This window comes from Mycolicibacterium neoaurum (assembly GCF_036946495.1).
Taxonomy (GTDB): domain Bacteria; phylum Actinomycetota; class Actinomycetes; order Mycobacteriales; family Mycobacteriaceae; genus Mycobacterium; species Mycobacterium neoaurum_B.
Window position 1 is genome coordinate 4,062,662 of the sequence record NZ_JAQIIX010000002.1, and the last position, 54,202, is coordinate 4,116,863.

Below are 54,202 nucleotides of genomic sequence, written 5' to 3' on the forward strand. Positions count from 1 at the left end.
CGCCCGATAGACATCCCAGTAGACGCCGCCGGAGACGGTGGCCCCGGGCGGGGCGTTCAGCAGTGCCTTCTCCAGCGCGTCGGGCGCGTCGGTGTGCTTGGCGGCGTAGGCGTCGGCGTACGGGGTGACACCGCTGAACGTGGTGGCGATCGACAGCTTGAACGGGTTGGGCGCGGAGATGACGTGCACGGTGATGCCGGCGCGCCAGGGGCCGCCCTGGGCCCGCCAGCGCGGGGAACCGTTCCAGCCCCAGCCTGGCGGGACGGGCACCGGGAGCACGTCGTGGACGGTGACATCGGCGACGAAGTCGTCGTACTGCACGCGCAGCGTCTGTCCGAGGTCGCCGATCGGCGTCTCGGCCGCGGCGGCGGGCGGGGCGACACCGACCGCCACCAACGTCATGGCGGCGACAAGGATCGACAACAAGCGCGACATACAAACCCTCCCTTTGCTGCCTCGCATGATGGCACATGCCCGGCGGCGGCTCGGGGGTTCGGCCGTTTAGGCCACCCAGGGGCCGTGCCCGCCGACGGATTCGATGCGGATCCGGGTCAGGAATCCGTCGGGGGCATCGGCGGGTGGGAAGTGCTCGTCGGAGCCGAGCATGGCGACGGCGAGATCCTTGAGGACACCCAGGCCGCCCTCGACGACGCGCGCGGTCCCGGTGACCGAGAGGTACTCGCGTTGCTGGCCGGGCTTGCTCGGAGCCAGGATGGTGGCGGTGACCCGGCCGTCGCGTCGGACGTTGCGCACCTTGCGATACGTGTCGCTCAGGTGCGCCGAGACGAGTTCGTCGCCCTCGGGGGTGGATTGCAGCGCGACCCAGACGACGGTGGCCTGCGGGCTGCCGTCGGGGTTGATGGTGACCAGCGTGGCATCGGCGCCCGCGCCGATGAGTTCACGGGCGGCTGCGTTGAGTTCCATGTCGCAGTTCTACAGTTCGTCGTCGGATTTCATTCCCGGCATCGTCGACAGCAGGTCGATCAGCGTCGTGGTGAGCCGGTCCCTGTCGAGGCCCAGTCCGTGCAGGGGGCCGTCCCCGGCCTCGGATTCCAGCAGCGCCAACAGCATGTGCTCGGTGCCGACATAGTTGTGGCCCAAGCGAAGCGCTTCGCGGAAGGTCAGTTCCAGAACCTTCTTGGCAGCACCGCTGAAGGGCACCAGGTGCAGTGTCTGGCCAGTCGCCGCGGGCAGGGTGATCGCCGCACGCAACTGGTCGGGTTCGATGCCCTGGGCGCGGAGCAGTGCGATGGCAAGGGAGTCGGTGTCGACCAGCAGACCCAATATCAGGTGCTCCGGGGTGATCTCGGTGTTCTCGGCGTCGCGGGCGGCGTTCTGGCTGAAGACGACCGCGGCGCGGGCGCGCGGGGTGAACCGCGCGAAACCCTGCTCGGGGTCGATGGTGTCACCCTTGGGGACGAACCGCTTCTGGGCGGCCTGTTTGGTGACGCCCATGCTGGCGCCGATGTCGGTCCAGGAGGCCCCGGAGCGGCGGGCCTGGTCGACGAAGTGGCCGACGAGGTGGTCGGCGACCTCGCCGAGGTGTTCGGCGGCCAGGACGGCATCGGTGAGTTGATCGAGGGCGTCGGTGTGGACGGACTTGATGGTGTGGATCAGGTCATCGAGGCTGACAGAAGAGGTCATGCGTCAACGTTAGGTTGACGATAGTCGTGCGTCAACCCTGTGTTGACGTTATGGTCGCGGGTAGCCGCGTCGCACGGTGCGATCGAGAATGCCCAGCGTTGCCCGTAACGCCGATTCCGGGATCACCGGGAAGATGCCCGCCTCGCGCCACTTGTCGTCGATGGCCGACCAGTCGTAGAACGATGTCACCACGGTCCCGTCATCGGTGGGCTCCAGGCGGTAGCCGTAGACGTGGCCGATCTGCGGCTTGATCTGGCCGAGGATGGTCCATGCGATCAACCGGTCCTGCTCGTATTCGACGATGTCGACGGTCACGTCGTACTTGCCCATCGGAAAGTCGTTGAGCGCCTCCCGATCCATGTGCACCACGAACCGGTCACCGACCTGTCGGGCCGGTTCGCCGGTCGCATCCTGCAGCATGCCGGAGGCGTCGATGGCCACGTGGCCGTGCGGATCGGTCAGTACGGCGAAGATGTCGGCGGCCGGGGCGGCGATGGTGCGGTGGACTTCCATGCGGTCGCTCACGTGGAGACTCCTTGCTGGCGGGTGGGTTTGCGGGCGATCAGATACCCCTGCGGTGTCGATTCGACACCGTCGTCGTCGGGCGTGCGGACCAGTTGGGCATACATCGGGAGGCCCGCGGCGCCCAGTGAGTCGGCGACCGATTCCGGGCGGCGGCGTTCGAAGACCAGATCGACGTGTTCACCGAACGCCTCGGTGAGATGACGCGGTTGATCACCGACCTGGAAGGCCAGCAAGACGATTCCGCCGGGGGCCAATACGCGGTGGAACTCGGCGAACACCCCGGCCAGGGCGTCGTCGGGTACGTGGATGATCGAATACCACGCGCACACTCCGCCGACGCTTTCGTCGGGCAGCGGCAGCGCGGTCATCGAGCCGACGGTGAAATCGACACTCGGGCACGCTCGGCGTGCCTGGTCGATCATGTTGGGCGACAGATCGATTCCCGATACCGCGGCGCCGTACTCCCGCAGGATCGCGGTGGCCGCGCCGGTCCCGCAGCCGACGTCGACGACGGGCCACCCCGCCGGCACCGAATCGGCGAACGCCCGTAGCATCGCGCGGTCGACCGGCTTGTCGTTGAGGTGGGCGGCGAAGGCGTCGGCATAACCGGCAGCCGTGCGGTCATAACCGGCTCGGGTGCGCTCCAGGAACGAGATGTCAACCATCGCTGCCGAGGTTACTGTCGCAGTATGCGTATCGCGGTGTTGTGCATCGGAATCGTCCTGGCGGCCTTCGGCACCCTGTTCGCGCTGCAGGGTTTCGGCGCCGTCGGAGGCAGCCCGATGAGCAACACCACCACCTGGTCGGTGCTCGGTCCGCTGATCGCCCTGATCGGTGTGGGCATCGCCGGTTATGCGTGGCGGCTCAAGCCGTGACGCTCGGCCCGCTTTGGCCCGTGCGCGGCGGGCGTGTAACCTGTCCGTCGTGAACATCGGTGTATGCGCCGCCTATTGGCGCTTTATCAAGGCTCCGGGCGGAGCCGATAAAGCGTTGACCTAACCGCGCATCCACCCGGAGCCCAGGCAGTGACCACAAGGTCGCTGCCTTTCGTCATTACGAGGGCGCCGAAAACTCACGCAGGTGCCCGTAGCAGGAAGGCACCCCATGAATCTGGCGCAGATCGCCACCGCACCCGCGACATCGGACCGGCGGATCCGCAGTTTCAGCGAGATCCCCAGCCCGCACGATGTGCTCACGGAGTTCCCGCTGGGCGCGCGGCGGGCCGAGCGGGTGGCGCGCGACCGCGACGAGATCGCCGACATCCTGGCCGGTCGCGATGACCGCCTGCTCGTCGTGGTTGGACCGTGCTCGGTGCACGACCCCGAGGCCGCGCTCGACTACGCCGGCCGGCTGGCCACGGTGGCCGAGGAACTCGCCGACCGGCTCAAGATCGTCATGCGGGTGTACTTCGAGAAGCCCCGCACCACGATCGGCTGGAAGGGTCTGATCAACGATCCGGGCATGGACAACACCTTCGACGTCACGCGGGGGCTGCGCACCGCGCGCCAGTTGCTGCTCGACGTCATCGACATCGGTCTGCCGGTCGGATGTGAATTCCTCGAGCCCACCAGCCCGCAGTACATCGCCGACGCCGTTGCCTGGGGCGCCATCGGGGCCCGCACCACCGAATCGCAAGTGCACCGGCAGCTGGCCTCGGGTCTGTCCATGCCGGTGGGATTCAAGAACGGCACCGACGGCAACATCCAGGTCGCCGTCGACGGTGTGAATGCCGCTGCGGCCCAACATGTCTTCTTCGGGATGGATGACATGGGCCGGGGTGCGCTGGTGAACACCGCGGGCAACGAGGACTGCCATGTGATCCTGCGCGGCGGCACCGGCGGACCCAACTACGACGCCGCCGCGATCAATGCGGTGGCCGACAAGCTGGTGGCCGCCGGCCTGCCCGGTCGGGTCGTCATCGACTGCAGCCACGCCAATTCCGGCAAGGATCACATCCGGCAGGCCGTCGTGGCCGCCGAGGTGGCCCAGCTGGTGCGCGACGGGCTGCCGGTCAGCGGTGTCATGTTGGAGAGCTTCCTGGTGGCCGGTGCCCAGTCGCCGGATGCCAAGCCGCTGACCTACGGCCAGTCGGTCACCGACAAGTGCATGGATTGGGCCACAACGGATCTGGTGTTGCGCGAGCTCGCGCGTCGCTGAACCGGCTAGCCCTGCTCGTCGAGCAGGGCCAGCAGGGCCTGGGTGGTCTTCCAGTTCCGGATCGTCATGTGCTTGTACTCGGCGGTGGTGGTGATCTTGCTCAACCTGCTCTTGGTCCGTTCGGCGCTCAGCCGGGCGAAGTACACCACCCCGGTGCCCGGCCAGGCCTGATCGACCCCGTCGCGCAGCGTGACGATATCCATCACACGCGCCGCGGTCAGGGGTGCCTTGAGGAAGATCGCGTCGGAATGGAACGTGTCGGGGTCGGCCCCGAAACCCTTGGGCGCCTTGGTGACCACGTTGCGCAGTTGGCGGTGTGAACGGACGACCACGACCAGCGGAACGCCGAACGCCTTCTCCAGGATGCCCTCGATGGCGCTCTCCAGGTTCGCGGGATCGTCGTCGGTGTCGAACAGCACGTTGCCCGACTGGATGTAGGTGCGCACGTTGTCGTAACCGTGCGCGTCGAGTGTGGCGCGCAGATCCTTCATCGCGATGATGTTCTTGCCGCCGACGTTGATTCCGCGCAGCAGCGCGACGTAGCGGGCCATCAGCCGAACTCGACGTTGCTGCGGTGCATCGCACCGAAGCTACTAGCATTCCGCCCATGGCAAAGGTCGAACTTTCCCGCGAGCTGTCGATCGACCCGCAGACCGCATGGGACCACGTGTCGAACCTCGACGAACTGGGGGACTGGCTGGTCCTGCACGAGGGCTGGCGCAGTGATGTGCCCGACGAACTGTCCGCCGGCACGACGCTGATCGGGGTGGCCGGCGCGAAGGGCATGCGCAACAGGGTCACCTGGACTGTCCGCAAGTTCGACGCTCCACGGCTGTTGGAGGTCACCGGCAAGGGGGTCGGCGGGACCAAGTACGGGCTGAAGATGGCCGTGAAGCCGACCGCGTCGGGGTGCGCGTTCACCGTCACCATCGACCTGGGCGGGCCGCCGCTGTTCGGTCCGATCGGTGCGGTCGCGGCACGCACCGTCAAGGGCGATATCGAGCGGTCGGTCGACAAGTTCGAGTCGCTGTACGCCTGAAGCATCTAAGCTCGGCCACGTGTGGGGGAGACGCGCCGCGGCGTTGCTGGTGGGCCTGGTCTGTGTGCTGGCACCGGTGCCGGTGGCCGCCGCTGACGCGCCGGTGGCACATATCGACTTCGGTGGGCTGAGTCGCACCTATCAGGTGCATGTGCCGCCAGGGACGCCGAAGGGGCTGGTGCTCAGCCTGCATGCCGGCGGGCAGACCGGCGCGCAGCAGGCCGCGCTGACCGACTTCGATCCGGTGGCCGATCAGCACGGTTATGTCGTGGTCTATCCCGATGGGATCGACTTCAGCTGGGCCGACGGGCGCGGCGCTTCGGTGCCCGACCGCACCGGCGTCGACGATGTCGGATTCCTGGTGACGTTGGTGCAGCGGCTTTCGGCCGACTACGGGATACCGCCGGGACGGGTGTTCGCCACCGGGTTGTCGGCGGGCGGCTTCATGGCGAACCGGTTGGCGTGTGAGCGTGCCGACGTGTTCGCCGCCATCGCGACCGTCGGTGCGTCGCTCGGGACCAATGTCGGGTGCCATCCGTCGCGCCCGGTGTCGGTGCTGACCATCCACGGCACGCTGGACCCGATCGTGCCCATCGGCGGTGGGCCGATGATGGGCCGCGGTGGGGCGAGCACCGTCCTGGCGGCCACCGCGCTGGTCGACAGTTGGCGACACCTCGACGGCTGTGACGCGGATCCGTTGATCGAACCGCAGCCCGGCGTCGATGCCCAGTTCGTCGAGCGGGTCAGTTATCGCTGCGCCGAGGGTTCGGCGGTGGTCTACATGCGGGTCGACGGCGGTGGGCACACCTGGCCCGGGGCGCCGGAGATACTGCCAGCCAACCAGGTGGGCCCAGCGATCCGGTCGTTCAGCGCCTCCGAGTCCGCCGCGGTGTTCTTCGACGAACACGGGCGCTGACTTCCGCCGACCTACGTTTCGAACATATGATCGAACGGTGGGTGAGATGCAGTCCATCGGGTACGGCGGGCAGCCCACGCGCGAGGTGTTCCGCCGGGTCGATCCGCCACAGACCGTGCTGGTCGATCTGGCCGCGCTGTTCCCACGCCAGCCGCACTGCCGGTGGGGCCGTCAGCACCCGCTCGGGCTGCAGATGCACAAGGTCGTCGAGGCGCAGCTGACCTGCTGGGGGTTGTGCGAACAGGGTGCGTGGTGGGGCCTGGTCACCTACCCGGTGCGCTTCGGGGCACGGGAACGACCGGTGACGCATTGGGTTCCGGCCTGGATGCTGACCCTGGGCTGACGGTGGTGGGTGAGATGCTGCTTGCGTGGCAGATAACGCGGTCGACGATGTCGTGAAGGACCGGGCGGTGCAGTACAACATCGCCCTGACGGTCCTTGCGGTGCTGACCGCGGTGGTGGCGCTGCTGACCAATCTGACCGGCGGCGGCTGGGAGCTCGGATTGCGGATCACGACCGTCGTGCTGGCCACGGCCACGGCCGTCACCGGGTTGTTCAAATTCCGCAACGAGCGTGCCTACAAGGCGCAGCAGGAGGGGCAGAAGGCCGATCTGGAGCAGGCGTTGCGTGCCGAGTCGCGGCGGACCTCGCTGCTGATCAACGGCGCGATGCTGGGCACCGCCGACAAACTGCGCCGGTTCGCGGCCATGGACCAGACCGCCCGGGATCGCGAGATCAGCGGGTTCCGGTCGTCCATCGTCAGCAAGGTGTGCGACCTGATGCAAAGCGATGCGCCGCGTGCCGCCTACTTCCGGGTGCAGCGCCGTCCCGGCGGTTCCCGGGTGATGACATGTGGGTCCTATGTCGACTCGATCAACCGCGAGGATTCCTTCACCAGTGAGTTCGTCGAGGGGACTGGGGGTGATCAGGGCGTGTGGACGCTGATCGACCATGGTGACGTCGAGAGCAGCAATGACACCGATGCGCACATCCCGGAGACCTGGGATGTCAGCAGGGGGCGCATCTACAAGTCGTTCGTGTCGGTGGCGGTGCGTGCCGACGTGGCCTTCGGGATGCTGACGGCCAACACCTTGGAGAAGGATGGGTTCAGCGCGTCCGATATCGCCTCGATCAAGATCCTGGCGCACCTGTTGGCCGCGGCCGAGGCGACGGGGCGGTCGCGATGACGCGGGGGACGGGTTCGCCCGTGTTGTCGGATGGCGCCGCTAGGCTGACGGTATGTCGAGGAAGGGAGTGCAGACCATGGCTCGTGCCGTGCAGTTCCACGACGATGACATGAAACGCGCCTGGGAAGAGGCGATCGTGGCCGAGCGGGAGGCCGAGTTGCATCCCGAGCGCACCGCCGAGCGTCGGCGCCGGCTGATCCGCTGGGTACAGGCGCGCGATCTCGCGGCGTCGGTCGCGTAGCGGTCCAGGCGCAGTCGGGCATGCCCGAGCCCTCGGGTGGTGAGGATCCCACCGGCTACATGGCCGATGCCGGGTCGCCCACCGAGCTGGCCGGCGTCGCCGATGCGGACACCCAATCGGCGTTCGCCTGGGGGCTGGATGAGGAACCCGAACCACAAGCACCACGCACGCTGAGCCCGTCGGTGATCACCGCCGGTGCCGTGGCGGCGGCCGTGGTCGTGATCGCCGCGGCGTCGGCGGTCGCGGTATGGGCATTGCGCGATGATCCGGTGAGCGCGCCGGCGCCCCGGCCGGATCTGCTCAACGGGGTGTATCACGTTGAATACCAACCGGACCGGGCCACGACGTCGGGTACCGACCGTCCGGTCAGCTGGGGTGTGCAGGGTGCGCCGACCCAGGATTGGCTGACGCTGACCACCACATGTGCCGACGGACCCTGTATCGCCAGCGGGGAGGTGCTCGGCCCCGACCGGCAGCGGAGGGCCGGAGCGCGGACGCTGTCGTTCCAGCTCACCGACGGGACATGGCGCGATATCGCGCCGGCCCGGGTGAAGTCCACCTGTCGTTACGCCGACGGATCGATCGCCGGTGAGTCGTGGACGACGGTGACCCTGGGGTTCACGCCGCGTCCCGACGGCACGTTCACCGGTGAGCTGACCACGGTGGTCGACACCAATGAGTGCGGCGATCAGGGGAACACCGTGGTGACGCCGTTGACGGCGGCCCGGGTGGGGGAGGCGGTGTGAAAGTGCGTAGGTGCAAGGTCAGGGTTCCATGTGCGTAGGCAAGCGGCTCCAGGTTCTGGCCGAGCTCTGATTGGCCGAGAACCAGTGTTGAGCTGCCAATCTTCTGAATGGCGGCACTATCGCGAGGCTGGTATCTAGGACTGGTGAGGCTGGCGCAAGAGTGGTCGAGTTTCTTCACAGTGCTTGCCTCGGTGTCGGCGGCTGTAATGGCGTTGTTATTCGTGGCTTTGCAGACTCAAGCAGATCGTTGGCGCGCCGCACCTCTTCGTCGTTTGGGCGCGGTAAGGAATCTCATTGAGTTGTCGTCGCCTCTAGTAGTGAGCCTCACCGCCCTGTTGCCCGGAGGATCTTGGCGAGTGGGCGGCACGATCGTCGGGGTTGTCGGTTGTGCCACCGTGCCGTATTACGTTCACGTTTTCCGTAGGGAATGGAACCGTGGCAGGGACAAGATCGGTATGTACGAGTGGATTCAGGTTTCGCTTGGCACTGCTTTTCTGTCAGGTGTTTTTGGCTCTGTGCTCATCTACTCGCTTATAGGAACTCATGAAGCAATGGTTTTGGTATCGAGCGCGTCGATTTGGAGCCTCGCGTCGGGCGTCATGCAAACTTGGTATTTGCTCGCGTCTGATAATCCCGCCCTGACCTGTAAGCCTTCGCTTGCTCGAACCCAGCTGAGTGACGGCGGCTCGCCGCGTGGCGAGTGACGGTAAAGCAGACTCTGACTAGCTGAATCTGACGCCATAGAGCTTGGTTTGACCGATGGTCGCTATCAAGGGCCGGAGTGATCAGGGGAACACCGTGGTGACGCCGTTGACGGCGGCCCGGGTGGGGGATGAGGTGTGAACTGCGTAGGTGCAAGGTCAGGGCTCCATGTGCGTAGGCAAGCACCGAAGTTGGATAGAACCCAAGTTCGTTTGCGGAACCCTGACCCGCACTCAACGAGAACTATCCGATTGGATGCGTCCTCGCAGCTGAATATACCCAATCGTGGCTGAGATCACACGCCGAGGGTCGAGCGCCGAAAGTTTGCCGGTCTAGCTGTCGGGCATGCAGACCCTGGAGGCTGACGAGGATGAGTGCCGTGAAAACCGCCCTTGCCGTTGTCGTGGTGTCGACGTTGGTACTGACGGCCTGCGGAGCGACAAGCGGAGACCACGGTGGGGCAGTGTTGACCAGCACCGAGAGCAGCGATCCGGAAGCCACCTTGTGGACGAGGCCCTCGTTCGAGGATGCGCAACGGCAATACCGTGCGGCCGTTCAGGACTGGGCCACCCAGATCGCGTCGATGTTGCGACGTTGACTGGAACCCACCCCGGAACTACCTGCTCACTTTTCGACCGGAGCTGACAGATGTCACCGGGTTTGACCTGGCGGGTGAAAGAGGACAGCTGGGGAGGATGCACCGGCGGGTACGCCCACACACCGGGGGTCCATGCCTGTATCTACGTCGCCTTCGATGGCCCGATACCCGATGCGGCGTGGCCGTCGGCGCTCGACGTGGTGCAACGGGGCGCCGCACAGCTCGGCGCCACGGCGGCAACCACCACCGTCGACCGGCCAGGGGATCACATCGTGATCTTCTCTGGCACCGACGGGAGCACGGTCGAATTCGGAACCAAGGCCGCTGGGGTGTTGTCGGCGAAGTCGGATTCTCGGCTGCGGCGGGCGGATATGTCGGGGAAGTAGACCTTTCGGTACTCAGCTAAGCCGCCCGATAGTCACCGACATTGCCTTCGCGGGCGAAGTCGAGCAGAGGCCGGGTCAGGACGGAGCTCCCCGCGCCGATGTTCCCGACAGTCAGAAGCACTTTCACTCTGTAGCGCAGCTTGGCCTGACGGAGGAGCTGTAGGAATGGAGCGAATTTGCACGTCACTTCGGCGTGGTCGTGGTGCCCACGATCGGTCGCGTATCAGCTCACCGGTGACGGTTGCATTCGCGCGCAACGGAAGACGCAACGATCAGTATATGAGCGGCGCCGAAACATCAACGGCCTCTCACTTCCGAGAGGGTTGATGACGTAGCCTATCGATACGCCACCGGGGTCGATCTCGATACCGACGTGGCACGGATGATCGCGCCTTACCGAAAGCAATCGTGGATGGCAGTGTGAAGTAATTCGGCGCCGCCGTCCTCACGTTCGTCACCGTCGGCGAGGATTTGAACGACCGCGACAAGCACAACATGCCGGCCAAGGTCCGCACCGGAACAGACGTGCCCGGGTCCCGCCTCCGGCCGCGGAGTTCCGCGGCGAGGGGAACCGAGGTCGTCGCTGATCAATGGTGCTCCACGTGTCCGCCGCACCCCGCAGTGATCGCCGAGAAGTCCACCGAGAGGTGGTGGTCGACGGGTTAACCTTGCAGATCGTCGGGTTGCCGAGGGTGTTCCCGGATGGCTAGGGGAGACCGTACAAGGTGTCCGTTACTCGCGAGCGACTGGCGGGCTGACCCCTCTAGCCCGGCGGGGGCGTCGGCACGGGCGGCTGAATCACCACAGTTGTTTTGTTGATGACCGTGGTGGGAGTGTAGTTGATAGTTTGGTTCACCGTGCCGCCATCGGACGGCTGTTGATTCAGAGTTGCTCGGTACTGAAGAATTGTAATCAAAAACGTTATGAGAACGATGCACAGTTCGATGTAGACCACGATGTCAGAAGGCGTGCGCGGTCGCGCATTTGGCACCTCTAGCGATACCTGTTCGATCTTCTCCGCAGCCACCCCGGTCACCAGGTGGCCGGCTATCGCTGCCAGCTCGGCCAAACGCATCTGCATATGGCTGCCTAGTAGTTCGGGCATCTGTAGGCGCGCACGCTCGGTGATCGGCGCCAGCCGGCGTACGGTCTCGGCAACGTGCTTGTCCATGAGCGCCTGAAAGGGCGCCATGACCTTCTCTGTGTCAACTAGATGCGCAACCGGCAGCCTGGCTGTATCGGCCAAGATTCGGCCGATTTCCCGATGGAACGGTTCCAGCGCTTTGGCCATGTCGCGGTTCAAGAGATTCATTGCCGGCGCGTGATCGCGATTGAGATCGGCTAGAGATTTGACCAGTGAATTATGTGGCGCCGGATCTCCAAACAAGGCCAGATGTGTGGACGGCCGTCCAAGCTTTCCGAGGTGGTGCGCAGGTCCGCCGATCAATGACTCATGGATTGCGGTCGATATGGATTCAGCGGCGTGGCTCACATGCACCTCCGGCAGGATGTCGATGAAGCCCAGTCTAAGGCGCACCGCCGACAGCTCGGCCTCCACTGACAGAATACCCCCGGCCAATGAATGACCTGGGTGTCGGGTGTGACAGCAATTAGTGTGTGGTGCGCTCGATATGGTCGGTCAGTGCTACTGGCGTTGCGTAGACCTGTTCACCATTCCGGGCTTGGAACACGACCAGCGCGCCGTCCGTGGCGAAGCGGTCAGCCTCGATCTTAATCGGGTTCCGCTCGTTGAGCATGTACAGGTTGAAGCCGCCCACAGGACTATTACCTCCATCGTTGACGTTGGCCACCAACGGTAGTCGGCACGCCCGACAACGAAACACGTCCGGCCATTGGATGTCCGGGAGTATTTGTGGCGACGAACTTTGAGCTAGGGCGCCCTCCTGTGAAGGCGGGCTGGCCACGGCGGTGATCGGCGACTGGAACTTCGCCAAGCTCTGGGTCCGCGAGGACATGCGTCTGGACACTGATTTCGGCGGCGAGCTGTTCACGAAGAACCAGTTCGTCCTCCGTGCCGAGATGCGCGTCGGCTGCGGCCCGCTGCGGCCGACTGCATTCCGCGCCGTCGACCTGACTGCCTAATGCTGGATGACGACGGCCGCGACTACGTCGATATCGCGGATTGCGCGAAGCGTATGAACATCAGCGAAAAGCAGGTGCGCGCCCTCGTGTGTCGTCGCGTGCTGCGCGCCGTGAGCTACGGCCTACGGGTAGAGCCCGCCATCATCAGCGGAGCGGTCAAACCGTAGAACGGCAAAGCGGCGGGTAGTGATGGCACCACCCCTTTGGTCTTGAGACCCTGGGGTGGTGCCATCACCGTATTCCTAAAGGCGCGTCATCCCGTAGATCTGCAGAAGCAAAGCAGCGCCCGTAATCGCTGCACCGATTGTGCTGCCAGTGTGGGGCTATAGCCCGATTGCACTGACGCAGGCTGCCACTGAAAGTGTTGACACGCCCATGATGGCTCCGGTTCGCCGCCTAGTTGGCGCGCGTCCGTGCTGGTCGTCGTTGGGGTCCTCAGAGACCATTTAATGGTCCTCTCGTCGATCCTTTGCCGGTTCAGAGAGGGTTTGAGATTACGCCCGTGTAAACCTGGACGCGCCATGTCAACCGGCGCAACAGGTTACGTGCCGGTGAACTCTCGCCACGGGAGTCAACTCCGCGCGATTCGATCAGTCGTCGCGCTCGCTCTCGCACTCCTGGCAGCACATCTCAGAAACCTGCGTGTCGTACGGCTCTGCTCGCTGCAGGACGTAGAACTCGCTGTAGTGAAATCCGATGCGTGCGCCGCGCTTGCAGACTCGGTTCGTCCAGCGGGTGTACTGCTTTGTGGACGACATCCTCGCCCCTTTCGTCACGATGGTGGATAGTGACTTCGACTGGGCGAGGTTCGAAGATTCATCAACGGTACAACTGAGGTCCGACAATATGCTGCGGGCGCGCCGTTCCGGTTCGGTGTCGGTTGCCACCGCTACCATTCCGGCCATGAACACATTCCTTCGATGATGCGGCGGCGGGTTTGGGCTAGTTCGCCAGGATGCTGGCGACGAGGTTGACGAACGCAGAGCAGGTGATCAAGAAGTACTGCGCGATTGGCTGGTCGGGATCGGAAGTGCCGTCGCGGAGCGCATGGCGGATCCCGCCGCTATCGCTCGTGTAGCCGTAGATTCGCTTCCACCCTTCGATCAAGGCTGGATGAAGCGGATTGGTGCTGCCGCGCTGGACCGCGCTCAATGCCTCGGCGAGCGTCCCATTATCCCTGCCGGCGAGGGCCTGGGCTGCTGCCTCTGCGGCCGACATTGCTTCGTGAATCACTTTGGCGTAGTTGGGGTTATCTCGTACTGAGTGCAACTCGACGGCACGCTTGATATGCCTGCGGGCACTCTCCAGAGGCGAATGGGCAGCTTCTAACACGGAGGCCACTTCTTCGGTGCTCGTAACCGGCACGACCTGGGTATCGATCACGCGGTAGCCCACTCGGTTGAGCGTGAACAGAAAGTTCACTTGTTCGAGAAGGTTCGTGCGGTCCTCGGTTCGTTGAACGACGAACTCGATCAGATCCAGTATCTCGTACCACTCACCTTCGATGACCAGGCGGCGCATCTCCCGGTAGAACGGTGTCTCGCCGAAATGGTGCCTGTCCTTTCCTAAATGAACTGCCCAGATCACGTCTTGCTCGACGGGCATGTACCGGGCCTCCAGCAGCTTCGGAACAACAAACATGTTCCAGAGATCCATGCGAGTGCGTTCGTCTAGCGACTCGGTCTGGACGATCGGTTCAAACGGTCTGAACCCGCGCCGTTCCGAAAACGTTGGCCTACGTCCTCCATCGTCGTCCGTCACTGCGCAGCCCCCGTCGTCGTCTTCGGTTGATCAGTCGACGGTGATTATTGAGCGATCGGCGAGGGGTGTTTGCAGAACTGGCTAATCGAGAGCACGGTCACACGGGACTGCCCCGGGTTCAGTTGACTCGCGGGGTGTGAACTTCAGGCCGCGGTTGCGACCGGTGTGTGGAGCAGTTCGAACTCTATCGGGGTGAGCCTGCCGAGGGCGCGTTGTCGCCGGCGTCGGTGGTAAGTCCGTTCGATCCAGGTCACGATTGCCAGGCGTAGTTCGGCTCGGGTGGCCCAGCGTCGCCGGTCAAGTACGTTGCGTTGCAGCAAGGCGAAGAACGACTCCATAGCGGCGTTGTCCCCGCAGGCACCGACGCGTCCCATTGATCCATGTAAACCGTTGTGCGACAGCGCGTGGACGAATTTTCTGGATCGAAATTGACTGCCTCTGTCAGTGTGAACGATGGTCGCGACAGGTGAGCGCAGAGCCACGGCGTGATCGAGGGCGGCCACGGCCAACGAAGACTTCATCCGTGAGTCGATCGAGTAGCCCACGATGCGGTTGGAGTAGACGTCTTTGATGGCGCACAGGTAGAGCTTGCCCTCGTCGGTGCGGTGTTCGGTGATGTCGGCCAGCCAGACCTGGTCGGCAGCGTGGGCGCTGAACCGACGTTGCACGAGGTCGTCATGCACCGGCGGTCCGGATCGACGGTTCAGCCCTCGCTTCTTGGCGAAGATCGACCAGATCCGCTCCTGGGAACACAGCCGGGCGACACGGTTCTCGCCGGCGATGATTCCGCGCCCGGGTAGCTCATCAGCGATGAACCGGTAGCCGAAAGCTGGATCGTCGGCGTGGATGTCGCGGGCCGCGTTGATCAGATGTGCGTCGTCCCAATCCCGCTGCGAGACCGGTGCTTTGCGCCATTTGTAGAACGCCTGGGTCGAGAATCCCAGGACCCGGCAGGTCACCGTGACGGGCACGCCGTCCGCGGCAAGGTCGAGGACCAGCGGGTACATCATTTTGGGTTGGCGTCCCGCGACAGATATCCGACTGCGCGGCGCATCACCTCGGCCTCTTGCTCGAGGAGTTTGATGCGCTTGTGCGCCTCGCGCAGTTGCGCAGCCATGTCCTCAGCATTGGCCGGTGAGGCGGGCTGGCTGCGGCCGTCCTCCCGGTCGGCGATTTTGAGCCAGCGGTGCAGGCAGGCCTCCGAGATGCCGAAGTCCTTGGCGATCTGGCGCAACGGCGCCTCGCCCTTGCGGGCCACGGCGATGACGTCGGCTCTGAACTCGGCAGGAAACGGTGTCGGCACGAGATTGATCCTTCCAGCAAGGACGAATCCTCACAGGTCAGGAGTCAACCAAACTGGGGTCAGTCCCAACCGACTCCCGCATATCTTGAATCTTCTTCGCCATGGTGGCGAGGCCGTCCGAGAACGCCATTCGTGAATCTCCCCCTAGATAGTTAGCTCTAGCGGCAAACTCTAAATGACGAAGGCGACAACGCGGAGCAGTTTCGGGTTCGCACCGATGGGCCGCCCTACGGGACCGGCGGGGGTGGAGACTGAACTGTCGGCGGCGGTGTCGGCACGACGGTGATGTTCGTGACGTGTGTAGGGCCGTTGTTGATGGTCACCTGGCCGGGGGTGTCGTGCTGAGTTGGTGGCTGTGGCGGATTCTGTGGACCCAAGATCAACACGCAGAGCGGGATTAGCACTACTGCTAGGCCGATTATCGCCGAAAGCAGATTGATGTAGGCGTTCAGCCGGTCAGGGGTGGTGCGACCCGTCGAATCTGACAGCGCTGCGGATGCTTGCTTGACTACGTCGGCGAGCACCGTAGGCAGGATGTCGGCGACGGCGGCCGCATGTCGACGAACCTCGTCGCTCGGCGGGATGGAAGAGTTTGCAAGAGAAGTGATCTCGTGCAGCAACTCTTCGCCGGGTAGCGAGATCGTTTGCGCCATCTCGGCCAGTTCGATTAGGTCGCGCTGCGTAGGGGCAAATGCTTTGGCCATGTCGGCTAGTTGGCGATGGAGGTCTTCCTGAACCGGCATGACGACCTTGGCCATGTCGGCTAGTTGGCGATGGAGGTCTTCCTGAACCGGCATGACGACCTTGGCCATGTCGGCTAGTTGGCGATGGAGGTCTTCCTGAACCGGCATGACGACCTTGGCCATGTCGGCTAGTTGGCGATGGAGGTCTTCCTGAACCGGCATGACGACCTTGGCCATGTCGGCTAGTTGGCGATGGAGGTCTTTGTGCACGGGTAGGACGACGCTGGCTGCGCTAGCGGCCAGGTCGCCGATCTGACGTTGCATCTCTTCGAAGACCGGCATAGCCAGCAACGCCGTATCGGCTAGTTGTTGGAGGTCGTCGTGGATCGGCATGACCACTTTCGCCATTTCGGCTAGTTGGCGATGGACCGGTTCTAGCTCGCTGTCCAGATTGGGTATGGACGACCGGATTGTTTCCCGCACGCCTGGAGTTGCCATGACGGATTCGCGAATCGCTGTCTTCTGGCTCTGAGTGAGCTCGGGCACCTGGCACCTCCGGCCGCTGATCTATAACACTCCAACTTAACGTCTTGCAGCGACATTCTCATCAAGCCACGCCGGGTAGCTCGGTGTAGCACCACCAATTCGGCTCAGCACCACCAGGGAGCCCGCCTCACACTGGCGGTGCTCGCCCTCAGCGCGCGCCATGGCCCGGGCGGTAGGCCCGCGACCGGCGAATAGGGTATTGAGCCGTGAACGAACAAGACTGGGTCGACCGCATTCTGACGATTGCCGGCGCGAGCCTCGAGGACCTAGAGACCGCAAAGCTATTGGTGGGCAAGGACACCATCGCCGCGGAGATTGCTGAAGGCGAAGCGGTGCAACGCCTTGTGCAGCTTGAGGCCTTACAGATTCGTCGCGCCGCGGGTGGAGAAGACTACGAAATTGCGAAGCTCGGTAAGGGTCCAGGCTTCAAGAACTGGCCTGTGCAGAACGACTAGGCGACAGGCAACGAAGGGCCACCCCGGCCGTAGGGGCTACCGGGCTGGCTCTCTTCATGGTGACTCTAGGTCGTCGGCGGATCGGCCGGCCGCACCAATTCGGAGCCTTCCGCCTCATCTGCCGGGACCTCAAAGAGCCAACTGATCGCCTTCCACTGCGTTGGCGTCAGTATGACCTCGTTCGTTCCATCCATGTTGGTCACGGTAAGCCCGCCGTGGTGTCGAGATGGGTAGCCACACCGAAAGCAGAAGCCATCATTGGAACGCTCGCCAGATTGCCGCGATGCTCCACGCGATGATGTAGCAGACGGCCACCGTCACCTGCACGACGGCAATAAGCACGAGCAGGAACACCACGCCGAGCATAAGGAGAATCACTGCAACCTCCGGCCGGTCTCTTCGAGATACGCTGCCCACTCCCGAATGGCGCACTCGGTGTCGATGATCGTGTCGATGAGCAACTCCGGTTCGTCGCCGCTCAACCCGTACTCGACGGCCAGTCGGCCCGTGGCGCTCATTGCACGCCCTGCGCGAACGGATGGGGGTTGCCGCTCAATTCGTCCGCGCGCGTGAACATCTCGATTCGCACCGCCGCCGCGATCAGCGCGTCGATCTGGTCGACCAGTTCCAGCACGCGGGCCCGGTGCCCGCCGACGAGGGTATCCGCGGCAGCTTGCACAGCCTGCTTGGCCCGCAGCAACGCGACTTCGCAGTCCTCTATCCGCGCCAAGGTGGTGCTCATCGGGCCGGCTCGCTGAATAAGGGCACGAGGGCGGCATCGGCGTCAACGATCTCGGCATCGGCGATGGCAGCCTGCAGCGCCTCCACAATCTGGCGCGCGGTGCGGATCGACAGGATGTCGGCGGTGACGGTCGACGACAAGAGCAGGCCGACCGTCAGCTCATCGTCGACGGGGGAGCGCCAGCCGCCGGCCGCGACGGCTACGCGGACGCCGGCTTCGGCGACGATCTGCTCGGCCGCTCGCCAGTCGACGAATCCGGTTCCGTCGACATTGACGACTGCCGTGACCGTGGGCTCATAGCTGGCCGCGTCTGACAGTTCTTTCCAACTGGGAGACATGATGTGTGACCTTCCGTGTCAACGGAAGTCCACTCGTGCCGGGATCAATCAGTGATGTGGTGCAGAAGTGGTGCAAAGTTTATCTAGCTTGACTTGCTACAACTTCGGACCTGCGTAGAACGTGGTGCGCGATACTGGGATTGAACCAGTGACCTCTTCCGTGTCAGGGAAGCGCTCTCCCGCTGAGCTAATCGCGCCGGGGGTCGAACTTGGAGGTGGAGACGGGAATCGAACCCGTGTGCACGGCTTTGCAGGCCGTTGCCTCACCACTCGGCCACTCCACCATTGGGGTTGATGCCACTGCACCTTCGAGCGGATGACGGGATTCGAACCCGCGACCCTCACCTTGGCAAGGTGATGCGCTACCAACTGCGCTACATCCGCGTGCTCCGAGTGAGATCGTCACCCGGTGCGGATCAGAACATTAGTCCAACCCCACGCGTAACCACAAATCACTCGAAACATGCAGGCAATCAGGCCTAAAACACCTGGTAAACCTGGCGTGAGATCGAGAAGCCGTGTCCGCTGCCGCTCTCCCGGCACGACATCGCGCTCTCGGTGCTGGTGCAACTGAGCGCTCCGCGCGTGATGGTCTGCCCATATCCCAGGACATCGGGTCCGCCCAGCGTCGTATCCCCAGCACAGACGAACGTCGCGGGCTCGCCGACGGCCATCTGCAGGCCCTGACCGTAATCAAACTCACAATCGGCCGGCCGGGCCGGCGGCGCCCAATCTCGCTCGGCGATATCGCAGCGCACATAGTCCGCATCCAGCACGCACCCGACGTTGCCGCTCGGCGAGCGGAAATGTGCCAGGTCTTGCGCGACGGCAGGGCTCGCCCACACGATCGTCGCGGCACCGGTGAATGCAAGACCGACCGCCACCCGAAGGATCATGGCGCAAATCTAACTCCCCAGGTCAGACCGTGAGCACCATTCGGTACCGGGCCTTGCCGGTATCCATCGCCGCGTAGGCCTCGGCCGCCTGCGCCAGCGGCAGCTCCTGGATGCGGGCCCGCACCCCGGACTGCACCGCGAACTTCATGGTGTCCTCGACATCGCGCGCGGTTCCCGACGGATGCCCGGTGATGCTCACCCCCGGCGTGATCAGCTGCAGCGGGCTCACCGGCAGCAGATCGGGTGTCACCCCCACCACGATCAGCTCACCGCGGGGCAGCAGCCCGCCGACAGTGTCGGCCATCGCCTGGGAGTTGGCGGCCGTGGCCAGCACCACCTGCACCCCGCCGAGCGCCTGCAGCGCCTCGCTGACATCACCGGCCTTGGAGTCGACGTAATGATGCGCCCCGAGATCCAGGGCGTCCTGCTTCTTGTCGGCCCCGCGCGCGATCGCGACGGTCTCGAAGCCCATCGCCCTGGCGAACTGCACGCCTAGATGCCCGAGGCCGCCGACGCCGAGCACGGCCACCCGGTCACCGGGCCTGGCGCGCGTCTCGCGTAACCCGTGGAACACCGTGACACCCGCACACGCCATCGGGGCGGCCTCGGCGAAGGACAGGCCCTCAGGGATGCGGGCGAGCGCGCTCGCTGGTGCCGTGACCGACTCGGCATAACCGCCGGGGTAGTGCCAGCTGGGGATCTGGCCGTTCTCGCAGTGAATGAAATCGCCCTTGCGGCACTGGGTGCAGTACCCGCAGTTGCCGCCGAACCAGCCGACGGCCACTCTGTCACCCACGGCGAAATCCTGCACGCCGTCGCCGATCTCGGCGATGGTGCCGGCGATCTCGTGGCCCGGCGTTAGCGGCCAGCTCAGCCCGGGGAACCCGCCGTTGACGAAGGCGTGGTCGGTGCCGCAGACCCCGCAGGCCGCTACCGCGATGCGGACGTGGTCGCGGCCCGGCGACGTGGTCTCGACGTCGGTGAGTTCCAGCGGCGCTCCGGCCGATGCGACATGTACCGCTTGATGACGTGCCATCTTGTTCCTCGCTCCTCGGTGGTGGTGTCATATACATACCCACGCATGGGTCGATCGAGAGCACGGATTCGCCGATAATGGCGCCACCGTGACCAGCGGATTCCAGCTGGCAGGTAAGTGCGTGCTAGTCTTCGTCCTCGTTCCCCGGTCTCGTAGCTCAGGGGGAGAGCGTCCGCCTCACACGCGGAAGGTCACTGGTTCGATCCCAGTCGGGACCACAGCAATGCCGCCCGCATGGGCGGCATTTTTGTTTGGTGGCTAGCGAGCGTCAGCAAAGGCCGTCCCGTCATGGGCCGCTCATTCAAGGATTCACCTCGCGGTTGGCCGAGTCGGCGCGCATGCTGATAATTGACGCTTCCGACAGAAAACGGTGTGATGACGCGACGCGCACGTTCGGCGACGATCATGGTCGTCTTCGCGATGATCTATGCGCTGGCCATCGCCGCGGGACGGGCGACCCGGCTGGCCGGTAGTGAGGTCGCGCTGGCGTGGCCCGCGGCGGCAGTGGCAATCATCTGGCTGCTCGTGGTGCAGAGACGTGGACCGTGGGAACGCGGCGTCCACCTCGCGGCCCTGGCGGTCGTCACCTACGCGGCCAATCTGGCCACCGGCGCCCCACATGGGGTGGCCGTCTGGTTTGTTCTTGTCAACGTCACACTCGCCATGGTTACCGTGCGTCTACTCCAACGCCGGGGCGCCACGGCGGTACTGCGTGACCCAGCGGACCTCGCGCACGTGGTCGCGGCGGTGGCCGGTGGCGCGAGTTGCGCGGCGGTGCTGGCCACGGTGTACTTCGCTGCGAACGACGATATTCAGGTCTGGGAGACCTTCTCCCTGTTTCTCGTGCGGAACGCAACGTCAGCTCTGCTCGGGGTGTCCATCTGGCTGCGGCTGCGCGACGTGGTGTGGCGGCGCCCAAGGGTCAACGCCCGTATGGCCGCCGAAGCGGTGGCCATCGCAGCGGTCGTCACGGTGGTGTTCGTCTGGACGTTCTGGGTCAACACCGGTGCGTCACTGGCCTTTCTGAGTCTCGTGCCGGCAATGTGGCTGGCACTGCGCTACAGCACCACGGTCAGCACGGTCTTCCTCGCCCTGGCCGGGACGTGGATCATCTACGCGACGCTGTCGGGCCGGGGAGGCTTCGCGGTCGCCCACCCGGACACTCGCGCACTGTTGGCCCAGACGATGGTGTGCACGCTGACCATCGTGACGCTGGCGCTGGCGCTGTACCGAGACTCCCGGGCGCGACTCATCACCCAACTGGAAGCCGCACGCGACCGGGCGGACCGCGACTCGCAGATGCTGGGCGCCGTTCTGGATAGCATCCATGACGGTGTGGTCGTCGTTGCCCCGGACGGAAGTGTCGTGCTGGAGAACGCGCGGGCACACGATTCGCACCTTGTGCCGGATGTGTTGTCCGCCGCCGAATTGCCGGAGCTCGCGTCCGGCGAGAGTGCCCTCGCACCCCGCGACATCGTGGTGTCGTCGCACGACGCCCGGGTTGTCGAGTTGACCGCGTCACCGCTGGCGGATCTGTCGCGGCACACGGTCATCGCGTTCCGTGACGTGACCGACGAACGCAATAATGCGGATGATCTTCGGCAGACGCGTGATCTGTTCGCCAGCGTCTTGCAGGCCGCGTCGGAACAAGCGATCATCGGTGCGGACCCTTCGGGGCGGATCACCGTGTTCAACAACGGAGCCGAGCGGCTGCTCGGCTGGAGCCGTGCAGAGATGATGGGCCGTTCGCTGCTGAGCATCCATCGTCTGTCTGAGATCCATTCCCGTGCAGCCGAGTTGGCTGTCCCGGCCGGCTTCGAAGTGCTCACCAGACTGGTCGCCCCGGATCGTGCAGAAGTCCGCGAATGGACCTACGTCCGGCGCGATGGTGCTTTCGTCCACGTCAGCCTCGCGGTATCGCAGATGACAGACCCGGACGGAGCGTGTACCGGATACATCGCCGTCGCAACAGATATCACCGAGCAGGACGCCGCGAAGCGCGCGCTGGCCGAGAGTGAAGAGCGATTCAGGCTGGCCTTCGACACCGCTCCGATCGGAATGTTCTTGTTCGATGTCGGGAATGGATCGGCAGGGCGTATCACCCGGTGCAACCAGTCGATGGCGAATCTGCTCGGACGGCGTCCGTATGAGGTGCCCGGGATGCACGTCACCGATCTCTGTGATCGTGAAACGGCCTCGTATGCAGAGACTTTGGGTGGGCTGCGCGACCTCGGGCTCGGCGACAAGTTCGAAGCCGAGGTGGCTCTGCGTCGGGCGGACGGCTGTGTCGAGTGGGGTTCGGCCTCGGCCTCCGTCATCGCTCCCGACGGAACGACGCCGTACGGCATCTGCATGGTCGAGCACATCACCGCACGAAAGGAGGCGGAGGCCGCCCTGCAGCACATGGTCTTGCACGACCAATTGACAGGTCTGGCCAACCGTGGGTTGTTGATGGAACGCGCGGACCGCGCCCTGGCCAGCGCCGCAGATAAAGAGGGCGTCGGCGTGGGCGTGATCTTCCTGGATCTCGACGACTTCAAGGCGGTCAACGACACTTGGGGCCACGGCGTCGGAGACGAGGTCCTGACCTTGGTGGCTCGACGGATCCAGTCCGTGATCAGGTTGGACGACACCGCCGCGCGGCTGGGTGGGGATGAGTTTGTGGTGCTGTGTCCCGATATTGCCGATGCGGAACAGATACGCAGGGTGGCGCAACGAATCCGCGCTGAGGTCAGGATGCCGATACACCTGTCAACCGGTCACGTCTTCGATCAGGTGTCGGTCAGCGCGGGTGTGGCGATGTCGCGGCCTGATTCCACGGCAGAGACACTCTTGCGGCGCGCGGACGAGTTGATGTATTCGTCCAAGCGCCAAGGCAAGAACCTCATCACGTTGGCGAGCCGATCGGACAAGACGACCACGATGGTGGCGTCGCAGCTGATCTCCGAGTTGGGGCGTGCAGTGCGCGGCGGAGAACTGGTCGTGCACTTTCAGCCGATCGTCGAGCTGTCCACCGGCCGCTACGCGGCGATGGAGGCATTACTGCGGTGGGAACACCCAGAGCGTGGTCTCCTGCTGCCCGACGTGTTCCTCGATGTCGCGGAGCATTCGCCTCACATGCCGGCGATCGGCCGCTTCGTACTGAACGAGGCCTGCCGCCAAGCCGCTCAGTGGTCAGGGTCCTTGGCGTCGGCGGCCATCCACGTCAATGTGTCCGGGCGGCAACTCGAGGTCGGCGATCTGTACTCCGATGTCACGAACGCATTGATCCAATCGCGGCTGACGCCGGACAGGCTGGTGTTGGAACTGACGGAAACGTACGCGGGGCGCATCGCCCCGTCGGCCAAAGCCGATCTCGTACGGTTGTGGAAAGCGGGCGTTCGTATCGCCATCGATGACGTCGGCACCGGGTTCAGCAGTCTGTCGAAGATCGTCGATCTACCGGTCGACATCGTGAAGATCGACAAGCAGTTCATTGCCGGGTTACCCGATGACGCGCGGTGTGCGGCCATCACGCAGGCGGTGTTGAGTTTGGGGGAGACCCTGGGCCTGTCGACCATCGCCGAAGGTATCGAGACGGCGACGCAGCGCGAACTGCTGATGGATTGGGGCTGTGTGCTCGGCCAGGGATTTCTTTTCGGGCGCAGCGCAAGCATGGACGGCGATGACACCGGTGAGCTGATCACCGGGTGACCGATCGTAGATCGGTAGGGTTTGGGGGGTATCGACGCAACTTCCGAGAAGAGGGTGCCGTGGCCGGACCAGAGGCCCATTTCTATCTGACCGCCGAGGGCACCGGGTTGCCGCACGACCCCTTCAACGCCATCGTGGGGCCCCGGCCGATCGGTTGGATCTCCACGGTCAACGCCCATGGTGTCCGCAACCTGGCGCCCTACAGCTTCTTCAACGGATTCAACTACCGGCCGCCGATCATCGGGTTCTCCTCGGTCGGTTGGAAGGACAGCGTCGCCAACATCGAGGCGACCGGAGAGTTCGTCTGGAATCTGGCCACCCGGGAGCTGGCCGTGGCGATGAACGAGACGTCGGCATCGCTGCCCCCGGACGAGGACGAGTTCGTCCGCGCCGGGTTGACCGCCGCACCGTCACGCACCGTGGCCGCGCCGCGGGTGCTGGAAAGCCCGGTCAACTTCGAATGTGCACTCACCCAAATGATTCAGCTCCGCGACATCGCAGGTGATCCCGTCGACACCTGGATGGTGCTCGGCCAGGTGATCGCGGTGCACATCGACCGCCAGTGGCTGGTCGACGGGGTCTATGACACCACGGGTCCACGGCCGATCCTGCGCGCCGGCGGCCCGGCCAGCTACTCCGAGGCCGGTCCCGACGGGGTGTTCACCATGGAACGGCCCAACTGATCGATCATGGGACTGCTCGACGTCGGCGAGGGTAACCGGATCTTCTGGGAGCGGCGCGGTAATCCGGATGGTCCCACCGTGCTGACCGTGCACGGTGGCCCGGGCAGCGGCCGATCGCGCACCGCGCACAAGACCTTCGACGACAACCACTTTCAGATAGTGTCCTTCGATCAGCGCGGCTGCGGGGACAGCCTGCCGCATGCCGCCGATCCGGCCACCGATATGAGCGTCAACACCACGTGGCATCTGATCGCCGATATGGAGAAGCTTCGCGAGCACCTCGGCGTGCAACGCTGGCTGCTCTTCGGCGGCTCCTGGGCCTCCACGCTGATCCTGGCCTACGCGCAGCAGTACCCGCAGCGCGTCGGCGGCATCATCCTCATCGGTGTCACCATGACCCGGCCCGCCGAGATCGACTGGCTCTACCGCGGCCTGCGACTGCTGCTGCCCGCGCAGTGGGAGCGCTTCCGCGCCGCGGTACCGGCGCCGATGCGCGACGGCAACCTCGTCGAGGCCTACCGGCAGCTGATGGAAAACCCCGATCCGGCGGTGCGCCACAGCGCCGCGCACGAATGGTGCACATGGGAGGACGCCGCGATCGCCCACGAGCACGCGGGCGCGCCCGGGCAGTACAGCGCGAAACCCGATGCCGCGAAACTGGCGTTCGTGCGCATCTGCACGCACTATTTCGCCCGGCACGGTTGGCTGGCCGACGGTCAGTTGCTCCGCGATGCCCACCGGCTCGCCGGCATCCCCGGGGTACTCATCCACGGCCGGTTGGATCTGTCGGCCCCACTGCTCACCGCATGGGAACTCGCCCGCGCCTGGCCGGATGCCGAACTGGTCGTCATCGAGGACTCCGGGCACACCGGTAGCCCGGCCATGAGATCGGCCATCGCACAGGCGGTCTCACGCTTCATGTAGTGGGTCGCTCAGCGCGCGGCCCATTCGGCGGCCCGGTCGAGCTCGTCACTGCCGAACACGGCCAGCTCGCCGGGGACCATCCAGCCGATGGCATGCATCGTATGGCGTATCCAGTCCTTGTCGGACACCACGGCGATCCGTTTGAACGCCGAATGGTGTTGCAAGAGCGCGCCGAAACCCATCTTCAGGTCCTCGGTCAGCCCGCCGGGGCCGAACCCTTCGTAATCCGGGTCGATCACCTCGACGATCCGGATCTCGGCGGCCTTGCCGAGGTCCGCCATGACGGGTCGGAACTCGCGCAGCTCCTCGCCGGAGATGCGCCCGGAGACCCGGATCCCGGTGACGCCGGCGGGCATATCGGTCAGTATTTCGATCATGGCTCCATGATGCCCCCGCCCGGCGCGGAGGGGTCAGTGCGCGGGCACGTCGCGTGCGGGCATCGCGGCCACCAGCGGGGTGTCGACACCGACGCGCCCCACCGCAGCCGCCCCGCCCGGCGAGCCCAGGGGACCGTCGCGGCCCGGCAGCACCGTCTCGAAGAATGCCGCGTTGTCGGCCATATAGGGCAGCTCGTTGTCGTCGAGGTCGCTCTCGTAGGCGATCGCGTCAACCCGGCACGCGATGCGGCAGGCACCGCAGTCCACGCACTCGTCGGGATTGATGTACATCGACCGGGCGCCCTCGTAGATGCAGTCGGCCGGGCACTCGGCCACACACGACTTGTCCATCACGTCGATACATGCCGATCCGATCACGTAGGTCATGGTTCGACCGTAGAAAACTCCTGTCACCGGCACCGGAGTCCAAGGGCCGCACTCGGCAGGGACTTTGGTCCCTTTCTAGCCAGTCAGTCCCAGGTGTTCGCGCAACGTGCTGCCCGTGTAGTCGGCGCGGAACACCCCGCGTTCCTGCAGCAGCGGCACCACCGTATCGACGAACGGGTCCAGTCCACCCGGGGTGACATGCGGCACCAGGATGAAACCGTCGCTGGCATCGGCCTGCACCAGTGTGTTGATCTGATCGGCCACCGTCGCCGGCGACCCGATGAAGTTCTGCCGGCCGGTGACCTCGATGATCAGCTCCCGGCTGGTGAGCCCCTCCGCCTCTGCTCTGGCACGCCACTCGTCGGCAACCGCCACCGGGTCGCGGTGCATCCGCACGCTGGCCCGGCCCCTGGCGATGGTGTTCTCACCGACGACCGGATCCACCGAGGGCAGCGGCCCGTCCGGGTCGTGGTCGGACAGATCGCGATTCCAAAGCTGTTCGAGGAATTTGATCGCCGTCGCGGGGGAGACCTGCGCCAACCGCACCTCGTGGGCGATATCGGCGGCCTCGGCGTCCGTATCACCGAGCACGAACGTCGCGGCGGGCAGGATCAGCAGCTCGTCGCGGCGACGACCGTGGGCGGCGAGCCTGCCCTTCACATCGGCATAGAACGCCTGCCCGTCGGCAAGGGTGCCGTGCCGGGAGAAGATCGCATCGGCGGCACGGGCGGCGAACTCGCGGCCGTGATCGGAATCGCCGGCCTGAAAGATGACCGGGCGACCTTGCGGACTGCGCGGCACGTTGAAACGGCCGGTGATGTCGAAATGATCGTCACGATAGGCGAATCGGCCGGCCTCGCCGGTGGACAGGAACGTCCCGGTCGTCTTGTCCGCGATGATCTCGTCACCGCGCCACGAGTCGAACAAGGTGTGCGCGGCCGCCAGGAAACTCTCCGCGCGTGCGTAGCGCTGGTCCTCGGCCAGGAACCCGCCGCGCCGGAAGTTCTCCCCCGTGAAGGCGTCCCACGAGGTGACGACGTTCCACGCTGCCCGCCCACCGGACAGGTGGTCCAGCGACGCGAATTGGCGTGCCACCTCATAGGGTTCGTTGAACGTCGAGTTGATGGTGCCGGTCAGCCCCAACCGGTCGGTCACCGCCGCCAGCGCGGCCAACACCGTGAAGGTGTCCGGTCGGCCGACCACGTCCAGGTCGTAGATCTCGCCGCCCTGCTCACGTAACCGAAGCCCTTCGGCCAGGAACAGGAAGTCGAACTTGCCGCGCTCGGCGGTGCGCGCGAAGTGTGCGAATGAGGCGAAGTCGATATGGCTGCCCGATTTCGGATCGCTCCACACCGTCGTGTTGTTGACGCCGGGAAAATGTGCGGCAAGGTGAATCTGCTTGATTGGCTTACTCATATCCGCCCTGACGATGTGCGTACCGATTTGCCGGGCGGGACAGTCCGAACCGCTCACGCAGGGTGGATCCGTCGTAGCTGTCCCGGAATGCCCCGCGGCGCTGTAGTTCGGGAACGAGCCCGCCGGTGATCTGGTGCAGGTCGTCGGGTAGCGCCGCCGGCCGCAATCGGAAACCATCGGCGCCCGCGGTGTCCCATTGGCCCAACAGGTCGGCCAGTTGCGCGGGTGTTCCGACGAAAACCTTTGCATCGCTGACATATTCGCGGCCCAACAGCTCATCGAGCTGCGCGCGGTGCGCCGCGGCGGCGGTGGGCGTATCGCCCAGGAACACCACCAGGTCGGCGATGATTCGCACGGCGGTGGCCCCGGCCGGCCGGTGTGCGGCGATCGTATCGGCGATGGCGGCGATCTCGTCGGCATGGTGCGGGGTGATGAAGCCCAGATCGGCACCGGCGGCGACCAGCCGGTAGGCCGGGTCGCCGTGGGCGAGTGCGGCGACCGGTGGCTGACCCTGGGGCGGGCGAGGAGTGATCGACGGGCCCTTGACGGAGAACCAGGTGCCTTCGAAGTCGATGTAGTGCAGCTTGTCGCGGTCGATGAACCGTCCGGTGGCGGCGTCGCGGATCTCCGCGTCGTCCTCCCAGCTGTCCCAGAGCCTACGCAGCAACTCGACATGGTCGGCGGCTTCGGCCATCGCGTCGTCGGCGACCACGCGGCCGAAATGGCCCACCGATTCCGGGTTGGACGAAACCTGAACGCGGACACCGGCACGACCCGCGCTCACATAGTCGAGCGTCGCGATGGCCTTGGACACATGGAACGGCTCGGTATGGGTGGTGATGGCGGTCGGGATCAAACCGATGTGGCGGGTCGCAGGAGCCACCCGCGCCGCGATCTGCACGGCATCCAGGCGCCCGCGCAGCCGGTCGGTGCGGGTGTCCGGGCGGAACGGGTGATCCGACTGCAACGCCAGGCTGTCTTCGATGGTGACGAAATCAACCATCCCGCGTTCGGCCTCGGCCACCAGTTCGGTCCAGTAGCCAGCGGTGAGCACATCGATGGGTCGGGCGTCGGGCAGACGCCACGATGCCGGGTGCCAGCCGGTGCCGTCGAGGGCGATGCCCAGGTGCAGCGGCGCCACGATTCTGCTCACACTCTCAGTCTGCGCGGGCGGACGATCGTGGCAAGGGATCTACGCAGCCTGATTCGCTCCACTCGGTCATGCCAACGCTGCCAACGCCTTCGCCGGGTCGTAGCCGGCGAAATCGGCCAGTGTGCCCTCGCGCAGCCGGTTCACCCACGCCGGATCGGCCAGCAGTGCTCGGCCCACCGCCGCGATATCGAACTCACCGGCCTCGAACTGGGCGACCAGCCGATCCGCCGAGTCGGGTTCTATCAGTTGGCCGGGCTTCTCACTGCGGAACTGGGTCTGCAAGCCCACCGAGCCGACCGCGATGACCGGCAGCCCGGTGATCTTCTTGGTCCAGCCGGCCAGGCTGAGCTCGCTGCCGGAATCGGCGAACGCGGGCACGTAATGGCGACGGGTCGACGGATGGAAGACGTCCACACCGGCGTCTGCCAGCGGCGTCAGGATCGCCTCGAGTTCACCCGCATCGGCAGCGATGGTGGCCGAGTAGTCGGCGCCCTTCCACTGCGAGAAGCGGAAGATGATCGGGTAGTCGGGGCCGACGGCTGCTCGCACCGCGGCGACCACCTCGGCGGGGAATCGGGTCCTGGCAACCAGCGATCCGCCGTAGGAGTCGGTGCGCTGATTGGTCTTCTCCCAGAGGAATTCGTCGATCAGGTAGCCGTGCGCGCCGTGGATCTCGATCGCGTCGAAACCGACATCGCGTGCCGCCACCGCGGCATCGGCGAAGGAGGCGGCCACCGAGACCAGTTCATCGCGGTGCAGGGCCCGGCCCTTCGGCTCGCCCTTACCGTTGAGCCCGGACGGGCTGACCACCGTCACACCATCGGAGTCGCTGCGCTCGGCGCCTTGGTGCCACAGCTGCGCGGCCACCGTCCCGCCCTCGTCGTGTACCGCATCGGTAACCCGACGCCACCCGTCGAGCACCTCGGCGCCGGCGATGGTCGGGACCGAGGTCGGGTGGCCCGCGGCCGGATCGGGAAGGCGGACACCCTCGGTGATGATCAGACCGACTCCGCCCGCCGCTCGGCGGCGGTAATACTCCGCGACATCGGCGCCGGGCACGCCACCGGGTGAGGCTTGCCGCGTCATCGGCGCCATCGCGAAGCGGTTGGGCACCGTCAGCGAGCGAACGGTCAGAGGTGTGAAGAGGGTGTCGACGCTCATGGATCGATTCAACCCATTGTCCGACCGCGGTAATCCCGAGGGTCAGCGATTGGCGACAAGGAGCACTATTGCTGCGATGGTGAGCAGCACGGAGGTGACAATCGGGACGAGGACCCAGTTGCGCATGGCGTCGGGCCGAGGAGAGTTGTTCTTTGCCGGTGTCGGCATCGCGGTATTCCTTTCGGTCGACCGGATGCAAGTATTGTTACCCGTCCCGCGAGATGCGAAAACGTCAGTCCCACCGCTCCCAGGTCCATCCGGTGATCGACGGGTGATCTTCGCCATGTTCCCGGGTGTACAGACGCGCCTGAAGCCGTGCGTCCACCATCTCCTGACGTAGCCCGGCGGCGTTGCTGCCCAGGCCCTCGACACGGTCGATGACGTCGATGACCAGGTGGAAGCGGTCCAGATCGTTGAGCATCACCATGTCGAACGGGGTTGTTGTGGTCCCGCGCTCCTTGAAACCCCGAACGTGAAGTTGATCATGATTTGCGCGCCGGTAGGCAAGACGGTGAATCAGCCACGGATAGCCGTGGTAAGCGAAGATGATCGGCTTGTCGGTGGTGAACAGCGCATCGAACTCGTGGTCGGACATCCCGTGCGGATGTTCGGAATCCGGCTGCAGGCGCATGATGTCGACCACATTGACCACCCGCACCTTGAGGTCGGGCAGTCGGCGGCGCAGGATATCGGCCGCGGCAAGGGTTTCCAGCGTCGGGATATCGCCCGCGCAGGCCAACACCACATCGGGTTCGCAGTGCCCACCGGTCGTGGTGCTCGCCCACTCCCAGATGCCCGCCCCGCGGGTGCAGTGCGCGACGGCCTCGTCCATGGTCAGGTAGTTCAGTGCGGGCTGCTTCCCGGCCACGATGACGTTGATGTACTGCTTGCTGCGCAGGCAGTGGTCGGCCACCGACAGCAGCGTATTGGCATCGGGCGGCAGGTACACCCGCACGACCTCGGGCCGCTTGTTGGCGACATGGTCGATGAACCCGGGATCCTGGTGCGAGGCGCCGTTGTGATCCTGGCGCCAGACATGGGATGTGAGAAGGTAATTCAGCGAGGCGATGGGCCGACGCCAGTCGACATGATTGCTGCTGGACAGCCATTTGGCGTGCTGGTTGGCCATGCTGTCGACGATGTGGATGAAAGCCTCGTAACAGCTGAAGAAGCCGTGCCGTCCGGTCAGCAGATAGCCCTCCAGCCAACCCTGGCACATGTGTTCGGACAGCACCTCCATGACGCGGCCATCGGGCGCCAGATGCTCGTCGTCGGCGGATTGCTCTGCCTCCCAGACCTTGTCGGTCTCTTCCAACACCGCCGACAGTCGGTTCGACGCGGTCTCGTCGGGTCCCATCAGGCGGAAGTTGTCGGGATTGGCGGCGATCACATCGCGTAAGAACGTACCCAGCACCCGGGTCGCCTCGCCGGTGGCGGCGGCTGGGTTGGGTACGTCCACGGCGTAGTGCGCAATCGGCGGTAGGTCCAGCTCACGCAGGAGCACACCGCCGTTGGCGTGCGGGTTGGCGCTCATCCGCCGGTCACCGACCGGGGCCAGGGCACGCAGCTCGGGGCGCAGTGCACCGGATTCGTCGAACAACTCCTCGGGCCGATAACTGCGCATCCAGTCCCGCAGCGCCTCCAGGTGTGCTGCGTTGGTCCGCGTTTCCGACAACGGCACCTGATGCGAACGCCACGTGCCCTCGACCTTCTTGCCGTCCACCTCGTGGGGCCCGGTCCAGCCCTTCGGGGTCCGCAGGATGATCATCGGCCAGAGTGGACGGCCGGTCTGACCATCTTCGCGTGCCGCCCGTTGGATGGCCGCGATCTGGTCGAACGCATCATCGAGTGCGGCCGCCAGCTGACGGTGCACATCGGCGGGATCGTCGCCGGCGACGGTGATCGGGATATAGCCGTAGCCACGCATCAGCGCGTCGAGTTCCTCGTCCGGGATGCGGGCGAGCACCGTCGGGTTGGCGATCTTGTAGCCGTTGAGATGCAGGATCGGCAACACCGCGCCGTCCCGGACCGGGTCGAGGAACTTGTTGGAATGCCAGCTGGTGGCCAACGGCCCGGTCTCGGCCTCACCGTCTCCGACCACGGCGGCGACGACCAGGTCGGGGTTGTCGAAGGCTGCGCCGAACGCATGCACCAGTGCGTAGCCGAGCTCACCGCCCTCGTGGATGGAACCCGGCGTCTCGGCGGCGACGTGGCTGGGGATACCGCCGGGAAAGGAGAACTGCCGAAACAGCTTCCGCAGACCCTCGACGTTCTCACCGATGCCGGTGTACACCTCCGAATAGGTGCCCTCCAGGTAGGCGTTGGCCACCAGTCCCGGGCCGCCGTGCCCGGGGCCGGTGATGTAGATGACGTCGGCGTCACGCTGCCGGATCACCCGATTCAGGTGCGCGTACAGCAGGTTCAGACCCGGCGTGGTACCCCAGTGTCCCAGTAGCCGCGGCTTGACGTGCTCGGGTGCCAGGTCCTCGCGTAGCAGCGGATTGTCCAGCAGATAGATCTGGCCGACGGACAGATAATTCGCCGCCCGCCAATACGCGTCCAGCGCGGTGACTTCGTCCTCGGTCAGGGATGCGGATGCCGTCATGTTCCAGGCCTACCACGACTGGCGCGATATAAACACCCGCGTCATTTTCCGTTCGTCACCGTGACGGCGTGCACCCCCCAGATGTCATCGCAGTATTCAGCGATGGCCCGGTCGGAGGAGAATTTTCCGCTGCGGGCGGAGTTGAGGATCGACATCCGCGACCAGGCGTCACGGTCCTGCCATGCGGCGCTGACCCGGTCCTGGCACGCCACATACGAGGCGTAGTCGGCCAGCACCAAGAACGGATCGTGGTGGGTGAGGTTTTCGATCAGCGGCCGGAACACCTCGGTGTCCCCGTGCGAGAAGTGGCCGCCGGCAATCAGATCGAGGACGGCCCGCAGCTCCGGGTCCGCGGCGATATACGACGATGGCCGGTAACCGCTGCGTTTGAGCTCCTCGACCTCGTCCACGGTGAGCCCGAACAGGAAGAAGTTCTCCGGACCGGCCTCGGCGCGGATCTCGACGTTGGCACCGTCGAGCGTGCCGATGGTCAACGCGCCGTTCATCATGAATTTCATGTTGCCGGTTCCCGAGGCCTCCTTGCCCGCGGTGGAGATCTGCTCGGAGAGGTTGGCGGCCGGATAGATCAGGTGGGCGTTCTGCACGTTGAAGTTCGGCAGGAAGACCACCTTCATGTACCGATTGACCTCGGGATCGAAGTTGATCATGTCGCCGACGGCGGTGATGAGCTTGATGATCCGCTTTGCCAGGAAGTACCCGGGCGCGGCCTTGCCGCCGAAGATGTAGGCCCGCGGCGCCATGTCGATGCCGGGATTGTTCTTGATGCGCAGATACTGGGTGACGATGTTGAGCACGTTGAGGTGCTGACGCTTGTACTCGTGGATGCGCTTGACCTGGATGTCGAACAACCAGGTCGGATCGAGCTCGACACCGGTCTCGGCGTAGACGAAGTCGGCCAGGCGGGACTTGTTCGCGCGCTTGACATCACGCCATTCGGCGCGGAAACCGTCATCGTCGATGAAGGCCTCCAGCCCACGCAACCGGTCCAGGTGGGTCAGCCAGCCGTCGCCGACGGTGCGGTCGAACAGCTGCCGCAGCCCGGGATTGGACAGCGCGACGAACCGGCGCGGGGTCACCCCGTTGGTCTTGTTGGAGAACCGCTCCGGCCACATCTCGTAGAAATCTTTGAGGACGCTGTCCTTGAGCAGCTCGCTGTGCAGGGCGGCAACCCCGTTGATGGCATGGCTGCCCACGGTCGCCAGATGCGCCATCCGCACCGACTTGGCTCCGTCCTCGTCGATCAGCGACATCCGCCGCACCCGGTCCTCGTCACCGGGGAAGCGCGCCCGGACCTCGTCGAGGAACCGGCTGTTGATCTCGTAGATGATCTCCAGGTGGCGCGGCAGGCTCTCCCCGAAGATGCCCAGCGGCCACTTCTCCAACGCCTCCGGCAGCAGCGTGTGGTTGGTGTACCCGAAGGTGGCCACCGTGATCGCCCACGCCGTGTTCCAGTCCAGGCGGCGCTCGTCGACCAACAGGCGCATCAATTCGGCGACACCGATCGAGGGGTGTGTGTCGTTGAGCTGGATGGCGAACTTGTCGGCCAGTTCGTAGATGGACAGATCGGCCAGATCGTCGACGATGTGCAGGACGTGCTGCAGCGAGCAGGAGACGAAGAAGAACTGCTGCAGCAGGCGCAGCCGCTTGCCCACCTCGGGCTCGTCATTGGGGTAGAGCACCTTGGTGACGGTTTCGGAGGTGACCTCCTCCTCGACGGCCTTGTAATAGTCGCCGGTGTTGAACGCCTCCAGGGCAAAGGATTGCACCGCCCGCGCGCTCCACAAGGTGAGCACATTGCAGGTCTTGACGCCGTAGCCCTGGATCGGGGTGTCATAGGCGACGCCCTGGATGACGCGCTGGGGGATCCAGCGGGCGCGCAGCACCCCGGCGTCGTCGTGATAGCGCTCGGTGTGCCCGCCCCACAGCACCGGGTAGTGCACATCGGGTTTGGCGATCTCCCAGGGATTCCCGTTGAGCAACCAGTTGTCGGTCTTCTCGACCTGCCACCCGTCCTGCAGCTCCTGGTCGAAGATGCCGAACTCGTAGCGGATCCCGTAGCCGATGGCGGGCCGCTCCAGGGTGGCCAGCGAGTCCAGATAGCAGGCGGCCAGTCGGCCGAGACCGCCGTTGCCCAACCCTGGCTCCTCCTCGCAGTCCAGCACCTCCTCGAGGTCCTGGCCGAGCTCGGCCAGCGCGGTGCGCGCGGCGTTCTCGATGCCGAGGTTGAGCAGGTTGGCACCCAGTTGGGGGCCCATCAAGAACTCCGCGGACAGGTAACAGGTGAGCTTGCTGCCCAGGTCCAGCGATGTCTGGGTGGAGGCGACCCGGTTGTCCTGCATCCGGTCCCGCACCGCCAGCGCCAGCGCCCGGTAGTAGTGCTCGGGACGCAGGGCCGCGGCCGGGCGGCCGATCGAGTAGCGGATGTGGTCGATGATGCCCCGTCGCAGCGCGTCGGCCGACAGTCCGGTGCGGCTGGGTTCATAGGCGGGCGCGGAGGCGGCGACATCGGTCATGATCGAAGTCTTGCAGTCACGGGCGTACCGCGCGCGCTCAATGCGCGTCGGCCCGGTGAACGGATATGAGACGCTGCCGAGATGCCTGGTGTGCCCGAACTCGTCGACGTCCTGCCCCAGCATCGATTCGACGAGCACGCGCTGGCCGGATTTCTGGGTGGGCACGGTATCGACGGTCCGCTTCAGATCCGCCAGTTCCAGGGCGGTCAGAGCAATCCCACCTTTCATATCCGTAGTGCCACAGGCGAATTCGTTCTGCGCAAGAAGCCGCCGGGGGTGCTGCTGCCCAAGGCGCATGATGTGGCACGCGAGTACCGGGTGATGTCCGCGCTGGCCGACAGCCCGGTGCCGGTACCCCGGATGCGGGTGTTGTGCACCGACGACTCGGTGCTGGGCACCCCGTTCTTCGTGATGGACCACGTGCCGGGCCGGATCTTCGCCGACCGGGTGCTGCGCGAGGGCACACCTGCCGAACGCTCGGCGGTGTACCAGGACCTGGCCAGGGTGCTGGCCGCCCTGCACACCGTGGACTGGCGCTCGGTCGGGCTGCCCGACTTCGGGCGCCCGGACGGGTATCTGGCGCGCCAGGTGGCGCTGTGGACCACGACGTGGCAGACCGTCAAGGTCGAGGAGTGCGCCGAGATGGACCGACTGGCCGCGTGGCTGCCCGCGCATCTGCCGGCCACCGACGAGTCCTGTATCGCCCACGGTGACTACCGGCTGGGAAACGTGCTGTTACACCCCACAGAGCCACGCATCGTGGCCGTGCTGGACTGGGAGCTGTCCACCATCGGCCATCCGCTGGCCGATCTGGGCTACGCGGCGATGACCTATCACCTGCCCGGGGACAGCGATCCGCTGATGGGGGTCGCAGGGGAGGATCTGACCGGCACCGGGATCCCGGACGAAGCCGCCTTCGTCGCCGACTACTGCCGCCACGCCGGCCGCGAGATCCCGCAGGATCTGCCGATCTTCGTCATCTTCTCGATGTTCCGGTTGGCCGCGATCGTGGCGGGGGTGTGGCGACGCGGTCTGGACGGTAACGCCGCCGACGCCCGCGCGGGCACCGACCTGTTCCGCACCCGCTACCGCGGGTTGGCCGAACGGGCCTGGGCACTGACCGGCGGGAACTGAACGGCGGCTACACCGCGCTCAGATAGCGGCGCGTGATCAGCCGCTGGGCCAACCGGGTCACCGGACCGCCCAGCTTGCTCCACCACGTCGCGTGCCTGGCGAAGGCCGTCACCTCGGCCTGCACCGAGCCGTCGGTGGGGTCGTAGCGCACCGCGAACAGTTCCTCGCCGGTCTCCGGGTGACCCGGCAACGTCCCGTAGGCGAAACCGCGCCGGTCCGGCTCGTCGAGCAGATAGACCACCCGGCACGGTGCCCGCAGCGGCCAGAAGCCCACGGTCACCTCGACCCCCACAGCGGCGGACTCGGCGTCGGCATGCACCAGCACCCCCGCGCCGCGCTGCATGCCCCAGTGCAGGACGGCGTCGGCGGCCTCCTCGAAGCGCGCGCGCCCGTGCCCGATCACCGCGGCAACCCGGACGTGCTGATAACCGGCGGGCAGCGGGCCCTTGGTCGCACCCACCTCGGCATAGGTCAGATCCATCCCTGCCACTATCGCAGGCGCGTGCGCTGCGGCGGCGCGGCCGTGCAATAACGTGACAGCCGTGAGCACCGGCACCGCGCACCCCGGCGGCGGGTTCAACCCGCCCGAGCCGACCGAAAAGGGGGGCCCCGACTACGGACGTTTCGTCGAGGCGGTCCGCACCCTGCAGGACCACGCCCGGGCGGCCGACGCACCCGACGAGGTGATCAGCGAGGCGGCCGATCTGGTCGAGAAGGTCTCGGCGTTGCTGGCGCCCTACGAGGCCGACGAATGGCACTCCCCGTCTGGACGCAGGCTCGACCTGCCCAACCGGGGCAACATCATGTCGGTCCCGATGGATCTGCGCGTCGTCGACGAGCGGGTGACCGGTACCGTGGTGTTCCGTCGCTACCACCTGGGCCGCAACAGTGCCGTGCACGGCGGGGTGCTCGGACTGCTGTTCGACTCGCTGCTCGGGTTCACCACCGCCAAGCTCACCAAGAGCCTCTACCAGCGCACCGCGCATCTGGGCATCGACTACCGCAAGATCGTTCCCATCGGTCGCGAACTGCAGGTCGAGGCCGGTATCGACCGCATCGAGGGACGCAAGATCTTCGTCAGCGGCCGGCTGCTCGACGGTGACGAGGTGCTCACCGAGGCCGACGCGCTCTTCGTGCGACTCAAGCCGGGGCAGCCGTGACCGACACCGGTAAGCACGACAAGCGGGCCTGGGCGCGGTGGCGCGATAAGTTGCGTGACCGGCCGGTCGCCGACCTGGTCTATCGGACGGTCGTCGGCGTGGTCGGCACCCTGGTACTGATCGTCGGCATCATCGCCATCCCGTACCCGGGCCCCGGGTGGGCCATCGTGTTCCTCGGGCTGGGCATCCTGGCCACGGAGTTCCGCGCCGCGCAGGTCGTCCTGCAGTGGGTGCGAGCCCGCTACGACAAGGCGATGGACTGGTTCGGCAGGCAGCACATCGCGGTCAAGGCGCTCAGTGCGCTGGTGACGGCAGCCTTCGTCATCGCAACGCTATGGCTGTTCGGCGCCGTCGCGCTGGTCGCGGGCTGGGTCGGAATCGATTGGTCCTGGCTGAAGAGCCCGATCGGCATCGGGTCGTAGGCATTGCGCTGGCACAACCCCGATAGCATGGTCGCGATTCACTTGAGCCGATGAGGAGATCCACCGATGACCGCCGCCGCCAGTAAAGCCCCCGCAGCCCCGATCCGGGTTGCTGCCGGGACTACCGCCGGGGCGGCGGTGCGCGAGGCGGGACTGCCCGAGCGCGGCGCCCCCGATGCCGTCGTGGTCGTCCGCGATGCCGACGGCCGGCTGCGCGACCTGAGCTGGACCCCGGATACCGACGTGGACGTCGAGCCGGTGGCCGCCGACACCGAGGACGGCCGCAGCGTCATCCGACACTCGTGCGCCCACGTGCTGGCGCAGGCGGTGCAGGAGCTGTTCCCGCAGGCCAAGCTCGGCATCGGCCCGCCCATCACCGACGGCTTCTACTACGACTTCGACGTCGCCGAACCGTTCACCCCCGAGGACCTGGCCAAGCTGGAGAAGCGAATGGCCAAGATCATCAAGGACGGTCAGCTGTTCTCGCGACGCGTCTACGAGTCCAAAGAGCAGGCGCGCGAAGAGCTTTCCGGCGAGCCCTACAAGCTCGAACTGGTCGACGACAAATCCGGTGCCGACGACCCGGAGGTGATGGAGGTCGGCGGCGATGAGTTGACCGCCTACGACAATCTGAATCCGCGCACCAAGGAACGCATCTGGGGCGACCTGTGCCGCGGCCCGCACATCCCCACCACCCGCTACATCCCGGCGTTCAAACTGACCCGCAGCAGCGCTGCCTACTGGCGTGGCAATCAGGCCAACGCAAGCCTGCAGCGGGTGTACGGGACCGCATGGGAATCCCAGGAAGCCCTCGACAAGCATCTCGAACTGATCGAGGAGGCCCAGCGTCGCGATCACCGCAAGCTCGGCGTCGAGCTGGACCTGTTCAGCTTCCCCGACGAGCTCGGCTCGGGTCTGCCGGTCTTCCACCCCAAGGGCGGCATCATCCGCAAAGAACTGGAGGACTACTCGCGGCGCAAGCACGAGCAGGCCGGCTACCAGTTCGTCAACACCCCGCACATCACCAAGGAAAACCTGTACATCACCTCGGGGCACCTGGAGTGGTACGCCGACGGCATGTTCCCGCCGATGCAGATCGACGCCGAATACAACGAGGACGGCACGGTCCGCAAGCCCGGCCAGGACTACTACCTCAAGCCGATGAACTGCCCCATGCACCACCTGATCTACCGGTCCCGCGGACGTTCCTACCGCGAACTTCCGTTGCGGCTCTTCGAGTTCGGTTCGGTGTACCGGTACGAGAAGTCCGGCGTGGTGCACGGCCTGACCCGGGTGCGCGGCATGACCCAGGATGATGCGCACATCTACACCACCCGCGAGCAGATGCGCGACGAGCTGACCTCGCTGCTGCAGTTCGTCCTGGACCTGCTGTCCGACTACGGCCTCGATGACTTCTACCTGGAGCTCTCGACCAGGGACCCGGAGAAGTCGGTGGGCTCGGACGAGCTGTGGGAGGAGGCTACCGCCACGCTGCGTGAGGTCGCCGAGACCTCCGGACTGGACCTGGTGCCCGATCCCGGAGGCGCGGCCTTCTACGGTCCCAAGATCTCGGTGCAGGTCAAGGATGCGCTGGGCCGTAACTGGCAGATGTCGACCATCCAGCTCGATTTCAACATGCCCGACCGGTTCGAGTTGGAGTACACCGCCCCGGACGGCAGCCGGCAGCGCCCCGTGCTGATCCACCGCGCGCTATTCGGTTCCATCGAGCGGTTCTTCGGAGTGCTCACCGAGCATTACGCCGGCGCGTTCCCGGCGTGGCTCGCGCCCGTGCAGGTGGTCGGCGTGCCCGTCGCTGACGCACATCTTCCATACCTGGAAGATGTTGCCGCGCAACTGCGTTCCCGCGGTGTGCGGGTGGAGGTGGACGGCAGCGACGACCGGATGGCCAAGAAGATCGTCAACCACACCAACCAGCGCGTGCCGTTCATGCTCCTCGCCGGTGACAAGGACGTCGACGCCGGCGCGGTCAGCTTCCGATTCGGTGACCGCACCCAGGTCAACGGGATTCCGCGCGCCGCCGCCGTCGACGCGATCGTGGACTGGATCGCCCGCCGCGAGAATGCCACTCCCACCGCGGATCTGCTGTCGGTGCCGACATGACAGAAGCCACCGACGGCAACGACGCGATCATCGACACCGGCGTCGGTGACCCGGACCATCTGCAGCGGCTGTGGACACCGCACCGGATGAGTTACATCGCCGAGTCGCCGATGAAGAAGGGTTCCGGTTCGGCGCTGTCGAAGGAACCGTTCACCGACATCCCAGGGATGTCGGACGAGGACGGCTTGATGGTGGCCCGCGGTGAACTGGTGTATGCGGTGCTGAACCTGTACCCGTACAACCCCGGCCATCTGATGGTGGTGCCGTATCGGCGGGTGTCCGAGTTGGAGGATCTGAGCACCGAGGAGACCGCCGAGCTGATGGCCTTCACCCAGAAAGCTATTCGGGTGATCAAGGCGGTATCGCGCCCGCACGGGTTCAACGTCGGGCTGAACCTCGGCACGTCGGCGGGCGGATCGCTGGCCGAACACCTGCACATGCACGTCGTGCCCCGCTGGGGCGGTGACGCGAATTTCATCACCATCATCGGCGGGTCGAAGGTGATCCCGCAGCTGCTGAGCGAGACACGCACCCTACTGGCCGACGAGTGGGCCAGGCAGGCGGAGCAGTCCGGGCCATGAGCAACTTCTACCTGATGACCCGGGCTGCCTACACCAAGATTTCGGGACCGGTGGCCAGGGCGGCTCTGCGCACCGGCCTCACCCCGGACAGCATCACCATCCTGGGTACCGCCGGCTCCATCGTGGCGGCACTCACGCTGTACCCGATGGGGCAGCTGTGGTGGGGCTCGGTGGCGGTCTTCTTCTTCGTGCTGGCCGACATGCTCGACGGGGCGATGGCCCGAGAGCGCGGTGGCGGAACGCGATTCGGCGCCGTGCTGGACGCGACCTGCGACCGGCTCAGCGACGGTGCGATATTCGGCGGACTGGTGTGGTGGGCGGCCTTCGGCGCCCATGACACCGCCCTGGTGGTGGCCGGTCTGATCTGCTTGGTCACCTCTCAGGTCATCTCCTATATCAAGGCCCGCGCCGAGGCCAGTGGGCTGCGCGGTGACGGTGGCATCATCGAGCGCCCCGAACGGCTGGTCATCGTGCTGATGGGCGCCGGGTTCGCCGGGCTCTTCGGGTTGCCGGTGTTGCTCGACATCGCCATGTGGTTGCTCGCCGCGGCCAGCCTCGTGACGGTGGCGCAGCGGTTGCATGCCGTGCGCACCTCGCCGGGCGCCATGGAGCCCCTGCCGGCGAAACCCGCCGAGGACGGTCAGTGAGCACGCCATCGGCGGGACTGCCGAATGTCCGCGGCTTCCGGGTGCCCCTCGGGGGTCAGCTGTCGGACCTGGGATACGCGGCCGGTTGGCAGCTGGTGCGCGCCATGCCGGAGTTCGCCGCCCGCAACATGTTCGATGCCGGTGCGCTGTACGCCGCGCGCGGCGGTGGACCGGCCCAGTTGCGCAAGAACTTGGCGCGTGTCATCGGTGTGCCGCCCGCGCAGGTGCCCGACTCCCTGGTGCGCGCCTCATTGGCCTCCTACGGTCGGTACTGGCGCGAGGCATTCCGGTTGCCGTCGATGGATCATGTCGCGGTGGCTGCGCGGGTACAGGATCGCGTAGCGGGTCATCACCACGTCGAGACGGCGCTGCAGGCCGGCCGCGGAGTGGTCCTGGCCCTTCCGCACAGCGGTAACTGGGATATCGCCGGGGTGTGGTTGACCAACACCTACGGCAGATTCGCCACCGTTGCCGAGCGTCTGAAACCCGAGTCGCTGTACCAGCGTTTCGTCGACTACCGGGAAAGCCTGGGCTTCGAGGTGCTCCCGCTGACCGGTGGCGCGCGTCCGCCCGCCGAGGTCTTGGCCGACCGGTTGCGTGACAACGGCCTGGTGTGCCTGATGTCGGACCGCGACTTGACCCGGTCCGGGGTGCAGGTCGAGTTCTTCGGTGAGGCGACCCGGCTGCCGGGTGGGCCTGCCAGATTGGCGTGTGAGACCGGGGCCGCCCTGCTGCCGGTGCACACCTGGTTCGAGAACGACGGTTGGGGACTGCGGATTCACGCCCCGCTGAACACCTCGTCCGGCGATATCGGTGCCATCACCCAGGAATTGGCCCGTCACTTCCAGTCCGGTATCGCCGAGCATCCCGCTGATTGGCACATGCTGCAGCCGCAGTGGCTCGCCGATCTGTCGGCCGAACGCCGCGCTCGCCTCGAAGGACACTAGGGGAGCGCATGCGCATCGGGATGGTGTGCCCGTACTCGTTCGACGTACACGGTGGCGTCCAGGCGCACGTGTTGCAGTTGGCCGAAGTCTTCCGCGCCCAGGGGCACGAGGTCAGTGTGCTCGCTCCGGCCTCCCCGCATGTCACCCTGCCCGATTACGTCGTGTCCGGTGGCCGGGCCGTCCCGATCCCGTACAACGGGTCGGTGGCGCGCCTGCGGTTCGGCCCGGCCACTCATCGCAAGGTCAAACGGTGGCTCATCGACGGCCGGTTCGACGTGCTGCACCTGCACGAACCGAACGCCCCGAGCGTCTCGATGCTCGCCTTGATGGTCGCCGAGGGGCCGATCGTGGCCACCTTCCACACCTCGACCACCAAATCGTTGACGCTCAGTGTCTTTCAGGGCATGCTGCGCCCGTTGAACGAGAAGATCGTCGGCCGCATCGCGGTATCCGATCTGGCCAGGCGCTGGCAGATGGAGGCCCTCGGCTCGGATGCGGTGGAGATTCCCAACGGGCTCAACGTCGCCGAGTTCGCCGACGCGCCGATGCTGGACGGTTATCCACGGCCGGGGCGCGCCGTCCTGTTTCTCGGTCGCTTCGACGAGCCACGGAAGGGGATGGCCGTGCTGTTGGGGGCATTGCCGCGGCTCGTCGAGCGGTTCCCCGATATCGAGGTGTTGATCGTCGGTCGTGGTGACGAGGCCGAATTGTCCGAGCGCGCCGGCGAATACGCGGGTAATCTGCGTTTCCTCGGCGCGGTGGACGATGCGACGAAGGCGTCGGCGCTGCGCAGCGCCGACGTGTACTGCGCACCCAATACCGGCGGTGAGAGCTTCGGCATCGTCCTTGTCGAGGCGATGGCGGCAGGCACCGCGGTGGTCGCCAGCGATCTGGACGCCTTCCACCGCGTGCTCGAAGGTGGCGCCGCCGGACGGTTGGTGCCCGTCGATGACGCCGATGCACTGGCCGACGGCCTGATCGAGGTGCTCAGCGACGACGAGGCCCGGCACGGTTACGTCGTCGCCGCCGGCGCGGCCGTGCGCCGCTACGACTGGTCGGTGGTGGCCGGCGAGATCATGCGCGTGTACGAGACGGTGAGCGGTTCCGGTAACAAGGTTCAGGTCGCAGGCACGGCGGGCCGGAGCACCGCATGATGATCTGGCTGGTGGTGCTGCTGGTGGTGCTGGGTGCGGCCATACTGCTCACCGGCAGCTGGGCGTATCTGACCGCCAACAGACTCGACCGGCTGCACGTTCGCTACGACCTGTCCTGGCAGGCCCTGGATGCGGCGCTGGCCCGCCGTGCCGTGGTGGCGCGGGCGGTCGCCATCGACGCCTACGGGCACGGTCCGCAGGCGCAGCGGCTGGCAGCCCTTGCCGATGCGGCCGAACGCGCCGACCGCCCGTCCCGGGAGGTCGCCGAGAACGCGCTCTCGGCAGCGCTGACATTGGTGGACCCGGCGGTCCTGCCCGCGGCCTTGGTCGCCGAACTGGCCGATGCCGAGGCGCGGGTCCTGCTGGCCCGCCGCTTCCACAACGATGCGGTGCGCGACACACTGGCACTGCGCGAACGCCCCATGGTGCGGCTGCTGCATCTCGGCGGCACCGCCGCGCTGCCCACATATTTCGAGATCGCCGAGCGCGCGGGCCTGGCCGCGCGCCACGGTGCCGCCCAACGGGTGTCGGCCCGGATCGTCCTGCTCGACGAGGACGGCCAGGTATTGCTGTTCCGCGGTTCGGACCCCGCCGGCGACGGCAGCCGACGCTGGTGGTTCACCGTCGGCGGGGCGGTGGAGCCGGGTGAGGAGCTTGCTGATGCCGCGGCGCGAGAGCTGTTCGAGGAGACCGGCCTGCGGGTGCCGGCGGCGGAACTGGTCGGACCGGTCTGGCGTCGGGATGCGCTCATCGATTTCAACGGGTCGGTGATGCGCAGCGAGGAACATTTCTTCGTGCACCGCACTCGGCGCTTCGACCCGTCCAGCGCCGGTCACAACGAGCTGGAGCGCCGCTACATTCAAGGCCATCGCTGGTGCGATGCGACAATGATCGCCGAGCTGGACGCCAACGGAGAAACCGTCTACCCCCGACAGCTCGGCGCGTTGCTGGCCAGGGCCGGTGAGCTCGCCGATGTACGGGGAGCGGGACCGGGAACGCAGCCTCAGATCATTCGCTGAGGCTGCGGATTCAATTGTTTTGGTGCCACCTTTAGACTGGATCGGTACCTGAGTGGAGGAGATTGCGATGGAATTCGGCGAGCAGGGCAGCCAGACCGGTACCGCGCGGGTGAAGCGCGGGATGGCCGAGATGCTCAAGGGCGGCGTCATCATGGATGTCGTCACCCCCGAGCAGGCGCGTATCGCCGAAGCCGCGGGCGCCGTCGCGGTGATGGCCCTGGAGCGGGTGCCCGCCGACATCCGCGCCCAGGGTGGTGTCTCGCGGATGAGCGACCCGGACATGATCGAGGGCATCATCGACGCGGTCACCATCCCGGTGATGGCCAAGGTGCGGATCGGCCATTTCGTCGAGGCGCAGATTCTGCAGAGCCTCGGTGTCGACTACATCGACGAGTCCGAGGTGCTGACCCCGGCCGATTACACCAACCACATCGACAAGTGGCGGTTCACCGTTCCGTTCGTGTGTGGGGCGACCAACCTCGGCGAGGCGCTGCGCCGGATCACCGAGGGCGCGGCGATGATCCGCTCCAAGGGCGAGGCCGGAACCGGTGACGTCTCCAATGCCACCACCCACATGCGCAAGATCGGTGGCGAGATCCGCCGCCTCACCTCCCTGAGCGAGGACGAGTTGTTCGTCGCCGCCAAGGAATTGCAGGCGCCCTACGACCTGGTGGTCGAGGTGGCCAAGGCGGGCAAGTTGCCGGTCACGCTCTTCACCGCCGGTGGCATCGCGACACCGGCTGATGCGGCGATGATGATGCAGCTCGGCGCCGAGGGCGTCTTCGTCGGGTCGGGCATCTTCAAGTCCGGTGATCCGGCCGCGCGCGCCGCGGCGATCGTCAAGGCCACCACCTTCTACGACGATCCCGACGTGCTGGCCAAGGTCTCGCGCGGGCTGGGGGAGGCCATGGTCGGTATCAACGTCGACGACATCCCGGCACCGCATCGGCTCGCCGAACGCGGCTGGTAGCCGGTGATGAGCGCTTGCGCGAAGAGCGGACGATAGTGGCGATCGAAGAGATCCTCGACCTGGAACAGATCGAGGTCAACATCTATCGCGGGGGTGTGTTCAGCCCCGAATCGGGTTTCCTGCAACGCACATTCGGTGGTCACGTGGCGGGCCAGTCGCTGGTGTCAGCGGTCCGGACCGTCGACCCGAAATTCCAGGTGCACTCTCTGCACGGGTATTTCCTGAAGGGCGGTGACGCACGGTCGCCGACGGTGTACAGCGTCGAACGGCTTCGTGACGGCGGTTCGTTCTGCACCCGCCGGGTTTCGGCGATCCAGCACGGCGAGACCATCTTCTCGATGTCGGCATCGTTCCAGACCGATCAGAGCGGTATCGAGCATCAGGACGTCATGCCGACGGCCCCGCCGCCGGACGATATCCCCGACTTCAAGTCGGTCAGCCGGGTCTTCGACGATGCCAGCTTCCGGCAGTTCGACGAGTGGGATGTCCGCATCGTGCCGCGCGATCAAACCAATCTGTTGCCGGGCAAGGCATCTCAACAGCAGGTGTGGTTCCGCCACCGTGACCCGCTGCCCGACGATCCGGTGCTGCACATCTGTGCGCTGGCCTACCTGTCGGACCTGACCCTGCTGGGTTCGGCGCAGGTGAACCATCCCGACGAGCGCAAACACCTGATGATCGCCTCGCTGGACCACGCGATGTGGTTCATGCGCCCGTTCCGCGCCGACGAGTGGCTGCTCTACGACCAGTCCTCACCCTCGGCCTGCGGTGGGCGTGCGCTGACCGAGGGCAAGCTGTTCAACCAGTACGGCGAGATGGTTGCCTCGGTGATGCAGGAGGGACTGACCCGCTATCAGCGCGATTTCGTCCCGGCCGCGAAGTGACGGTGCGGGTCGGGGTTCTCGCGCTGCAGGGTGACACCCGCGAACACCTCGCGGCGCTCACCGAGGCCGGCGCGCAGGCCTGTACGGTGCGCCGGCTGACCGAATTGGATTCGGTGGACGCATTGGTCATCCCGGGTGGCGAGTCCACCGCGATGAGTCACCTGCTGCGTGAGTTCGAACTGCTCGAACCGTTGCGGGCCCGCCTTGCCGACGGGATGCCCGCCTATGGATCGTGTGCAGGGATGATCCTGCTGGCCACCGAGATCCTCGACGCCGGGGTGCCCGGCCGTGAGGCACTGGCGCTGCACGGCATCGATATCACGGTGCGCCGCAACGCCTTCGGGCGCCAGGTCGATTCCTTTGAAGAGTCCATCCCGTTCGCCGGGCTGGATTCCGACGTGCACGCCGTCTTCATCCGCGCACCGTGGGTTGAGCGCGTCGGACCCGGGGTCGAGGTACTGGCCACCGCCGCGGGCCATCCGGTGGCGGTGCGCCAGGGCAAAGTGCTCGCGACGTCATTCCATCCCGAGGTGACCGGCGACCGCCGGGTGCATGCGATGTTCGTCGACTCGCTGCGCTGACTAGCGGATGGCCAGCCCGGTCAGGGTGCGGGCCATCACCAGACGCTGGATCTCGCTGGTGCCCTCGAAGATCGTGAAGATCTTGGCGTCGCGGTGCATCCGCTCGACCGGGTACTCGCGGGTGTATCCGTTACCGCCCAGGATCTGGATGGCCTCGTCGGTCACATAGGTGGCGGTCTCGCTGGCGACCAGCTTGGCCATCGAACCCTCCGCGGACTCGAACGCCTTGCCATTGCGGGCCATCCAGCCGGCCCGGTAGACCAGCAGACGGGCCGCGTCGATGCGGGCCTTCATATCGGCCAGTTTGAATGCCACACCCTGGAATTCGCCGATCTTGCGGCCGAATTGCTCACGCTCGCACGCGTAGTCGAGGGCGTACTCGTAGGCGGCGCGAGCCACCCCGACCGCCATCGCACCGACGGTGGGCCGGGTCCGCTCGAAGGTGGCCATCGCGGCCTGACCGTTGGTCCGCTTGCCCTCGCGCACCCTGGCGATGCGCTCGTCGAACTTCTCCTTGCCGCCCAGGATCAGATTCCCGGGGATGCGCACGTCCTCCAGGACCACCTCGGCGGTGTGCGAGGCGCGGATGCCGTGCTTGAGGAACTTCTGGCCCTGGCTGAAGCCGGGGGTGTTGGGCGGGATGATGAACGACGCCTGCCCGCGGCTGCCGAGTTCGGGATACACCGAGGCGACCACGATGTGGACCTCGGCGATGCCACCGTTGGTCGCCCACGTCTTGGTGCCGTTGAGCACCCACTCGTCGGTGGCCTCGTCGTAACGGGCCTTGGTCAGGATCGAGCCCACATCGGACCCGGCACCGGGCTCGGAGGAACAGAACGCGGCGACCTTCGGGTCCTCGACGCTGCCGAACATCTGCGGCAGCCACTCGCCGATCTGCTCGGGGGTGCCGCCGCCGGCCAGCGATGCCGCGGCCAGGCCGGTGCCCAGGATGGACAGCGCGATACCGGCGTCACCCCAGAACATCTCCTCGAAGGCCACGATCATGCCCAGACCGGAGGGCTCGGCGGCCTGCTCGGCGAAGAACTCCATGGAATAGAGACCGATCTTGGCGGCCTCCTTGATGATCGGCCACGGAGTCTCCTCGCGCTCGTCCCACTCGGGGGCGGCGGGCCGCACGACATCGGCGGCGAACTCGTGAACCCACTTCTGCACGTCGAGCAAGTCGGAGGACAACTCCAGGGAGAAGGTCATGGACCAACCTTACTTTGGAGTAAGTTAACCAGGGAAGTGACTGTGGCTCAGTTAACACTTGTTCATCGGACGGTGCGCTCGCCCGGACGGCGCCACGCCGCGCCGGTCCACGCCGTCGGTGCCCGTAGACTGGTCAACTGACGTTTCACCAGAAAGAGGGCGTACCTGCATGAGCGGCCATTCCAAGTGGGCCACCACCAAGCACAAGAAGGCGATCATCGACGCCCGCCGTGGCAAGAACTTCGCCAAGCTGATCAAGAACATCGAGGTCGCCGCCCGCACCGGCGGCGGCGACCCCGGCGGCAATCCCACGCTGTATGACGCCATCCAGAAGGCCAAGAAGAACTCCGTCCCCAACGACAACATCGAGCGGGCGCGCAAGCGCGGCGCCGGTGAAGAGGCCGGCGGCGCCGACTGGCAGACCATCACCTACGAGGGCTACGGGCCCAACGGTGTCGCCGTGCTGGTCGAGTGCCTGACCGACAACAAGAACCGTGCGGCCGGCGAGGTCCGGGTCGCCATGACCCGCAATGGCGGCAACATGGCCGACCCGGGTTCGGTGTCCTATCTGTTCTCCCGCAAGGGCATCGTCACGCTGGAGAAGAACGGCCTCTCCGAGGACGACGTCCTGGCCGCCGTTCTGGAGGCCGGCGCCGAGGAGATCAACGATCTCGGGGACAGCTTCCAGGTCATCTCCGAACCCACCGACCTGGTGGCTGTGCGGACCGCCCTGCAGGATGCCGGAATCGACTACGACTCGGCCGAGGCCAGCTTCCAGCCCTCGGTGAGCGTCCAGGTCGATCTGGACGCCGCGCGCAAGGTGCTCAAGCTGGTCGACGCCCTCGAGGACAGCGACGACGTGCAGGATGTCTACACCAACGTCGACATCCCCGACGATGTCGCCGCGCAGCTCGACGAAGACTAGGGACCGAGGACTAGAACAGCGCGCTGATCGGGGTGTCCCCGGCGATCAGCTCGAAGGTGCGCCCCGCGGTGTCCGGGTGGTCGAGCACCGCCAGCAGCACCGCCGCCACATCGGCACGCGGGATCTCGCCGCGGCCGGTCGATTCGGCGATGTGCACCCGTCCGGTGCCTGCATCGTCGGTCAGCTTCCCCGGCCGCACGATCGTGCTGGCCAGCGCGCGGCGCGTCCGCACCTCGGAGTCGGCGTCGGATTTGGCTCGGATGTACGCGCGGTACACCTCGTCGTAGGAGTCGTCGAGGCTGCGATCGTCGGCCGAGATGGCCGAGACCATCACATAGCGCGACACGCCCGCGGACTCGGCGGCGTCGGCCAGCAGGATCGCGGCATCGCGGTCGACCGTCTGCTTGCGTGCCACGCCACTGCCCGGGCCCGCGCCCGCGGCGAAGACCACCGCGTCGGCCCCGCGCAGCACCTCGGCCAGCGCGGACACCGATGTGCGCTCCAGGTCCAGCACCTCGGCGCTCGCGCCGACCGCCTGCAGATCCGCCACGTGAGCCGGATTGCGCACCAAGCCCACCGCGGTATCGCCGCGCTCGGCCAACAGCCTTTCCAGGATGAGGGCGATCTGACCATGTCCACCGGCGATGACGACTCGCATGTGACCAGCCTGCCACGGCAAGATATCCCGGTGGCTGTGGTGACAGATCCCCGTGGCGTGCAATGGTCGGTGCGCCGCCGCTGGTGGCCGTTCGGTGAGGTCTTCGATCCCGCCTTCGACGGGCTGATCGGACTGATCCTGGTGGTCCCGACGCTGCTGCTGTGGCCGCTCTGGTTCGCGGCCAAAGGGCTCGGGGTGCGCTGGCGCATCGTGGTCGAGCGGGACGGTGTCGAGGTCGAGAGCGTGCTGGTTCGTGGCTGGCGACGGTCCGCGGGGCGGATCGACGAGATCGCCCTGCAGGTGGCGCGTGGCTGGCGCTCGGGCCACTTCGATATCTGAACTAACCGGTATCCGAGCGTGTCCTGCCCGGTGCTGTCACCCCGGGCGGCTAACCTATCGAACAGGTGTTCTGATGTGAAGGGGTTGGCGTGCGGGTAATGGGAGTCGATCCCGGTTTGACGCGCTGTGGGTTGTCCATGATCGAGAGCGGCCGGGGCAGGCACGTCACGGCGCTCGATGTCGACGTCGTGCGCACACCCGCCGACGAGCCGTTGCAGAAGCGACTGCTGACGATCAGTGACACGGTCGAGCACTGGATGGACACCCACGTCCCCGATGTCATCGCGATCGAGCGGGTGTTCGCCAACCACAATGCCAACACCGCCATGGGTACCGCCCAGGCCGGCGGGGTGATCGCGCTCGCCGCGGCCCGTCGGGGTATCGACGTGTACTTCCACACCCCGTCGGAGGTGAAGGCCGCGGTGACCGGTAACGGACGAGCCGACAAGGCCCAGATCACCACCATGGTCACCAAGATCCTTGCGCTGCAACAGAAGCCGACTCCGGCCGATGCTGCCGACGCGTTGGCCCTTGCCATTTGTCACTGCTGGCGTGCGCCGATGATCGCCAGGATGGCCGAGGCCGAGGCCAAGGCGGCCGAGCAGAAGAAGCGGTATCAGGCGCGGCTGAAGGCGGTGCGGGCATGATCTCCTCGGTGCGCGGTGAGGTCCTCGACATCGCCCTCGACCACGCGGTCATCGAGGCCGCCGGTGTCGGCTACAAGGTGATGGCCACACCGTCGACGTTGTCCACTCTGCGTCGCGGGGCCGACGCCCGACTCATCACCGCGATGATCGTGCGTGAGGATTCGATGACGCTCTACGGTTTCGCCGACGGCGAGGCCCGGGATCTGTTCACCACCCTGCTGGGGGTGTCCGGGGTCGGCCCGAAGATCGCGCTGGCCACGCTGGCGGTCTATGACGCGCCGGCGCTGCGGCAGGCGCTGGCCGACGGTGACGTCACCGCGCTGACCCGGGTGCCCGGTATCGGCAAGCGCGGTGCCGAGCGCATGGTGCTGGAACTGCGCGACAAGATCGGCGCGGTGCCCGGTTCCGGCGGCGGGGCCACCGCCACCGGCCATGCCGTGCGTACCCCGGTGGTGGAAGCCCTTGTCGGCCTTGGGTTTGCGGCAAAGCAGGCCGAGGAGGCCACCGACAAGGTGCTCGCCGACGACCCGACCGCCACGACCTCCGGCGCGCTGCGCGCCGCGCTGTCGATGCTGGGTAAGAAGTAGCCGTGGGTCGTTTCGAGGACGAGGAACCCGAGGAACGTGACGTCTCGCCGGCGTTGACCGTCGGCGAAGGAGATGTCGACGCCAGCCTGCGGCCACGGTCGCTCGGCGAGTTCATCGGCCAGCACCGGGTGCGTGAGCAGCTTCAGCTGGTGTTGGAGGGTGCCAAGAATCGCGGCGGCACACCGGATCACATCCTACTGTCCGGGCCGCCCGGGCTGGGCAAGACCTCGCTGGCGATGATCATCGCCGCCGAATTGGGCTCGGCGCTGCGGGTCACCTCGGGCCCGGCGCTGGAGCGCGCGGGCGATCTGGCGGCCATGCTGTCGAACCTGGTCGAGGGCGATGTGCTGTTCATCGACGAGATCCACCGCATCGCCCGGCCCGCCGAGGAGATGCTCTACCTGGCGATGGAGGACTTCCGCGTCGACGTCGTCGTCGGCAAAGGCCCCGGGGCGACCTCGATTCCCCTCGATGTCGCGCCCTTCACCCTGGTCGGCGCGACAACCAGGTCCGGAGCGCTGACCGGGCCGCTGCGCGACCGGTTCGGGTTCACCGCCCATATGGACTTCTACGAACCCGCCGACCTGGAGCGGGTGCTGCATCGCTCGGCGGGCATCCTCGGTATCGGTTTGGAGGCCACCGCCGGCGCCGAGGTTGCCCGCCGTTCCCGCGGCACCCCACGTATCGCGAACCGGTTGTTGCGGCGGGTGCGCGATTACGCCGAGGTGCGCGCCGACGGGGTGATCACCCGAGATATCGCCAAGGCCGCGCTGGAGGTGTACGACGTCGACGAGCTTGGGCTCGACCGCTTGGACCGGGCGGTGCTCACGGCGTTGACCCGCAGTTTCAACGGCGGACCCGTCGGGGTGTCGACGCTGGCGGTAGCGGTCGGGGAGGAGGCCACCACCGTCGAGGAGGTGTGCGAACCGTTCCTGGTGCGCGCCGGGATGATCGCCCGCACTCCGCGCGGACGGGTGGCGACCCCGTTGGCGTGGACACACCTCGGGCTGGAACCGCCGGTTCGCGGTCTCGGTCAGCAGTCCGGCCTGTTTGAATAGTCGGCATGCTTGTCGCCGCTCTGATCGTCGCCGGCCTCGCCGCGCTGCTGCACGTCTACATCTTCGTCATGGAATCGGTGACCTGGACCTCCCCGCGTACCCGGGCGACGTTCGGAATGAGCGCCGAGGAGGCCGCTGCCACCAAGGAGCTCGCCTTCAACCAGGGGTTCTACAACCTGTTCCTGGCAATCGTCGCCGCGAACGGCATCGCCGCTGCCGCACTGGGGCATACCGGTATCGGGGTGGCGTTGATCCTCGCCGGGGTCGGGTCGATGCTGGCCGCGGCGCTGGTGCTGCTGATCTCCTCGCCGGACAAGGCGCGCGCCGCCATCAGCCAGGGTCTGTTCCCGCTGATCGCCGTCGTGCTGCTGGTGATTCACCTCGTCGGCTAGCGGTTTTGTTGGGTTCGAGCTGGGTAAACAGCGTTCGGCAGAGGAGGCCCCCATGACCGGTACACATGTTTCCCCCCGCGGCGGCAGGCTGCACATCGCGCGCAGCCGCGGCGCCCTCAGCGGAGTCCTGTTGATTGCCCTGGGGTTGTGGGGCGCCCTCATTCCATTCGTGGGGCCGTATTTCGAGTTCGCCTACACACCCGATACGCCGTGGACGTGGACGATGGGCCGCGGCTGGTTACAGCTACTTCCCGGCGTGGTGGCCGTCATCGGCGGCCTGTTGCTGCTGGTCTCGCGCAACCGCGCCACTGCCATGCTGGGCGGCTGGCTCGGCGTCGCCGCGGGTGCCTGGTTCGTGGTGGGCCGGGTGCTGGCCGCTCCATTGGGTCTCGGTACGCCGGGCAGTCCCGTCGCGGTCACCGAGGCCAAGAGCGTGGCACTGGAGCTTGCCTACTTCTCCGGCCTCGGCGCGCTGATGGTGTTCCTGGCGGCCGCCGCGATCGGCCGGGTGTCGGTGCGCAGCGTGCGCGATGTCCGGCTGGGTGATGACGAGCGCGTGGATGACACGGTCACCAGGGACAGCATTGACCACGACGACCACACCAGGGCCATCCCGCTGCACCAACGGACATCGCAGACGCGACCGGCGACCGGCCCCATCATGGCGACCGAACCGGACCACACGACGGTGCCGACCCGGCGCAGGGGACTCAAGGACCGCCTGTTCGGGTCGTCGAAGACGCCGGTGGCGCACTAGCGTCACCGAGGCAGGCTCAGCGCAGTGCAGCGAGCGCCTCGGCCAGGATGTCGAGGGCCTCACTCAGCAGGTCGTCGCTGATCGCCAGTGGCGGCAAGAAACGCAACACGTTGCCGTAGGTACCGCAGGACAACACGATCACACCCTTGGCATGAGCCGCCGCGCACAGCGCCTTGGTCAGCTCGGCGTCGGGTTCGGTGGTGCCGGACTTGACCAGCTCCACGGCGATCATCGCTCCGCGGCCGCGCACGTCGCCGATGCGGTCGTCGTCGGCCTGCATGCGGTGCAGTCGATCCTTCATCAATCGCTCGATATCGCCGGCGCGGGCCACCAGCCCGTCGGCTTCGATCGTCTCGATGGTCGCCAGGGCCGCGGCGCACGCGATCGGGTTGCCGCCGTATGTGCCGCCCAGCCCGGACACGTGCGGGGCGTCCATGATCTCGGCGCGCCCGGTGACCGCGGAGAGCGGTAACCCGTCGGCGATGCCCTTCGCGGTGACGATCAGGTCGGGTTCGACGCCCTCGTGCTCGCACGCGAACATGGCGCCGGTCCGCGCGAAACCCGTCTGCACCTCGTCGGCGATGAAGACCACATTGTTGTCCCGGCACCAGGCGAGCAGGGCAGGCAGGAATCCGGGTGCGGGGACGATGAACCCGCCCTCACCCTGGATGGGTTCGATGATGACGGCGGCCAGGTTGTCGGCGCCGATCTGCTTGTCGATGACGGTGATGGCGCGCTTGGCCGCCAGTTCGCCGTCCTCTGCCAATTCCTTGCCGAACTCCGCATCGCGGAAGGGATACGACAGCGGGGCACGATAGATCTCCGGAGCGAACGGGCCGAAACCGCTCTTGTACGGCATCGATTTGGCGGTCAGCGCCATCGTGAGGTTGGTCCGGCCGTGATAGGCGTGGTCGAAGGACACCACGGCCTGCTTGCGGGTGTACGAGCGGGCGATCTTGATCGCGTTCTCGACCGCCTCGGATCCGGTGTTGAACAGCGCCGAACGCTTGTCTCCGCCGCCAGGGGTGAGCCGATTGAGGTGTTCGGCCACGGCGACATAACCCTCGTAG

At 66.1% G+C, this 54,202-nt stretch carries 66 protein-coding genes and 4 tRNA genes (2 of these 70 cut by a window edge); 37 read left to right on the plus strand and 33 right to left on the minus strand.

Annotated elements, in window-relative coordinates; genetic code table 11:
- The 5 genes from PGN27_RS24990 to PGN27_RS25010 all read right to left on the minus strand — a co-directional run.
- Window positions 1-435, minus strand: partial view of a hypothetical protein gene (locus PGN27_RS24990; protein WP_023985668.1) — the 5' portion only. The gene continues 90 nt to the left of window position 1, outside the view; 435 of the gene's 525 nt are visible here — the first part of the coding sequence; it begins with the start codon at window positions 433-435; its stop codon lies off the left edge, out of view.
- Between the two features lie 66 nt (window positions 436-501).
- The gene (locus PGN27_RS24995) at window positions 502-924 is read right to left on the minus strand and encodes a PPOX class F420-dependent oxidoreductase (RefSeq protein ID WP_335328526.1); all 423 of its coding nucleotides are present in this window, start codon (window positions 922-924) and stop codon (window positions 502-504) included.
- 9 nt (window positions 925-933) lie between these two features.
- A complete protein-coding gene (locus PGN27_RS25000; RefSeq protein ID WP_335328527.1) occupies window positions 934-1,644 on the minus strand; it encodes a Clp protease N-terminal domain-containing protein in 711 nt (236 codons plus the stop codon).
- Between the two features lie 48 nt (window positions 1,645-1,692).
- A complete protein-coding gene (locus PGN27_RS25005; protein ID WP_418888668.1) occupies window positions 1,693-2,157 on the minus strand; it encodes an SRPBCC family protein in 465 nt (154 codons plus the stop codon).
- 8 nt (window positions 2,158-2,165) lie between these two features.
- A complete protein-coding gene (locus PGN27_RS25010; protein WP_335328529.1) occupies window positions 2,166-2,834 on the minus strand; it encodes a class I SAM-dependent methyltransferase in 669 nt (222 codons plus the stop codon).
- A 24-nt stretch (window positions 2,835-2,858) separates the two neighbouring features.
- Here PGN27_RS25010 and PGN27_RS25015 point away from each other — a divergent pair, with 24 nt between their 5' ends.
- Window positions 2,859-3,044 (plus strand): hypothetical protein, encoded by a 186-nt coding sequence (locus PGN27_RS25015; protein WP_019511834.1) that lies wholly within the window; start codon window positions 2,859-2,861, stop codon window positions 3,042-3,044.
- Window positions 3,045-3,273: 229 nt separating this feature from the next.
- A complete protein-coding gene (locus tag PGN27_RS25020; RefSeq protein ID WP_335328530.1) occupies window positions 3,274-4,326 on the plus strand; it encodes a 3-deoxy-7-phosphoheptulonate synthase in 1,053 nt (350 codons plus the stop codon).
- A gap of 5 nt (window positions 4,327-4,331) precedes the next feature.
- Here PGN27_RS25020 and PGN27_RS25025 read toward each other — a convergent pair whose 3' ends face one another.
- Window positions 4,332-4,877: a DUF1697 domain-containing protein gene (locus PGN27_RS25025; RefSeq protein ID WP_335328531.1), complete on the minus strand. Its 546-nt coding sequence runs from the start codon at window positions 4,875-4,877 to the stop codon at window positions 4,332-4,334.
- A gap of 56 nt (window positions 4,878-4,933) precedes the next feature.
- On the opposite strand from PGN27_RS25025, the gene PGN27_RS25030 reads away from it, so the two are divergent.
- The 9 genes from PGN27_RS25030 (at window position 4,934) to PGN27_RS25070 (ending at window position 10,141) form a co-directional block, all read left to right on the plus strand.
- Entirely contained in the window at window positions 4,934-5,365 is a 432-nt protein-coding gene (locus PGN27_RS25030) for a type II toxin-antitoxin system Rv0910 family toxin (protein ID WP_241471641.1), read from the plus strand.
- A gap of 19 nt (window positions 5,366-5,384) precedes the next feature.
- On the plus strand, window positions 5,385-6,281 hold the full coding sequence (locus PGN27_RS25035; protein ID WP_335328532.1) for an extracellular catalytic domain type 1 short-chain-length polyhydroxyalkanoate depolymerase: 897 nt from the start codon (window positions 5,385-5,387) through the stop codon (window positions 6,279-6,281).
- 37 nt (window positions 6,282-6,318) lie between these two features.
- The gene (locus tag PGN27_RS25040; protein ID WP_030135146.1) at window positions 6,319-6,624 is read left to right on the plus strand and encodes a hypothetical protein; all 306 of its coding nucleotides are present in this window, start codon (window positions 6,319-6,321) and stop codon (window positions 6,622-6,624) included.
- A gap of 25 nt (window positions 6,625-6,649) precedes the next feature.
- The gene (locus PGN27_RS25045; protein WP_335328533.1) at window positions 6,650-7,468 is read left to right on the plus strand and encodes a hypothetical protein; all 819 of its coding nucleotides are present in this window, start codon (window positions 6,650-6,652) and stop codon (window positions 7,466-7,468) included.
- 52 nt (window positions 7,469-7,520) lie between these two features.
- Window positions 7,521-7,709 carry a hypothetical protein gene (locus PGN27_RS25050; RefSeq protein ID WP_131701330.1) on the plus strand — a complete coding sequence of 63 codons (189 nt, stop codon included), beginning with the start codon at window positions 7,521-7,523 and terminating at the stop codon, window positions 7,707-7,709.
- A 20-nt stretch (window positions 7,710-7,729) separates the two neighbouring features.
- Complete coding sequence (locus PGN27_RS25055; RefSeq protein WP_335328534.1) at window positions 7,730-8,455, plus strand: Rv2253/PknI dimerization domain-containing protein; 726 nt, start codon at window positions 7,730-7,732, stop codon at window positions 8,453-8,455.
- A 143-nt stretch (window positions 8,456-8,598) separates the two neighbouring features.
- Complete coding sequence (locus PGN27_RS25060) at window positions 8,599-9,159, plus strand: hypothetical protein (protein ID WP_335328535.1); 561 nt, start codon at window positions 8,599-8,601, stop codon at window positions 9,157-9,159.
- Window positions 9,160-9,527: 368 nt separating this feature from the next.
- Complete coding sequence (locus PGN27_RS25065) at window positions 9,528-9,755, plus strand: hypothetical protein (protein ID WP_335328536.1); 228 nt, start codon at window positions 9,528-9,530, stop codon at window positions 9,753-9,755.
- A gap of 50 nt (window positions 9,756-9,805) precedes the next feature.
- The gene (locus PGN27_RS25070) at window positions 9,806-10,141 is read left to right on the plus strand and encodes an LppA family lipoprotein (protein WP_335328537.1); all 336 of its coding nucleotides are present in this window, start codon (window positions 9,806-9,808) and stop codon (window positions 10,139-10,141) included.
- Window positions 10,142-10,904: 763 nt separating this feature from the next.
- Here PGN27_RS25070 and PGN27_RS25075 read toward each other — a convergent pair.
- Complete coding sequence (locus PGN27_RS25075; protein ID WP_335328538.1) at window positions 10,905-11,699, minus strand: hypothetical protein; 795 nt, start codon at window positions 11,697-11,699, stop codon at window positions 10,905-10,907.
- Window positions 11,700-11,751: 52 nt separating this feature from the next.
- Window positions 11,752-11,952, minus strand: coding sequence for a hypothetical protein (locus tag PGN27_RS25080; protein WP_335328539.1), 201 nt, complete (start codon window positions 11,950-11,952; stop codon window positions 11,752-11,754).
- 118 nt (window positions 11,953-12,070) lie between these two features.
- Here PGN27_RS25080 and PGN27_RS25085 point away from each other — a divergent pair, with 118 nt between their 5' ends.
- Both PGN27_RS25085 and PGN27_RS25090 read left to right on the plus strand, forming a co-directional pair.
- A complete protein-coding gene (locus PGN27_RS25085) occupies window positions 12,071-12,244 on the plus strand; it encodes a phage major capsid family protein (RefSeq protein WP_335328540.1) in 174 nt (57 codons plus the stop codon).
- Window positions 12,244-12,411, plus strand: a complete 168-nt coding sequence (locus PGN27_RS25090; RefSeq protein ID WP_335328541.1) for a hypothetical protein — start codon at window positions 12,244-12,246, stop codon at window positions 12,409-12,411. Before PGN27_RS25085 ends, PGN27_RS25090 begins: the two co-directional genes overlap by 1 nt.
- Before the next feature lie 423 nt (window positions 12,412-12,834).
- Here PGN27_RS25090 and PGN27_RS25095 read toward each other — a convergent pair whose 3' ends face one another.
- The 4 genes from PGN27_RS25095 to PGN27_RS25110 form a co-directional block, all read right to left on the minus strand.
- Window positions 12,835-13,149 carry a hypothetical protein gene (locus tag PGN27_RS25095; protein WP_335328542.1) on the minus strand — a complete coding sequence of 105 codons (315 nt, stop codon included), beginning with the start codon at window positions 13,147-13,149 and terminating at the stop codon, window positions 12,835-12,837.
- 37 nt (window positions 13,150-13,186) lie between these two features.
- Window positions 13,187-14,005 (minus strand): AbiJ-NTD4 domain-containing protein, encoded by an 819-nt coding sequence (locus PGN27_RS25100; RefSeq protein ID WP_335328543.1) that lies wholly within the window; start codon window positions 14,003-14,005, stop codon window positions 13,187-13,189.
- 143 nt (window positions 14,006-14,148) lie between these two features.
- Window positions 14,149-15,308, minus strand: a protein-coding gene (locus tag PGN27_RS25105; protein ID WP_335326992.1) for an IS3 family transposase whose coding sequence is annotated in 2 segments (ribosomal slippage) — window positions 14,149-15,017 and window positions 15,017-15,308 — 1,161 coding nt in all. Because the reading frame shifts where the segments join, the coding sequence is not laid out codon by codon here.
- A gap of 227 nt (window positions 15,309-15,535) precedes the next feature.
- Complete coding sequence (locus PGN27_RS25110; protein WP_335328544.1) at window positions 15,536-16,537, minus strand: hypothetical protein; 1,002 nt, start codon at window positions 16,535-16,537, stop codon at window positions 15,536-15,538.
- A 206-nt stretch (window positions 16,538-16,743) separates the two neighbouring features.
- Here PGN27_RS25110 and PGN27_RS25115 point away from each other — a divergent pair, with 206 nt between their 5' ends.
- Window positions 16,744-16,992, plus strand: coding sequence for a hypothetical protein (locus PGN27_RS25115; RefSeq protein WP_335328545.1), 249 nt, complete (start codon window positions 16,744-16,746; stop codon window positions 16,990-16,992).
- A gap of 255 nt (window positions 16,993-17,247) precedes the next feature.
- Here the strand turns inward: PGN27_RS25115 and PGN27_RS25120 are convergent, their stop codons facing one another.
- From PGN27_RS25120 to PGN27_RS25160, 9 genes are all read right to left on the minus strand, one after another.
- The gene (locus PGN27_RS25120) at window positions 17,248-17,370 is read right to left on the minus strand and encodes a hypothetical protein (protein WP_335328546.1); all 123 of its coding nucleotides are present in this window, start codon (window positions 17,368-17,370) and stop codon (window positions 17,248-17,250) included.
- Complete coding sequence (locus tag PGN27_RS25125) at window positions 17,367-17,510, minus strand: hypothetical protein (protein WP_335328547.1); 144 nt, start codon at window positions 17,508-17,510, stop codon at window positions 17,367-17,369. Before PGN27_RS25125 ends, PGN27_RS25120 begins: the two co-directional genes overlap by 4 nt.
- Window positions 17,507-17,734: a hypothetical protein gene (locus PGN27_RS25130; RefSeq protein ID WP_335328548.1), complete on the minus strand. Its 228-nt coding sequence runs from the start codon at window positions 17,732-17,734 to the stop codon at window positions 17,507-17,509. The genes PGN27_RS25125 and PGN27_RS25130 overlap by 4 nt, the downstream gene beginning before the upstream one ends.
- Window positions 17,731-18,072, minus strand: a complete 342-nt coding sequence (locus tag PGN27_RS25135; RefSeq protein ID WP_335328549.1) for a hypothetical protein — start codon at window positions 18,070-18,072, stop codon at window positions 17,731-17,733. The genes PGN27_RS25130 and PGN27_RS25135 overlap by 4 nt, the downstream gene beginning before the upstream one ends.
- A gap of 122 nt (window positions 18,073-18,194) precedes the next feature.
- Window positions 18,195-18,269 (minus strand) — tRNA-Val (locus tag PGN27_RS25140).
- Window positions 18,270-18,282: 13 nt separating this feature from the next.
- Window positions 18,283-18,356, minus strand: a tRNA-Cys gene (locus PGN27_RS25145).
- 27 nt (window positions 18,357-18,383) lie between these two features.
- A tRNA-Gly gene (locus PGN27_RS25150) sits at window positions 18,384-18,456 on the minus strand.
- A 95-nt stretch (window positions 18,457-18,551) separates the two neighbouring features.
- Window positions 18,552-18,968: a DUF6636 domain-containing protein gene (locus PGN27_RS25155; protein ID WP_335328550.1), complete on the minus strand. Its 417-nt coding sequence runs from the start codon at window positions 18,966-18,968 to the stop codon at window positions 18,552-18,554.
- A 22-nt stretch (window positions 18,969-18,990) separates the two neighbouring features.
- Window positions 18,991-20,004, minus strand: a complete 1,014-nt coding sequence (locus tag PGN27_RS25160; RefSeq protein ID WP_335328551.1) for an alcohol dehydrogenase catalytic domain-containing protein — start codon at window positions 20,002-20,004, stop codon at window positions 18,991-18,993.
- A 146-nt stretch (window positions 20,005-20,150) separates the two neighbouring features.
- On the opposite strand from PGN27_RS25160, the gene PGN27_RS25165 reads away from it, so the two are divergent.
- The 4 genes from PGN27_RS25165 to pip all read left to right on the plus strand — a co-directional run bounded on the left by PGN27_RS25165 (window position 20,151) and on the right by pip (window position 25,304).
- Window positions 20,151-20,222: transfer RNA gene (locus PGN27_RS25165), tRNA-Val, on the plus strand.
- Window positions 20,223-20,379: 157 nt separating this feature from the next.
- Window positions 20,380-23,697 (plus strand): bifunctional diguanylate cyclase/phosphodiesterase, encoded by a 3,318-nt coding sequence (locus tag PGN27_RS25170; RefSeq protein ID WP_335328552.1) that lies wholly within the window; start codon window positions 20,380-20,382, stop codon window positions 23,695-23,697.
- 59 nt (window positions 23,698-23,756) lie between these two features.
- On the plus strand, window positions 23,757-24,380 hold the full coding sequence (locus PGN27_RS25175; RefSeq protein WP_335328553.1) for a flavin reductase family protein: 624 nt from the start codon (window positions 23,757-23,759) through the stop codon (window positions 24,378-24,380).
- A 6-nt stretch (window positions 24,381-24,386) separates the two neighbouring features.
- A complete protein-coding gene (gene pip / locus PGN27_RS25180; RefSeq protein ID WP_335328554.1) occupies window positions 24,387-25,304 on the plus strand; it encodes a prolyl aminopeptidase in 918 nt (305 codons plus the stop codon).
- Window positions 25,305-25,312: 8 nt separating this feature from the next.
- On the opposite strand, the gene PGN27_RS25185 is transcribed toward pip, so the two are convergent.
- The 8 genes from PGN27_RS25185 to PGN27_RS25220 form a co-directional block, all read right to left on the minus strand.
- Window positions 25,313-25,681, minus strand: a complete 369-nt coding sequence (locus tag PGN27_RS25185) for a SpoIIAA family protein (protein WP_335328555.1) — start codon at window positions 25,679-25,681, stop codon at window positions 25,313-25,315.
- Window positions 25,682-25,714: 33 nt separating this feature from the next.
- Window positions 25,715-26,068: a ferredoxin gene (gene fdxA / locus PGN27_RS25190; protein WP_335328557.1), complete on the minus strand. Its 354-nt coding sequence runs from the start codon at window positions 26,066-26,068 to the stop codon at window positions 25,715-25,717.
- Between the two features lie 75 nt (window positions 26,069-26,143).
- Window positions 26,144-27,484: an NtaA/DmoA family FMN-dependent monooxygenase gene (locus PGN27_RS25195; RefSeq protein ID WP_335328558.1), complete on the minus strand. Its 1,341-nt coding sequence runs from the start codon at window positions 27,482-27,484 to the stop codon at window positions 26,144-26,146.
- Window positions 27,477-28,628, minus strand: coding sequence for an LLM class flavin-dependent oxidoreductase (locus PGN27_RS25200; RefSeq protein WP_335328855.1), 1,152 nt, complete (start codon window positions 28,626-28,628; stop codon window positions 27,477-27,479). Before PGN27_RS25200 ends, PGN27_RS25195 begins: the two co-directional genes overlap by 8 nt.
- 75 nt (window positions 28,629-28,703) lie before the next feature.
- The gene (locus PGN27_RS25205; RefSeq protein ID WP_335328559.1) at window positions 28,704-29,798 is read right to left on the minus strand and encodes an oxidoreductase; all 1,095 of its coding nucleotides are present in this window, start codon (window positions 29,796-29,798) and stop codon (window positions 28,704-28,706) included.
- Between the two features lie 42 nt (window positions 29,799-29,840).
- Entirely contained in the window at window positions 29,841-29,966 is a 126-nt protein-coding gene (locus tag PGN27_RS25210) for a hypothetical protein (protein ID WP_335328560.1), read from the minus strand.
- Window positions 29,967-30,030: 64 nt separating this feature from the next.
- Entirely contained in the window at window positions 30,031-32,403 is a 2,373-nt protein-coding gene (locus PGN27_RS25215; RefSeq protein WP_335328561.1) for a phosphoketolase family protein, read from the minus strand.
- 41 nt (window positions 32,404-32,444) lie between these two features.
- Window positions 32,445-34,937 carry a glycogen/starch/alpha-glucan phosphorylase gene (locus PGN27_RS25220; RefSeq protein WP_335328856.1) on the minus strand — a complete coding sequence of 831 codons (2,493 nt, stop codon included), beginning with the start codon at window positions 34,935-34,937 and terminating at the stop codon, window positions 32,445-32,447.
- Window positions 34,938-35,018: 81 nt separating this feature from the next.
- Here PGN27_RS25220 and PGN27_RS25225 point away from each other — a divergent pair, with 81 nt between their 5' ends.
- Window positions 35,019-36,071 carry a phosphotransferase family protein gene (locus tag PGN27_RS25225; protein ID WP_335328562.1) on the plus strand — a complete coding sequence of 351 codons (1,053 nt, stop codon included), beginning with the start codon at window positions 35,019-35,021 and terminating at the stop codon, window positions 36,069-36,071.
- A gap of 7 nt (window positions 36,072-36,078) precedes the next feature.
- On the opposite strand, the gene PGN27_RS25230 is transcribed toward PGN27_RS25225, so the two are convergent.
- Window positions 36,079-36,552 (minus strand): DUF1990 domain-containing protein, encoded by a 474-nt coding sequence (locus PGN27_RS25230; RefSeq protein WP_335328563.1) that lies wholly within the window; start codon window positions 36,550-36,552, stop codon window positions 36,079-36,081.
- A 61-nt stretch (window positions 36,553-36,613) separates the two neighbouring features.
- Between PGN27_RS25230 and PGN27_RS25235 the strand changes: the two genes are divergently transcribed.
- From PGN27_RS25235 to pdxT, 11 genes are all read left to right on the plus strand, one after another.
- Entirely contained in the window at window positions 36,614-37,231 is a 618-nt protein-coding gene (locus tag PGN27_RS25235; RefSeq protein WP_335328564.1) for a PaaI family thioesterase, read from the plus strand.
- Window positions 37,228-37,653 carry a TIGR02611 family protein gene (locus PGN27_RS25240; RefSeq protein ID WP_335328565.1) on the plus strand — a complete coding sequence of 142 codons (426 nt, stop codon included), beginning with the start codon at window positions 37,228-37,230 and terminating at the stop codon, window positions 37,651-37,653. Before PGN27_RS25235 ends, PGN27_RS25240 begins: the two co-directional genes overlap by 4 nt.
- Before the next feature lie 66 nt (window positions 37,654-37,719).
- Window positions 37,720-39,774, plus strand: a complete 2,055-nt coding sequence (thrS, locus tag PGN27_RS25245) for a threonine--tRNA ligase (RefSeq protein ID WP_335328566.1) — start codon at window positions 37,720-37,722, stop codon at window positions 39,772-39,774.
- Window positions 39,771-40,355, plus strand: coding sequence for an ATP adenylyltransferase (locus tag PGN27_RS25250; protein ID WP_335328567.1), 585 nt, complete (start codon window positions 39,771-39,773; stop codon window positions 40,353-40,355). The genes thrS and PGN27_RS25250 overlap by 4 nt, the downstream gene beginning before the upstream one ends.
- Window positions 40,352-41,002 carry a phosphatidylinositol phosphate synthase gene (pgsA, locus tag PGN27_RS25255; protein ID WP_335328568.1) on the plus strand — a complete coding sequence of 217 codons (651 nt, stop codon included), beginning with the start codon at window positions 40,352-40,354 and terminating at the stop codon, window positions 41,000-41,002. The genes PGN27_RS25250 and pgsA overlap by 4 nt, the downstream gene beginning before the upstream one ends.
- On the plus strand, window positions 40,999-41,949 hold the full coding sequence (locus PGN27_RS25260) for a phosphatidylinositol mannoside acyltransferase (protein ID WP_418888642.1): 951 nt from the start codon (window positions 40,999-41,001) through the stop codon (window positions 41,947-41,949). The genes pgsA and PGN27_RS25260 overlap by 4 nt, the downstream gene beginning before the upstream one ends.
- Window positions 41,950-41,957: 8 nt before the next feature.
- The gene (locus tag PGN27_RS25265) at window positions 41,958-43,103 is read left to right on the plus strand and encodes a glycosyltransferase family 4 protein (RefSeq protein ID WP_335328569.1); all 1,146 of its coding nucleotides are present in this window, start codon (window positions 41,958-41,960) and stop codon (window positions 43,101-43,103) included.
- Complete coding sequence (locus PGN27_RS25270; RefSeq protein ID WP_335328570.1) at window positions 43,100-44,122, plus strand: NUDIX hydrolase; 1,023 nt, start codon at window positions 43,100-43,102, stop codon at window positions 44,120-44,122. The genes PGN27_RS25265 and PGN27_RS25270 overlap by 4 nt, the downstream gene beginning before the upstream one ends.
- Before the next feature lie 67 nt (window positions 44,123-44,189).
- Window positions 44,190-45,092, plus strand: a complete 903-nt coding sequence (gene pdxS / locus PGN27_RS25275; RefSeq protein ID WP_019511267.1) for a pyridoxal 5'-phosphate synthase lyase subunit PdxS — start codon at window positions 44,190-44,192, stop codon at window positions 45,090-45,092.
- 35 nt (window positions 45,093-45,127) lie between these two features.
- The gene (gene tesB, locus PGN27_RS25280; protein ID WP_335328571.1) at window positions 45,128-45,976 is read left to right on the plus strand and encodes an acyl-CoA thioesterase II; all 849 of its coding nucleotides are present in this window, start codon (window positions 45,128-45,130) and stop codon (window positions 45,974-45,976) included.
- Entirely contained in the window at window positions 45,973-46,557 is a 585-nt protein-coding gene (gene pdxT / locus PGN27_RS25285) for a pyridoxal 5'-phosphate synthase glutaminase subunit PdxT (RefSeq protein WP_335328572.1), read from the plus strand. The genes tesB and pdxT overlap by 4 nt, the downstream gene beginning before the upstream one ends.
- Here the strand turns inward: pdxT and PGN27_RS25290 are convergent, their stop codons facing one another.
- A complete protein-coding gene (locus PGN27_RS25290; RefSeq protein ID WP_335328573.1) occupies window positions 46,558-47,769 on the minus strand; it encodes an acyl-CoA dehydrogenase family protein in 1,212 nt (403 codons plus the stop codon).
- 169 nt (window positions 47,770-47,938) lie between these two features.
- Between PGN27_RS25290 and PGN27_RS25295 the strand changes: the two genes are divergently transcribed.
- A complete protein-coding gene (locus tag PGN27_RS25295; RefSeq protein ID WP_335328574.1) occupies window positions 47,939-48,694 on the plus strand; it encodes a YebC/PmpR family DNA-binding transcriptional regulator in 756 nt (251 codons plus the stop codon).
- A gap of 10 nt (window positions 48,695-48,704) precedes the next feature.
- Here the strand turns inward: PGN27_RS25295 and PGN27_RS25300 are convergent, their stop codons facing one another.
- On the minus strand, window positions 48,705-49,352 hold the full coding sequence (locus tag PGN27_RS25300; RefSeq protein WP_335328575.1) for an SDR family oxidoreductase: 648 nt from the start codon (window positions 49,350-49,352) through the stop codon (window positions 48,705-48,707).
- 30 nt (window positions 49,353-49,382) lie between these two features.
- On the opposite strand from PGN27_RS25300, the gene PGN27_RS25305 reads away from it, so the two are divergent.
- From PGN27_RS25305 to PGN27_RS25330, 6 genes are all read left to right on the plus strand, one after another.
- Complete coding sequence (locus PGN27_RS25305; protein ID WP_335328576.1) at window positions 49,383-49,691, plus strand: hypothetical protein; 309 nt, start codon at window positions 49,383-49,385, stop codon at window positions 49,689-49,691.
- Between the two features lie 89 nt (window positions 49,692-49,780).
- Entirely contained in the window at window positions 49,781-50,338 is a 558-nt protein-coding gene (gene ruvC, locus PGN27_RS25310; protein WP_030135185.1) for a crossover junction endodeoxyribonuclease RuvC, read from the plus strand.
- On the plus strand, window positions 50,335-50,925 hold the full coding sequence (gene ruvA / locus PGN27_RS25315) for a Holliday junction branch migration protein RuvA (protein ID WP_335328577.1): 591 nt from the start codon (window positions 50,335-50,337) through the stop codon (window positions 50,923-50,925). Before ruvC ends, ruvA begins: the two co-directional genes overlap by 4 nt.
- Window positions 50,926-50,927: 2 nt before the next feature.
- A complete protein-coding gene (gene ruvB, locus PGN27_RS25320; protein ID WP_036461561.1) occupies window positions 50,928-51,983 on the plus strand; it encodes a Holliday junction branch migration DNA helicase RuvB in 1,056 nt (351 codons plus the stop codon).
- Between the two features lie 5 nt (window positions 51,984-51,988).
- On the plus strand, window positions 51,989-52,375 hold the full coding sequence (locus PGN27_RS25325) for a DUF1304 domain-containing protein (protein WP_335328578.1): 387 nt from the start codon (window positions 51,989-51,991) through the stop codon (window positions 52,373-52,375).
- A gap of 52 nt (window positions 52,376-52,427) precedes the next feature.
- Entirely contained in the window at window positions 52,428-53,132 is a 705-nt protein-coding gene (locus PGN27_RS25330; RefSeq protein WP_335328579.1) for a hypothetical protein, read from the plus strand.
- Between the two features lie 16 nt (window positions 53,133-53,148).
- Here the strand turns inward: PGN27_RS25330 and gabT are convergent, their stop codons facing one another.
- A protein-coding gene (gene gabT / locus PGN27_RS25335; RefSeq protein ID WP_335328580.1) for a 4-aminobutyrate--2-oxoglutarate transaminase crosses the window boundary here: on the minus strand, window positions 53,149-54,202 show its 3' portion. 290 nt of this gene lie beyond the right edge of the window; 1,054 of the gene's 1,344 nt are visible here — the last part of the coding sequence; its start codon lies off the right edge, out of view — the gene reads right to left on this strand; its stop codon occupies window positions 53,149-53,151.

Bases quoted from the DNA above. Each gene is read 5' to 3' on its own strand.
- pgsA (WP_335328568.1), top strand. From the start codon at position 40,352: ATGAGCAACTTCTACCTGATGACCCGGGCTGCCTACACCAAGATTTCG.
- PGN27_RS25055 (WP_335328534.1), top strand. From the start codon at position 7,730: ATGCCCGAGCCCTCGGGTGGTGAGGATCCCACCGGCTACATGGCCGAT.
- PGN27_RS25135 (WP_335328549.1), bottom strand. From the start codon at position 18,072: ATGTCTCCCAGTTGGAAAGAACTGTCAGACGCGGCCAGCTATGAGCCC.
- fdxA (WP_335328557.1), bottom strand. From the start codon at position 26,068: ATGACCTACGTGATCGGATCGGCATGTATCGACGTGATGGACAAGTCG.
- PGN27_RS25030 (WP_241471641.1), top strand. From the start codon at position 4,934: ATGGCAAAGGTCGAACTTTCCCGCGAGCTGTCGATCGACCCGCAGACC.
- PGN27_RS25210 (WP_335328560.1), bottom strand. From the start codon at position 29,966: ATGCCGACACCGGCAAAGAACAACTCTCCTCGGCCCGACGCCATGCGC.
- PGN27_RS25090 (WP_335328541.1), top strand. From the start codon at position 12,244: ATGCTGGATGACGACGGCCGCGACTACGTCGATATCGCGGATTGCGCG.
- ruvA (WP_335328577.1), top strand. From the start codon at position 50,335: ATGATCTCCTCGGTGCGCGGTGAGGTCCTCGACATCGCCCTCGACCAC.
- PGN27_RS25295 (WP_335328574.1), top strand. From the start codon at position 47,939: ATGAGCGGCCATTCCAAGTGGGCCACCACCAAGCACAAGAAGGCGATC.
- PGN27_RS25010 (WP_335328529.1), bottom strand. From the start codon at position 2,834: ATGGTTGACATCTCGTTCCTGGAGCGCACCCGAGCCGGTTATGACCGC.
- PGN27_RS25290 (WP_335328573.1), bottom strand. From the start codon at position 47,769: ATGACCTTCTCCCTGGAGTTGTCCTCCGACTTGCTCGACGTGCAGAAG.
- PGN27_RS25070 (WP_335328537.1), top strand. From the start codon at position 9,806: ATGTCACCGGGTTTGACCTGGCGGGTGAAAGAGGACAGCTGGGGAGGA.
- PGN27_RS25025 (WP_335328531.1), bottom strand. From the start codon at position 4,877: ATGGCCCGCTACGTCGCGCTGCTGCGCGGAATCAACGTCGGCGGCAAG.
- PGN27_RS25225 (WP_335328562.1), top strand. From the start codon at position 35,019: ATGCCTGGTGTGCCCGAACTCGTCGACGTCCTGCCCCAGCATCGATTC.
- PGN27_RS25270 (WP_335328570.1), top strand. From the start codon at position 43,100: ATGATGATCTGGCTGGTGGTGCTGCTGGTGGTGCTGGGTGCGGCCATA.
- PGN27_RS25230 (WP_335328563.1), bottom strand. From the start codon at position 36,552: ATGGATCTGACCTATGCCGAGGTGGGTGCGACCAAGGGCCCGCTGCCC.
- PGN27_RS25325 (WP_335328578.1), top strand. From the start codon at position 51,989: ATGCTTGTCGCCGCTCTGATCGTCGCCGGCCTCGCCGCGCTGCTGCAC.
- PGN27_RS25170 (WP_335328552.1), top strand. From the start codon at position 20,380: ATGACGCGACGCGCACGTTCGGCGACGATCATGGTCGTCTTCGCGATG.
- PGN27_RS25250 (WP_335328567.1), top strand. From the start codon at position 39,771: ATGACAGAAGCCACCGACGGCAACGACGCGATCATCGACACCGGCGTC.
- PGN27_RS25220 (WP_335328856.1), bottom strand. From the start codon at position 34,937: ATGACCGATGTCGCCGCCTCCGCGCCCGCCTATGAACCCAGCCGCACC.
- PGN27_RS25065 (WP_335328536.1), top strand. From the start codon at position 9,528: ATGAGTGCCGTGAAAACCGCCCTTGCCGTTGTCGTGGTGTCGACGTTG.
- PGN27_RS25185 (WP_335328555.1), bottom strand. From the start codon at position 25,681: ATGATCGAAATACTGACCGATATGCCCGCCGGCGTCACCGGGATCCGG.
- PGN27_RS25130 (WP_335328548.1), bottom strand. From the start codon at position 17,734: ATGAGCACCACCTTGGCGCGGATAGAGGACTGCGAAGTCGCGTTGCTG.
- PGN27_RS25205 (WP_335328559.1), bottom strand. From the start codon at position 29,798: ATGAGCGTCGACACCCTCTTCACACCTCTGACCGTTCGCTCGCTGACG.
- PGN27_RS25195 (WP_335328558.1), bottom strand. From the start codon at position 27,484: ATGAGTAAGCCAATCAAGCAGATTCACCTTGCCGCACATTTTCCCGGC.
- PGN27_RS25000 (WP_335328527.1), bottom strand. From the start codon at position 1,644: ATGACCTCTTCTGTCAGCCTCGATGACCTGATCCACACCATCAAGTCC.
- pdxS (WP_019511267.1), top strand. From the start codon at position 44,190: ATGGAATTCGGCGAGCAGGGCAGCCAGACCGGTACCGCGCGGGTGAAG.
- PGN27_RS25265 (WP_335328569.1), top strand. From the start codon at position 41,958: ATGCGCATCGGGATGGTGTGCCCGTACTCGTTCGACGTACACGGTGGC.
- PGN27_RS25020 (WP_335328530.1), top strand. From the start codon at position 3,274: ATGAATCTGGCGCAGATCGCCACCGCACCCGCGACATCGGACCGGCGG.
- PGN27_RS24995 (WP_335328526.1), bottom strand. From the start codon at position 924: ATGGAACTCAACGCAGCCGCCCGTGAACTCATCGGCGCGGGCGCCGAT.
- thrS (WP_335328566.1), top strand. From the start codon at position 37,720: ATGACCGCCGCCGCCAGTAAAGCCCCCGCAGCCCCGATCCGGGTTGCT.
- PGN27_RS25005 (WP_418888668.1), bottom strand. From the start codon at position 2,157: ATGGAAGTCCACCGCACCATCGCCGCCCCGGCCGCCGACATCTTCGCC.
- PGN27_RS25125 (WP_335328547.1), bottom strand. From the start codon at position 17,510: ATGAGCGCCACGGGCCGACTGGCCGTCGAGTACGGGTTGAGCGGCGAC.
- PGN27_RS25095 (WP_335328542.1), bottom strand. From the start codon at position 13,149: ATGGCCGGAATGGTAGCGGTGGCAACCGACACCGAACCGGAACGGCGC.
- PGN27_RS25300 (WP_335328575.1), bottom strand. From the start codon at position 49,352: ATGCGAGTCGTCATCGCCGGTGGACATGGTCAGATCGCCCTCATCCTG.
- PGN27_RS25155 (WP_335328550.1), bottom strand. From the start codon at position 18,968: ATGATCCTTCGGGTGGCGGTCGGTCTTGCATTCACCGGTGCCGCGACG.
- PGN27_RS25215 (WP_335328561.1), bottom strand. From the start codon at position 32,403: ATGACGGCATCCGCATCCCTGACCGAGGACGAAGTCACCGCGCTGGAC.
- PGN27_RS25015 (WP_019511834.1), top strand. From the start codon at position 2,859: ATGCGTATCGCGGTGTTGTGCATCGGAATCGTCCTGGCGGCCTTCGGC.
- PGN27_RS25050 (WP_131701330.1), top strand. From the start codon at position 7,521: ATGTCGAGGAAGGGAGTGCAGACCATGGCTCGTGCCGTGCAGTTCCAC.
- PGN27_RS25330 (WP_335328579.1), top strand. From the start codon at position 52,428: ATGACCGGTACACATGTTTCCCCCCGCGGCGGCAGGCTGCACATCGCG.
- pip (WP_335328554.1), top strand. From the start codon at position 24,387: ATGGGACTGCTCGACGTCGGCGAGGGTAACCGGATCTTCTGGGAGCGG.
- PGN27_RS25160 (WP_335328551.1), bottom strand. From the start codon at position 20,004: ATGGCACGTCATCAAGCGGTACATGTCGCATCGGCCGGAGCGCCGCTG.